Genomic DNA, 56,855 nt, shown 5'->3' on the forward strand with positions numbered 1-56,855 from the left:
GCGGAGGGGGCTGACGGCGGCCAGGGCGCCGCTGGAGGGGTCTACTGAGACGCCCAGGCCGCTGATTTTGCGGGGGCGGTCCGCGGCGGGGACGTAGACGCCGGGGAGCGACTTGATGGTGATCTGCTGGGTTACCTGGCGGGTGCTGCCTGAGGCGGGGGTCGTGGGGACTCGGCTGCCGGTGGGAACGAAGCGGGCCGAGGACGTCCAGGTCACGCCGTTGAACTGGTCCAGGACCGCTAGGCGCCAGCGTTCTGGTTTGGAGGAACGGGCGGTGAAGAGGACCTGGGCGGGGCTTTGCAGCCAACCTGCTACGCGGTCCAGGGGGCTGACGCTGTCGCGCTGCTGGGGTGGGGGCGCTGCTACCTGTTCGCGGGGGTTATAGGGGTCCGCGCTGACCGGGACGTACGGGCCTGAGAGGAAGGCCAGGGCTCCTAGGGCCGCGGCGGTGGGGAGGCCCAGGAGGATGGGGCGCCAGGTGACGGCCGTGGAGAGGTCGGAGCGGACCAGGATCAGGACGATGGTGAGGACGATCGTGGCGGCGGCCAGGGGGAGGTTGGAGCCGGGGCCGTCCACGCCGAGCATGAGCGCCACGGCGAACGTTCCCAGGGGCGGGAGTGCGGGGAGCGCGCGGAAGCGGGTGCGGAGGGCGAGTTCGGCCGAGGCGAAGGCCGCCAGCCAGGTGAGTACGTGGACCAGGACCAGGAATTCAGGCTTGGCGGGTGCTGGGAGGAGGGTCGTGAGGATCGACTTCCAGGAGCCCAGGACGCCCGTGCGAAGTGTCTGCGGGAGCGTGCCGTCGGTGAGGGAGGCGCGGAGGACCGTCACCGAGACGGTGCCTGCCCAGGCGACGGTGGTGAGGACGACGGAGATCCACAGGGGCCAGGGGCGGTTGGATCTGGGGCCTGCCAGGGTGGCTGAGAGGGCGGTCGGGATGACGGCGGCGACTACGGCTACGGGGACCACCGGGCCGAAGCCGAAGACTCGGTGGAACGCCAGGCCCGCCGTCATGGAGAGGGCGGCCGTGAGCAGGAGCGAGACGTAGCGGCGCATCTACCGGCCCCTCCCCGCGCGCTGCCAGGCGTGCGCCAGCTCCTCCAGGTCGGTGAAGTCGATCAGGTGAACGCCGGGCGGGGCGGAGGCGGGCTCGGGCGGGCGGACGCGCAGGACGACGATCCGGTCGAAGCGGCTGCGGACGGCGGCGATGCGGCCCAGGTCCGTTCCGCGGCCGGTGATGACGACGAGCGAGCCGCCGGGGCGGACGCGGCGGATGAGGTCCAGGACGGGCTGGGCGGCGGCGTCCGGCATGACCTTGGTGAGGCGATCCAGGACCACCTCGGCGTCGTCGGGGCCGCCGCGTGTGTCGGCGACCGGGCCCGCGCCGCTCAGGACGCGTACGGGGAAGTTGGCCTGGCACGCGCCGACGGCGACCGAGGCGGCGGCGTCGATGGCGAGTTCGAAGTCGTCGGGCTCGGGCCACGCGTCGGGGTTGGCGTCGATCACGACGGTGGTCGTGGGCAGGCTCGCGTCGACGAGCTGGCGGACCATGAGGGTGCCGGTACGGGCGGACGACTTCCAGTGGATGTGGCGCATCTCGTCGCCGATGACGTACTCGCGCAGCGCATGGAACGTCGCGGTCCCGGCCGGGGACTTGTCGCTGGTCGGGCCTTCGAGGTGGTACGCGCGGCCGGACGGGAGCAGGCCCAGGCGGACGGTCTTGGGGCGAACGAGGAGGGTCTGGGGCGTGCCGTACTCCCGGACGCGCCGGGCGAGGTTGAGCGGATCGGCACGGACGAGCTGGAGCGGGCCGACGGGGATCTCACCACGGCGGTCGGTGGGGAGTTGGTAGGAGACGGTGCGCTGGCCGCGCGGGGGCAGGCGGGGGATGTCGACGGCGACGTTGGTCGAACCGGCGGTGTCGTGGGCGGTGAGGCCTCGGATGCCGCGGCCAGCGTTGGTGACGTGCAGGACGCCGATGGCCGGTTCGCCACGTTCCACCTTCAACGGCGCGATCTCGCGGCGCACCTCCAGCTTCGGCTGCGTCAGGGTCCAGATGAACGCGCTGCCGACAGCGAGCAGGCCCGCGACGGCCAGCATCGCGGGCTCCGGATAGCCGAGCCACCATCCCGCCCCGTACAGCAGTACGGAGGCGACCGCGGTCCCCCAGCCGAGCGGAGTCAGCATCAGACCGTGGCGGCCTGCGGGGTCGGCACGCTGGACAGCACCTCGCCCACCACGTCCGCACCGCTGCGGCCCCGAAGCTCGGCCTCCGGAGTGACGATCAGGCGGTGCGCGACGACCGGCACCGCGAGCGCCTTCACGTCCTCCGGAACGATGTAGGAACGGCCCGCCGCGGCGGCCCGGACGCGCGACGCCTTGAGCAGCGCGAGGCTCGCGCGGGGGCTCGCGCCGAGGCGGAGCTCGGGGTGCTCGCGGGTGGCCGCGACGACCCGCACGATGTAGTCGTACAGCGGCGGCGCCACGTGCAGGCGTTCGGCGAACTCGATCATCCGGCCGACATCGTCGCGCCCGGCGATCGGCGGCATAGTGTCGAGCATCGCGCCGGTCGGCTGGCCCGCCAGGACGGCGACCTCGGACTGGTGGTCGGGGTAGCCCATCGAGATCCGCATCAGGAAGCGGTCCAGCTGGGCCTCGGGCAGCGGGTACGTGCCGTCCATGTCGACCGGGTTCTGCGTCGCGATGACCATGAACGGGCGGGGCACCGGATGCGGCGTCCCCTCGACCGTCACCCGGCGTTCCTCCATGACCTCCAGGAGCGCCGACTGCGTCTTCGGCGACCCGCGGTTGATCTCGTCCGCGACCACGATGTTGGAGAAGATCGGGCCGGGATGGAACTCGAACGCGTTCTTGCCCTGATTGAAGATCGAGACGCCGGTGATGTCGCTGGGCAGCAGGTCGGGCGTGAACTGGATGCGCCCCCAGCGGGCCTCAACGGATGCCGAGATGGACCGCGCCAGCGTGGTCTTGCCGACGCCCGGCACGTCCTCCACCAGCAGGTGCCCCTCGGCCAGCAGGCAGATCAGAGCCAGCTCGACCTTCTCGCGCTTGCCGCGGATCACCCGCTCGATGTTCTGGGCCAGCGCCCCGAACATCTGCGAGAACCGCCCCGCCAGGGCGTCGGCCCCGGCCGCCGCCCCGTTCGGCCCTTCACTCATCGCTCACTCCCCCAAGTGATCGTCTTACGTCTCACGTGCATTCCCACAGCGGCGGTGAGAAGTTGTTCGACCCCGAGTTGGCGCTGGTCACGTAGATGTCACTGACCCAGCGGTCCCGGCCGCCATAGCTGATCTTGTCCCAGACGTTGCTCACCAGACTCGAGTTGTTGGTGTCGGTGATCGACGGCCCCGTCTGCTGGCAGATGACGCTGACCGCGCCCGTGAAGCCCTGCGGGAACTGCCCGTCGCGAGTGCTCGTGTCCGTGCTCGGGCTCGTGTGCAGCCACGTGTTGGTGTTGTCGTTGTGGTGGCCGTTCAGGGTCTGGGCGTGTGGAGCCGGGTCGAGGTTGACCGAGACGCTGGTGCCGTTGGCGGTTCCCGCGCCGTTCTTGGCGGTCACAGTGAGCTGGTGCGTGCTGCCGTTGCTGAGCCCGGTGACCGAGAAGGACGTATCCGTGGTCGTCTTCGAACCGCTCGGCCAACTGACCGTGTAGGTGACGTCATAGCCGGCGGCCTTGGTCCATTTGAGGTTGGCGCCATGGTTGACGGGGTCGGCGGTGAGGCCGCTCGCCGGGCCGGTCGCCTGGCAGGAGAACGTCGACACCGAATTGGACGAGAGCGCCTGCGCCGCCTGGCCCTTGTCGGTGTAGCGGGCCGCCACCTTGTACTCGTACGACTTGTCGCAGGGGACGTTCCGGAGGACGAACCTGGGCTGGGCCGTGGGTGTGACCGGCGATGTCCCAGGGATTTGAGCCCCGCCGGTGTCAGTGAGGATGTAGTCCTTCACCGACGAGGTGTCGGTGCCGGGCGCGAAGGTCACCGTGATGGTGCCGTTGTTTCCAGTGGCCGACTGAGCCTGCGGTGCCTGCGGGACCTCGCAGGCCGGGGTCGTGTCCTGACCGTACCTACCGGTCCTGATCTGCCGGCTCTTCGGGTCCTGGAATTTCACCGCCACACGGAACGTGTAGTTACGTCCGCAGGCCAGACCCGCCACCGTGAACTTGTACTCGCCGCTGCCCTGCGCGATCTCAGGCCCAGGTTGTGCGTTGGGCACGGGCTGGCCTTGACCGGTCGCCAGCACGTAGGACTTCGGCTGGATTCGGTTGTAGCTCGACTGGCCGAAGGTGATCGTGACGGTGCCCTGGTCGCCCGTGGCCCGCACGTCCGTCGGCTCGGTCGGCGGGTCGTTCGGCTTGGGCTTCGGGGGCGGAGGCTGCTGGGGCTGCTGGGGGCGGTTGCCGCCGTTGCCCGGGTCGCGGCCGTTGCCGCCGCCCGGCTTCTCGGTCGGGATGGGCTTGCGGACGCCGCCGGGGGCCTTGGTGTCGTACTTCCTGAACGGCTTCGGCACGCCGTCCTGCCCGACCGAGACGGCGGCGTCGCGGTTGGGGTCGTTCGCCCAGAGGATGCCGTCCTTGACGAAGACGTCCAGCGGACCGGGCATCCCCGAGACGGAGATCTGCCGCTCGATCTTGCCGGAGATGTAGTCGTAGACGATCAGGGAGCCGGCCGAGGCGTCCGGGATGTAGACCTTGGAGCCGAGGATCTGCGGCTCCTGGAGCGCGGCCCGCTGGGGCAGCCGGAGCGAGATGTTGGTCAGCGCGCCGGTGCCGGTGTCCAGCAGGGTGAGCGCCCCCTTCGCGCCGAGGATCGGGAGGTTCTGGCCCTCGACGACCTCGGGGGCCTTGACCGCGCGGCCCAGCGTCGGCGGCAGGTTGATCTTGCGGACGCCGTCGCCGCCGACGATGGCGGCGGTGCCGGTGGTGAGGTCCAGGACGGTGGGAACGCCGGCGACGATGGAGAGCTGGAGCTGGTCGCGGGGGGCGGCGACGGCGACCGGGGCGCCTTGCACGCCGTTCTGGAACGGGATGAGCTGGCCGGTCTGGGGTGAGGGGACCCAGAGGGTGCCGCGGGCGTCCAGGCCCGCCAGGCCGACGGGCGGCTCGACGGAGGTGGCCTTGCCGACGGCGGTCAGCTTGACGGGGTCGATCTGCTGGACGACGCCCTTGTACTGGTCGACCGTGTAGGCGACGTCGGCGTTGGCGACGATCTGGACCTTGAGGCCGAGGTTGACGGTCTGCTCGACCTTCAGCTGGGACGGGTCGACGCGGCTGACGGCGCCGGTGGTCTCGTCCACGAGGAGGACGGTTCCGCCGTCCTGGATGATCTTGATACGGTGGCCGCGGGCGGTGGCGCCGAGGTTGGCCTTGCCGTCGACCTTGCCGACCAGGCCGTTGGCGTGCACGACCATGCCCTTGGTGGTGGCGCTCAGCCAGGCGCCGACGTCGGAGATCTTGTACCTGGCGCTGGCGATGCCGACGCCGTAGACCATGGCCGACACCAGCAGCAGGCCGACCGCGCCGATGGCGATCTGCCCGGTCAACCGATCACGTCTCAACAGGCCCCGCAGTACCGCGGGCGCCTTGATCCCGCTCAAGCCCCGTCACCCTCCGTTCGCGCCTGACCGCGCGATGCGCAACCTGCTGCGCACGGATCACACAACCTAGCGGGACCTGGGGTGATCCGCCCCGTGAACCGCGAGAATGACCAGTTTAGGGCGAGATATATGTGATCTGGATCACGGGCGATGGACGCGCGGTCACCATTCGTGAGCAGGACAGTGAAAAGAACCGAACGCGACCCTTACCCCGAACGTCCTAGTGTTCAGGCAAGCCGTACGACGACCCCGGGGTGGACGTGGACAACGTAAGCATTTCCGAGCTGTGGGACCGCGTGACGGGAACACAGCCCGCGCCGCCCTGGTGGCTGATCATCGGGGTCGGTGTGATCGCGCTCGGGGCGGTGCTGCACGCCCCGACGTGGCATGTGGCCCGGAACGTGGTCACGATCGCGCACGAGGGCGGGCACGCTCTGATCGCGCTCATCACCGGGCGCAAGCTGGACGGCATCAAGCTGCACTCCGACACCTCCGGGGTGACGGTGTCCCGGGGCAAGCCGCACGGGCCGGGCATGGTGTTCACGGCGATGGCGGGCTACCTGACGCCGCCGCTGCTGGGCCTGTTCTTCGCGCTGCTGATCGCCGACAACCGGATCACGCTGATGCTGTGGTTCTCGCTGGCCCTGCTCGCCGCGATGCTGATCATGATCCGGAACGCGTACGGGGCGCTGTCGGTGGTCGCGACCGGCGCGATCATCTTCGCGGTGTCGTGGTTCGGCGGCGCCAAGATCCAGGGCGGGTTCGCCTACCTGGCGGCGTGGTTCCTGCTGTTCGCCGCCGCCCGGCCGGTGATCGAGCTGCAGCGGATGCGGTCGCGCCGGATGGCGCCCACCTCGGACGCCGACCAGCTGGCGCACCTGACCGGGGTCCCCGGCATGGCCTGGGTGACGCTCTTCGGCGGAACGGCGCTCGTGGCGCTCGTCCTCGGGGTCCTGCTGCTGATCCCCGACTCCTCCGTGCTCTCCGGCTAGCTCGCCGCCGATCCGGGGCTAAGGCGGCTGTTCCGGTTAGAGACCGCCGGTCCGACGCTAGAGGCCGCTGCGGCGGTGCAGGTGGTCGCGGGCCCGCAGGTCCGCCGCCGAGCCGCGGTCCTTCAGACGGGACGAGATGCGCTCCTGAACGGGGCGCTTCTTGTTGCCCGCGTACTTGAACTTGGCCCGTACGGCGGTGACGGTCAGCTCCAGGCCCCGGATGCCCGGCAGGAGGCGCCGATCCGGGTCCTCCAGGTCGACCGGGAGGCGCTGGGTGCCCTGCGGCTCGAAGTGCGCGAGCTGGTCGTTGAGGATGGCGGCCTTCTCCTCCGGATCGTCGATGATCCGTACGTCACAGGAGAGCTGAGCGGTGGCGTAGTAGGACGTCGGTACGGACCGTTCGGCGGCCTCGCCCTCCTCGCGGACCCACTCCGACGGCGCGTAGACGTAGTCGTCGATGACGGTCAGCAGGGCGCGGGGCTTCTCCTCCAGGAACGGCCACACCGGGTTGGGCCGGGCCAGGTGAAGCCGGATCGTCCGGTCCCCGTCGTACAGGAAATGCGTAGGCACCACGATGGGCAGGTCGCGATCCACTCCGGGCGCGATGAGCTGGCCGAAGTCCCTGCCGTCCGCCAGCCAGGTCTTCCATTCGAGGTCGTCGAGCGGGGCGTCCCAAGGGTGCACGAGCATGACCTCACGGTAGCCGCGGACCGGATGCGGTCAGAGGCCTGCCCCTCCCCCGCGAAGCGGCCCACGATGGCGCATGGCAGAGAAGAAGCTGGACCGCGCCAAATACGCCCGCAAGCGCAAGGCCAGGCTCCGCCGGTCTCACCACCGTTCCAGGCCCACGGCGGGCAAGGGCAAGGGCCGCCGCTAGGCACCCCGTCCTAAGAGGCGCCTAGGGCCGCTAGGCCGTCAACACCTCCAGCATTCCGGCCACGGTGGCGTCCCAGGGATAACGCTCTGCTCTGGCACGGGCGCTCATGCGCCGCAGGGCAGCGGGTTGCCGGAGCAGCTGTTCCACTCCGTCGGCGAAGGCCACGTCCTCGGGCGCAACGGCGACGCCCGCGCCAGGGGCCAGCAGCTCATGCGAGGCACCCCGATCGGCCGCGACGACGGGAGTGCCGCACGCGAGGGCCTCCAGCACTGCCAGGCCGAACGATTCGACCGGGCAGGTGGCCAGCGCCACGTCGGCGTTGGCGAGCAAGGCGGCGACTTCAGAACGCCCTGGAACATGCCCGTGGAACCACACCGGCAGGTCCTCGCGTTCGGCGATCGCCTCCAGAGCGGCAGAACGCGGGCCGTCCCCCACCACGTCCAGGTGGACCGCGATTCCGCGCCGCATGAGCTCGCGGACGGTCCCAAGAGCGATGTCGGGACGCTTCTCAGTGGACAGGCGCCCCAGATGAACGAGCCTCACAGGCTCGCTTGAAACAGCCTGAGCCGTCGCCTCCCCGTTGGCAGACAAGGCTTCGGTGGCAGCGGCGGCAGGGCCTGCCTTGGCGAGCATGCTCAAAGTGGCCAGCGCCGCGGCGGGGTCCGCGTGGGCAGGGTGAAAGGTGTCCAGGTCCACGCCGAGCGGCACGCGGTGCAGGGACGGCGCGTTCACCCGGGCGAACTCGGCGGCGGCGAACGCCGACGTCACCACGATCGCGTCGAACGCGGAGGCCAGGTGGCGGTTCCAGCGGTCGGCCGCGGTCTCCAAGGGCACCCAGCGGGGCGTACGCGGCGCGAGGATGGCGTCCAGGCGTTCATGCGAGAACAGCACCGAGCGGACGCCACGACGCCGCGCCCACCTGGCCGCCACCGTCAGGGTCGCCTTGTCGGAGACCTCGATGACGTCCGGGTCGAGCCCGGCGAGGACCCGCAGCACCGGCCGCGGATCGAGAACGAAGCGGTAGCCGGGCGCGACCGACGGGCCCGGCACGGTCACGACCAGCCCGCCGTCGGTCTCGGTCCGCGTGAACTCCCGCCCCGGCACGACCAGGGCCCGCTCGTGCCCCGCCTCGACGTACCCCCGGCCCAGCCGGTCGACGGCCGTGCGGAGCCCGCCCGACACCGGGCTGTAGAGGTTCGCCAGCTGCACGATTCTCACGCGCCCACCGGCCTCACGTGGTCACCAGGGTCTCGTACGTCACGGGACGGCCTCCCAGCTCAAGGGTCTCGTCGATGGCGGCCAGGGCCGCGCGGCGCAGGCCGGGCCGCGCCAGGTCGGCCGGGTGCAGGGCGATGCGGAACGGCACGCGGGCGCGCGCCATGGCACGGGCGGCCTCGATCATCAGCACGGCGCCCGTTCGCTCGCCCCGGCCGCCGGGCCGGTGCGACAGCGCGGGCATCCGCCGGACGGGACCGCCCGGCAGGGTGTGGACGGCCAGGTGGCTCGTCCAGTAGGTGAAGCCGAGGGCGGCGAGGGCGCTGCGCGTGCCGGGCGAGGCCAGCCAGCCCGGCGGGGTGAAGCCGACGACCCCGATGTCGGCGTCGGCGAGCACCTCCAGGCCTTCGCGGAGCCGGGCGCGCGCCTCCTCCTCGGTCAGCGACCAGAACTCGGCGGCGCCCCGCGCCAGCAGCTGGTTCACCCCCTGGCGCCAGCGCGACCCGCCCGGCACGCCCTCGTGCAGGAAGCCGTGCAGCGACAGCTCGTGCCCGCGCCCGACCGCCTTGTGCAGGTACGCGACGAGCTCGGGATCGTCGATCAGGCCCGGCCCGCCGGCGAACGGCCCGGGGACCACGAGCAGGGTCGCGGGCAGACCCCGTTCGTCCAGGTCGGCGACCCACTCGGCGGTCTGCTCGGACGTCGCGGGCGCCACGTCGTGCACCGACACCACGAACGGGAATCCCTCATCGCTCACGCGGCGCTCTCCTCGCGATCGTCCTCACGTCGTGCTCCGACGACCGCGGGCTCGGCCGGCGGCGCGACCGAGGCGGCAGCCGAGGCAGAGGCAGCCGCGGCGGCAGCCGAGGCAGCGGCCGCGGCGGCCGCCGGGGTCGAGGCGGGGGCGGACACCGGGACGGGACGGCCGTGGATCACGTCCTCGTAGTGGTCGATGAGCTGGTCGCAGATCGCGTCCCAGCCGCGGCCGTGCACCGACGCCAGCGCCTGCGCGCTCATCCGCCGCCGCAGCACGGGATCCCCGACGATCGCGGCGACCGAGGCGCGCAGCTCCGAGCCGTCGTCCGGCGCGTACAGCAGGCCGTTCGCGCCGGGCCTGACCAGGTCCAGCGGCCCGCCGGCGGCCGGCGCGACGACCGGGACGCCCGCGGCGAGCGCCTCCTGGATGGCCTGGCAGAACGTGTCGTCGGCCCCGGTGTGCACGAAGACGTCGAGCGAGGCGACCAGCTCCGACAGCTCGACCCCGGTGCGGAAGCCGGTGAAGACGGCGTCGGGCATGCGCCGCCGCAGCCGTTCCTCCTCGGGCCCGTCGCCGACGACCACGAGCCGGGCGCCGGGCACGCCGACCAGCCGGGTGAGGAGCTGCGGGCGCTTCTCGGCGGCGAGCCGGCCCACGAACCCCACGAGCGCCTCGCCGCGCGGCGCCAGCCGCGCCCGCACCTCCGGCGACCGGTGAACGGGATGGAACCGGCTCCGGTCCACGCCCCTCCCCCACAGCGCCAGGCGCGGGATGCCGCGCCGTTCCAGCTCGGCGAGCACGGGCGTGGAGGGGGCGAGCGTGCGGGCGGCCCGCCGGTGGATGTAGCGGAGCCACGACCAGATGATCCGGTCCGTTCCGCGGAAGCCGTACGCGCGGGCGAACCCGGCGATGTCGGTCTGGAACACCGCCACGGCGGGCACGTCGAGGCGACGCGCGGCGGCCATGCCGGACAGGCCCAGAGTGAGCGGGGAGGCGAGGTGGACGACGTCGGGCCCGAAGTCGCGCAGGGCCGAGGTGACCCTGCGGGTCGGGACGCCGCAGACGAAGGAACGGTAGAAGGGCAGCGCGAAGCCGGGAACCCGCACGACCGGCGAACCGGCATGGCTGTCGGGCCCGTCGGGAGCGGGGCCGGGCGCGACGACGAGCGCCTGGTGGCCCCGGGCTTGGAGCTGTTCGAGCACGCGGCAGACCGAGTTGCTGACCCCGTTCACCTGGGGCAGGAAGGACTCGGTCACGATGGCGACCTTCACGGCGGAGAGCGTGTCCGCCGCGTGGTACGTTCCGGCCGCGAGCGGGCGGGCGACGGGGAAACAGCACGCGAACTGCTTTCTTCAAGCAGACCGGTGGTGAACGGCAGGAAAAGAGCGGTGAATGTCAGACCCCGCCGATAGTTTCGACTTTGTGAGCGAACGATGGGGGCGCGAGCGGGTGCTGGATCTGGCGCCCGACCCGGCGGCGGCCAAGACGGCCGCCGGGGTGGCCCGACCGGCCAAGTGGTCCGGTACGGGCGGTGATGACGAGGCCGTCTGGGGTGAGTGCCAGGGCAGTGGCAAAAGCGCCTATCGCGCCTGTGCCGATTTGAGCGAGCCCGGTGCGCCCGCGTTCCGGTGTTCCTGCCCGAGCCGTAAATTCCCGTGTAAACACGCGCTCGGATTGTTGCTCCTGTGGAGCGACGGGGTGATCACCGAAGGGCCTCGCCCGCAATGGGTCGCCGAATGGCTCGAAGAGCGCCGCGAGCGCGCCGACAAGGCCGCCGAACGCCGCGCCGCCGCCGCGGCGACCCCCAGGACCAAGGACCCGAAGACCGCCGAACGCCGTGAGCGCCGCGTCGACGACGGCCTGGCCGAGCTCGACCAGTGGCTGCGCGACCAGGTGACGCACGGCCTCGCGCAGGCGGAGAAGGCCCCGTACCGGCTGTGGGACGACGCCGCGCGGCGCCTGGTGGACGCGCAGGCCGCCGCGCTGGCCGGGCAGATCCGCGGGCTGGCCTCGGTGCCGCGCCAGGGCGGCTGGCCCGACCGGCTGCTGGAGGAGTACGCGCTGCTCCGGCTGCTCGTGCGCGCGTACGAGCGCCGCGACGACCTGCCCGAGGGCCTGCGCGAGACCGTCCGCGCCCGCGTCGGCTTCACCATGCCGCAGGAGGAGATCCTGACCGGCGGCACGCGCGTCCGCGACCGCTGGGCGGTGACCGGCTCGCACGACTCCGAGCAGGAACGGCTGACCGCCCGCCGCGTGTGGCTGCGCGGCCGCCGCACGGGCCGCTCCGCGCTGGTCCTGTCGTTCGCCGCACCCGGCCGCGTCCTGGACTCCTCGCTGATCGTCGGCACCGAGATCGACGCCGACCTGGCGTTCTACCCCGGCTCCCTGCCGCTGCGCGCCCTGATCGCCGAGCGGTACGGCGAGCCGACGGGCGCCATGCCCGAGGGCCTGACCGTGGGCGCCTTCCTGACCGAGTACTCGGGCGCCCTGGCCCGCGACCCGTGGCTGCATCGCTGGCCCGCGCTCCTCGGCCCGATCCGCCTCGCCCGCAGCGGCGCCGACCTGCACGTGATCGACGAGGCGGGCGACTCGCTGCCGCTGCGCCCGCACGACCCCTGGCGCCTGCTCGCGGTCTCGGGCGGCGGCCCGTTCACCCTCTCCGGCGAGTGGACCCCGCGCGGCCTGCGCCCCCTGACCGCCTGGCAGCACGACGAGGGAGCCGTGATCGTGTGAGCACCTGGAACGACCACGTCACCGCGGCCCTCCTCGGCACCCAACGCCGCGAGCCCCCGCCCCTCCCCCAGTCCCCGGACTCATCGAATGAGGCAGCGGGGCGGTTGCTGGATCAGGCGGCGGTGCTGACGTTGCGGCGGCGGGCCGGGCGGCGGCCTGGGGCCGGGGCCGGGCCGGTGCCGATCGCGCCTGCGCCGGGTGAGGAGTTGCCGGTGGTGGCGCCCGCGGCGGCGGCGCGGCTGACGCGGATCTTGCGGGGCGAGCAGATACGGGTGCTGCCCGAGTGGCTGGACGCGGCGGCGGCGCGCGGGGTGCGGGTGCCGTCGCGGCTGCTGCCCGAGCTGCTCGAACGCGGGCGCAGCGACCGGATGCTGCGGTCCTCGATCGCGCGGGCGGTGGGGCGGCGCGGGGTGTGGCTGGCTCTGCAGAACACCGACTGGGCCTATTTGGTGGGGTCGGGCGACGACCCCGGCGGCGGGCCCGACGTGTGGGAGACCGGGACCCGCAACCAGCGCGTGGCCTATCTGATGGGGCTGCGCGAGACCGATCCGGGCGCGGCGCGGGAGGCGCTGGGCGGGACGTGGGCGAGCGAGCCCGCGCCGGAACGGGCCGCGTTCCTCGCCACGTTCGACCATGGGCTGTCGCCGGAGGACGAGGAGTTCCTGGAGGCCGCCTTGGAGGATCGGGGCAAGGACGTACGGCAGCTGGCCTCCGACCTGCTCGCGCGGCTGCCCGACTCGGCGTACGGGCGGCGCATGGCCGAGCGGGCGCGTGCCTGCGTGCGGGCCGAGCAGCGCACCGTACGGCTGCGGCGCCAGACCTGGCTGGTGGTCGAGCCGCCGATCGCGCACGACGAGGACCTGGCGCGCGACGGCGTGCCGTTCCATCCGTCCGGCTCGTTCGCGCCCGGCGGGAGGGCGGGCGGCCCGGTCGGGGCGCGCGCCGCCTGGCTTCGGGAGATCCTCGCCCGGACGCCGCTGACCACCTGGACCGAGCTGTTCGGGCTGCCGCCGATGGAGATCGTGTGCCTGCCGATCGCGGACGGCGGCGACGGCGCCGAACGCGACGCGCGCGGCGCCCGTGACCTGCACATCGGCTGGGCGCGGGCGGCGCTGCGCCAGCACGACGCCGAATGGGCGCGGGCGCTGCTCAAGGGCGGCGCGGTGGTCGAGGAGCCCGAGGCCCTCGCCGACCTGCTGACCGTTCTGCCGCCGGGTGAACGGGAGACCGCGGCGGCGGGCCTGATCCGCTGGGTCGACGGCAACCCCGACCTGCTGCGCGTTCTGGAGCGCATCCCCGGGCCGTGGAACGGCGAGCTCGCCGACGCCGTCGTCGCGACGCTGGCGGGCGCGGCCGAACGTTCCACCCACCGGCACGAGCACACCCTCACCCAGCTGTGCCGCATCGCCGACCAGCGCCTCACCCCCGCGATGGTAGGGCGGCTGGAGGCGCTGGCCGAACGCCCCGAGGCGCAGATCCGCGCGCTGAACGAACTGACCGAGACGCTGCGTTTCCGCAACGAGATGCTGAAGGAGCTTGCCCAGTGACCGATGGTGCCGATGGTGCCGTGCTCAGGCCGCACGCCGAGCAGCAGTTCGCCGACGAGCTGGCCCGCCTGGCCGAGCACGACGACCGGGTGCGCCCGCCCGGCTGGCGGCTGTCGCCCTGGGCCGTCACGCTCTACCTGCTCGGCGGCGAGCTGCCGGACGGCTCGCAGGTCAGCCCGAAGTACATCGGCCCGCGGCGGCTGATGGAGGTCGCGGTGGCGACGCTGGCGACCGACCGGGCGCTGCTGCTGCTCGGCGTTCCCGGAACGGCCAAGACGTGGGTGTCGGAGCACCTGTCGGCGGCCGTGTCCGGCGACTCGACGCTTCTGGTTCAGGGCACGGCGGGCACGGCGGAGGAGGCCGTCCGGTACGGGTGGAACTACGCCCGCCTGCTCGCCGAGGGCCCGTCCGAGAAGGCCCTGGTCGAGAGCCCGGTGATGCGGGCGATGCGGACCGGCGCGGTGGCCCGCATCGAGGAGCTCACCCGGATGCCGAGCGACGTCCAGGACACCCTCATCACGATCCTGTCGGAGAAGACGCTGCCCGTCCCCGAGCTCGGCACCGAGGTCCAGGCGCGCAAGGGCTTCACCGTGATCGGCACGGCCAACGACCGCGACCGCGGCGTGAACGAGCTGTCCAGCGCGCTGCGGCGGCGCTTCAACACCGTCGTGCTGCCGCTCCCCGAGACCGTCGACGACGAGATCGACATCGTCGCCCGCCGCGTCGACCAGCTCGGCAGCGCGCTGGAGCTGCCCGAGACCCCGGCCGGGCTGGAGGAGATCCGCCGCGTGGTGACGGTCTTCCGCGAGCTGCGTTCGGGCCTGTCCGCCGACGGCCGCACCAAGCTCAAGTCGCCGTCGGGCACGCTCAGCACCGCCGAGGCGATCTCGGTCATCACCAGCGGCCTGGCCCTGGCCGCCCACTTCGGCGACGGCGTCCTGCGCGCGGCCGACGTGGCGGGCGGCATCGTCGGCGCCGTCGTGCAGGACCCGGTGTCCGACCGCGTCGTGTGGCAGGAATACCTGGAGACCGTCGTACGGGAGCGGCCGGAGTGGCGCGACTTCTACCGCGCCTGCCGGGAGGTCTCCTGAATGCCCGTCGAGGTGTACGGGATCCGGCACCACGGCCCGGGGTCGGCGCGGGCCGTGCGCCGGGCGCTGGAGGAGTTCAAGCCCGACGCGGTCCTGATCGAGGGCCCGCCGGAGGCCGACGCGATCGTTGAGCTGGCGACCGACCCCGAGATGGTCCCGCCGGTAGCGCTGCTGGCCTACTCCCCCGGCAAGCCGCCCGCCCCCGACGGCACCGGCGAGGGCTCCGAGCGCAAGGCCGCCTTCTGGCCGTTCGCCGAGTTCAGCCCCGAGTGGCAGGCCATCCGCTACGCCCTCGACGCCGGTGTCCCCGTGCGCTTCTGCGACCTCCCCGCCGCCAACCAGCTCATCTCCCTCGAAGAGCCGATCCCCTCACAACCAGACGAAGAGGCCGAGGACGAAGCCGCGCCCGCCGACAAGGAAGCCGAGCAGAAGGCGCCGGCCGAGCAGGGGATCAGGCTGGATCCGCTGGGGTGGCTGGCCAAGGCCGCCGGTTACGACGACGCCGAACGGTGGTGGGACGACGTCGTCGAGCACCGGGACGAGGGGCCGACTCCGTTCGAGGCGATCGCCGAGGCGATGAGCGCGCTGCGCGAGCAGCTCGCCGAGCTGCCCGACGGCGGGGCGACCGGCCTGCCCGCCGGTTACCTCCAGCGTGAGGAGCAGCGCGAGGCCCACATGCGCCGGACGCTGCGCCGCACGCTCAAGGTGGGCCACGACCGCGTCGCCGTGGTCTGCGGTGCGTGGCACGTACCGGCGATCCAGGCGAAGGTCCCCTCCACCAAGGACGAGCAGACGCTGCGCGGACTGGCCAAGACCAAGGTCGCGATGACGTGGGTGCCGTGGACGCACGGGCGGCTGGCGAACCGTTCCGGCTACGGCGCGGGCGTGCGCTCCCCCGGCTGGTACCACCACCTGTTCGCGGCGCCCGACCGGCCGATCGAACGCTGGCTCACCGCCGCCGCCCGCGTGCTGCGCGAGGAGGACCTGCACGTCTCCTCCGCGCATGTGATCGAAGCCGTACGGCTGGCCGAGGCGCTCGCGGCCCTGCGCGGCCGTCCCCTCGCCGGGCTGGACGAGGTGACCGAGGCGACCCGGGCGGTGCTGTGCGAGGGCGCGGAGCTGCCGGTCGAGCTGATCCAGAGCCGCATGGTCGTCGGCGAGAGCCTCGGCTCGGTCCCCGAACGCACGCCCATGGTCCCGTTGCAGCGCGACCTTCAGGCCGAGCAGCGCCGCCTGCGCCTGAAGCCGTCCGCGCTCGACAAGGAGCACGACCTCGACCTGCGCAAGCCCACGGATCTGGAGCGCAGCCACCTTTTGCACCGGTTGCGGCTGCTCGACGTCGACTGGGGCGTGCCGGGTGACAGCCGTTCCAAGGGCACGTTCCGCGAGACCTGGACGCTGATGTGGCGGCCCGAGTTCGACATCGAGCTGATCGAGGCGAGCGCGTGGGGCACCACCGTGCGCGGCGCCGCGACCGCCCGCGCCGAGGCCATGGCGCTGCAGGCCAAGGGGCTGCCGGAGCTCACCTCCGTCGCCGAACGCTGCCTGCTGGCCGATCTCGGCGAGGCGCTCCCGGCCGTGATGCGTTCGCTGGCCGACCGCGCCGCGATCGACACCGACGTCGCGCACCTGATGTCCGCGCTGCCCGCCCTCGTCCGGGCGCTGCGCTACGGCGACGTGCGCGGCACCTCGACCGGCCCGCTCCAGTCGGTCGTCGACGGCCTGATCGTCCGCGTCTGCGTCGGCCTGCCCGCCGCGGCCGGAGGCCTGGACGACGACGCGGCGCGCGAGCTGCTCACCCATGTCGACGAAGTGCACGGCGCCCTCGCGCTGCTGGCCCGCGACGACCACATCGACCGCTGGCGCCGTACGCTGCGCGGCGTCCTGGACCGCACGGACCTGCACGGCCTGCTGGAGGGCCGCCTCACCCGGCTGCTGCAGGACGCGGGCCTGCTGGACGACGTTCCCGACCGGATGGCCCGCGCGGTCTCGGTCGGCGTCGCGCCCGACCGCGCCGCCGCGTGGATCGAGGGTTTCCTGTCGGGCGGCGGCCTGATCCTGGTCCACGACGACGAGCTCCTGCGTCTGATCGACGCCTGGATCGCGGGCCTGCCCGGCGAGTCGTTCACCGACGTGCTGCCGCTGCTGCGCCGCACGTTCGGCGCCTACGCCCAGGCCGAACGCCGCGCCATCGGCGAACGCGTCCGCCGCCTCGGCACCGCCCCGGCGACCGCCGAGGGCGACGACGACGCCCTCGACCCCGAACGCGCCGCCGCGGCCGCCGCGGCGGCCCTGCGCATCCTCGGCTGGGAGGCCCGCCCATGACCACCGACCCGAACGACCAGCCCCCGGCCACGGCCACGCCCGCCGATGCGAGCCGCACGCCCGGAGCAGGAGGCGATGCCGATGCGGGCAGCGCTCCGCGCGCGGACAGCGGCGACGCGCTGGAGACGGTCACGTCCGCGGCCGGCGCCGTTCCTGCGGATCGGTTGAAGCGGTGGCGGCTGGTGCTCGGAGGCGAGGGGGCCGACGGGACCGGGGTTTCGCTGGAGGGCGACGAGGCGAAGATGGACGCGGCGCTGGAGAAGCTCTACGGCGTCGGCGGACGGGATGATGCGCGGCCCAAGTCGGGGCGGCGGAGTGCGGGGCTGGGCGACTCGGCGCCGAGCGTGGCGCGGTGGCTCGGGGACATCCGGACCTATTTCCCGTCCACGGTCGTGCAAGTGATGCAGAAGGACGCGATCGAGCGGCTCAACCTGACGCGGCTGTTGATGGAGCCGGAGATGCTGGACGCGGTCGAGCCGGACGTTCACCTGGTGGGGACGCTGCTGTCGCTCAACCAGGTGATGCCCGACCGGGCGCGGGAGTCGGCGCGGGGCGTGGTGCGGAAGGTCGTTCACGACCTGGAACGGCGGCTCGCGCAGCGGACGCGGTCGGCGGTCGGCGGGGCGCTGGACCGGGCGGCGCGGGTGCTGCGGCCGCGGCGGCTGGCGGACGTGGACTGGGACCGGACGATCCGCACCAACCTGCGGCACTACCTGCCCGATCACCGGACCCTGGTGCCCGAGCGGCTGATCGGGTACGGGCGGCGGCAGCAGGCGGTGAAGCGCGACGTGGTGCTGTGCATCGACCAGAGCGGGTCGATGGCGGCGTCGGTCGTCTACGCGAGCGTGTTCGGCGCGGTGCTGGCCTCGATGCGGTCGCTGCGCACGTCGCTGGTGGTGTTCGACACGGCCGTGGTCGACCTGACCGATCAGCTGCACGACCCGGTGGAGCTGCTGTTCGGCACGCAGCTGGGCGGCGGCACCGACATCAACCGCGCCCTCGCGTACTGCCAGGGCCTGGTCACCCGGCCGAACGACAGCATTCTCGTGCTGATCAGCGACCTGTACGAGGGCGGTGTGAAGGCGGAGATGCTGCAGCGGGTCGCGGCGCTGACGGCGGCCGGGGTCCAGGTGATCGTGCTGCTGGCGCTGTCGGACGAGGGCGCGCCCGCCTACGACCACGAGAACGCGGCGGCGCTCGCGGCGCTCGGGGTCCCGGCGTTCGCCTGTACGCCGGACGCGTTCCCGGATCTGATGGCCGCCGCGGTCGAGCGCCGGGATCTGAAGGAATGGTCCGAACGGAACCTCACCGCGTAGGCGGGCCAAGGAGACAACCCGGCGATTCATAGGATCACTCCTCGACTTTTCTGTCTGTAAGCGCTTTCTATCGCCCGAATCCCGTGTAAAGATCCGATGTGTTGTCCCGCTCGGAGCTTTGAGGGAGTGACGGCCATGGCCCGCCATCCACGATCACGTCTCCTGTGCGTCCTGGCCGTACTGGCGCTGCTGGCGGGTCTGCTCGCCGCGATACCGGCGCCGCCCGCCCGCGCCGAGGTCGAGCATCCACGGCAGAAGTGGATGCGCGACTCCACCGCCGGGCTGTTCCTGCACTGGGGGATGTTCACCTCGCCGCGCCACCTGGACTGCGCGACCTGGGAGAAGGACGTCACCGGGGGCGGCTGGTCGCCCGACTACTGGGTGGACGAGGCCCGCAAGCTCGGCGCCTCCTACATCGTGCTCGCCACGTTCCACAGCAGGCTCGGCTACGCGCGGCCCTGGCCGTCGGCGATCCCCGGCAGTTGCTCCACCAAACGCGACCTGCTCGGCGAACTGGTCAAGGCGGGCCAGGCCAAGGGCGTACGGGTGCTGCTCTACATGACCGACGACCCGCAGTGGCACAACGAGACCGGCACCGAGACGCTCGACTCCGCCGCGTACTCGGCCTACAAGGGCGAGCAGGTCGACCTGACCACCCGGCCCGGCTTCGGCGAGTACAGCTACGACCTGTTCTTCGAGGTCATGGACCGCTATCCGGACCTGGCCGGGTTCTGGATCGACAACGACAACGAGTACTGGGAGTCGCACCACCTCTACGAGCAGATCCGGCAGAAGCGCCCGTCCTGGTTGCTGAGCAACAACAACGAGGACACGCCGATCATGGACACGGTCAGCAACGAGCAGAAGGTCGGCATGACCCCGGCCTACGACTACCCGCAGGCCGCGTGGACGCCGATGCCGCGCCTGGTCGAGGCCGACTACAAGCTGCCGACGACCGGCGACTGGTGGTACGACGGCTCCGACCACTCCGTCGACTTCCGGCTCAGCACCGGGCGCTACATCACCAACGCGGGCTCGTCGATGAAGTCGCTGATGGCCGAGACCCCGATGGTGAACGGCAAATTCCCGCCGAGCCAGGAGAAGTTCAACGACTTCATGGCCGGATGGGTCCCGCCGATCAAGTCGTCGTTGCAGGGCCTCGAGGGCGGCGGCTACATGTACGGCGGCATGCAGCCCGGCTTCTGGAACGACGGCGCGCACGGCGTGGTGACCGTCGACCGCGGCGGCGCCAAGACTCAGTACGTGCACGTGGTGACCAGGCCGCGGACCGACCACGTGCGGCTGCGCGACGACAACTACCGGGTGACGCGGGTGACCGACCTGCGCACCGGCAAGGCGATGCACTTCACCCAGTCGGGCGGCTACCTGTCGATCCTCGACGTCACCGCGTGGGACGACTACGACACCGTCTTCAAGGTCGACACCGCCGGGCAGGGCCTCTACTACTCCGGCGTGAAGGCTTCGGCGAGCGCGTCCCGTACGGGCTTCCCGGCGGCCGACCTGACCGACGGCGACTTCAGCAACTACTGGGATTCCAACGCCCAGCTGCCGGTCTCGATGACGTTCGACCTGGGCGCGCGGCGGCCCGCGACGACGCTGGCGGTCAACCAGCGCGAGTGGTCGCCGACGTACGCCCGTACGAGCTTCGGCCGCCCGGAGGACTCGGCGCGGATCAAGGACTACCGGGTGCGGGCCAGCGACGACGGGCGCGCCTGGCGGCAGGTGCGGTCCGGCGCGATGGCGAGCGCGCGCGGCGTACGGCTGATCGACCTCGGCCTGCAGTACACGCGCTACCTCAAGCTGGAGGTCCTCAACCTGTGGGGCGGCCCGCAGGCGCCGGCGTTCCTCAATCAGCTGAAGGTCGACGAGGTGAAGGTGGGGTACGGCTACCAGCGCTCGTTCGGCCGCCCGCTGCCGCTTGAGGCCGAGGCGCACGGCAACGTCCTGTCGCACGGCGCGCGCCGGACGCTCTGCACGGCCTGCTCCGGCAACCTGCACGTGGTCGGCGGCGAGCTCACCTACCGCGACGTGAACGCCCCGTCCGACGGCGACTACCGCCTCCAGGCCGACACCACCTCGGCCAAGGCGACGCCGCTTCGCGTCACCGTCAACGGCGGCGAGCCGACGACGCTCACCGTCCCTGCTGGCAGCGCCGACGCGCCCGACTCGACCGCGCTGGCCGTTCACCTGAAGGCCGGAGCCAACACCGTCAAGCTGTCCGGGCCGGGCATCGACCGCATCTCCGTCTCCCCCGTCCCGACCGACCTGCCGCGCACGACCATGACCGTCGAGCCGTACGGCGTGCAGTGGGTCGGCACCGGCCGCCAGACGCTCAAGGTCAAGGCCACGCTCCGCCTCGACACCGACGACCAGCTCGACGGGGTCGAGCTGGCGCCCAAGGTCCCCGACGGCTGGACGCTGGACGGCGCGTCCGTCAAGGCCGACTCCCTGCGCCTGGGCCAGACGATCACCGGCACCTGGACGGTCACCTCGCCGGACCCGGTCGCCGCGACCAAGATCCCGGTGAACGCGACGTACCGCACCCTGGGCCGCCCGCAGACCACCACCCGCAACCTCGACGTCCGGCCCCGTCCCGCCGACCGCACGTTCATGCGCGAGGCCGAGGACTCGGCGAACGCCCCGGGCAGCACGGGCCTCACCGGCTGCGGGCCGTGCTCGGGCGGTGAGAAGGTCCGCAACATCGGCGGCGACCCCACCGCCGCCGTCACGTTCCCGAACGTCACCACCGACCGCGCCGGGCAGCACACCCTCTACATCGACTACACCGTCAACGGCACCCGGTCGTACCAGGTCAGCGTGAACGGCGGCCCGCCCGCCACGGTGACCGTCACCGACAGCGGCAACAGCACGCCGCGCACGACGTCCCTGCCCGTCACGCTCCAGTCCGGCGCCAACACCATCAAGATCTATAACGACGCCGAGGCCGCCCCCGACCTGGACCGGATCTCCCTCGACTAGGTGAACCCGCCGTAGATCATTGTCCTGCCGCCGACGTGCCTGCCCCTGCCCTCCACACCCGAGCCTGTTGAGTGCGTGTCTCAGGAATCGTTCGATGGGACATCACCATGCGGCTCTGGCAGGCAGGGGCGGCGGCGTTCGTGGCGCTGCTCGCGGCCATCGCGGTCTCGGCCGCCACCATCACGTTCGCGAGCAGCGGCTCGGCGCGCGCGGGCGGATCCGCCTCCAGCGTCGGCGTCCAGGTCGCGATGCACGACATCCCCGCGATCGGCCAGAAGGCGTTCCAGGGCAAGATCGGCATCGCGAAGATCGGCGCCACCACCGGCCGCGTCCAAGCCGACTACGGCTCGGACCCCGACGGCGTGAAGAACTACGGGACGATCGCCAACCCGTCCGGTGACGCCTCCGGCAACACCGACGTCGGCGCCTGGGACGCCGCCAGCGACCCGAACGTCCTCAGCATCAGCCTGATCCCCGGCGGGCGCCCCGTCCTGCTGAACGTCCCGACCCTGCACACCTACGCGCAGTGCCAGCCGCCGCACGCTCCCCAGGTGCAGAACTTCATCACCGCGCCCACCGTCGCCGGTCAGCCCATCAACGACGGCAAGAACAGCATCTCCACCACCGGCGCGGCGATCGGCTACCCCTCGGTCGCGACCGCCGACCTCACCGTCACGATGACCCGCGTACAGAAGACCACCCCGAACGTCAGCGCCGAAGCCTGGGTCGACATCGTCATCGAGGGCACCCTCAAGGACTCGACCGGCAAGACGGTCTACGCCGGCCCGATCGCGAGCTTCCGCCTCGGCGAGGTCCACGCCGACTGCGCAGCGGCACCGCCCACGCCGCCCACGACCGACCCCATCCCGGAGCCGGCCAAGCTCGACCTGACCAAGACCGTCGACAAGCACGTCGTGAAGGTCGGCGGCAAGGTCGTCTACACGCTCACCGAGACCAACGTGGGAGGGACCACGGCCAAGGCGGCCACCTTCACCGAGGACCTCACCGACGTCCTGCGCAACGGCGAGATCGTCGACATCCAGGCCTCCACCGGCAAGGTCCACTACAACCCGCCGAAGCTCGTCTGGGTGGGCACCCTGGACCCCGGCGAGTCCGCCGTCGTCCGCATCACCGTCAAGGCCGTCCACGTGGGCCGCATGTGGAACGCCGTCGTCTGGCCGATTCGCCCCACGCCCACGCCGACTCCCACACCGACCGTCACGCCCACGCCGCCGAAGCCCCCCAAGCCCCACCCGCAGCCGTCAGGCAAGCGCCGCGTCGTGGTCCGCGTCGTTCCCCGGCACGTCAAGTAGCCCGGCCCGCCCACAGTCCGCGCAGCAACAGCAGGATGGCGATCGCGGACACACCCGCGTACACCATGAACTGGGGATCCGGCGTCACCACCACGCTCCACCCCGCCGACGCGAGGATGCGCAGCACGCCCACCACCAGCACCACCCACGTGGCGGCCCGGCTGCCCCGCAGTCCGAACACCACGCCCACCAGCGTGACCATGCCCAGCACGGTGTAGGTGATCGCGGGCCGCATCAGCTCACCCTGCGCCCCGGCCGCCAACGACGGCCGCGCCACCAGAATCGCCAGTTCGGCAATGTCCAGCGCCGCGAGCAATCCAGCGAGGATCAACCCCGCCACCAACGCCACCGTCCGCCGCACCCCGCCGCCGGACGAGCCCTGCCGACCCGGACCACCCCGCTGAGCCGTACCCGCCCTCTGGGCGTACGGATCAGCCACCCCCACCTGACCGCCGCCGCCCTGCACCGGCACAGGTGGAACGCCTTGCTCCTGCGGCCACTCGCCTGGCACGTACCCGCCGCCCTGCGGATAGGGCCCGCCCTGTCCGTACGGGCCACGCTGCATCGGTGCACCGCCCGGCGCAGGTGGGCCGCTCTGTTCCTGCGGCCACTCGCTCGGCGCGTACGGGCCGCCTTGCGGATAGGGCGCGCTCCGTTCGGGCGCTGCCCTCTGCGCATGGCCAACGTCCGCGTTTGGGCCGCTCTGAACAGGTGGGACGGCTTGTTCCTGTGGCCAAGTGCTCGGTGCGTTGGGCTCCTGGGGTGGGGGTGCGGATGGTCCGCCCGATCCGGGTGGGTTGCCGCCCGGATCGGGCGGGCCGGGCCCCTGCCACGTGTGTGGTTGCCGTTTCGGGGGTGCGTCCCTTCCTGACCACTCGCCCACCGGGTAGACGCCGCGGCCTGGTGCGGGCGGGGGCTCGGGGGCGTCGCGGGGAGGTGGGGGCGTGCCGGGTGGGTTGTGCTGGCCTAGAAGCCACATGAGGGCTTCTTCGGAGCTGGGGCGTGCTTCGGGGCGCTTGGCCAGGCAGGCGGCGGCGACCTCGGCTATCTGGGGTGGGAGGGCGTCCAGGGGCGGAGTCTCGTGCGTGATGCGGTAGAAGACGGCGGGGAGGCCGCCGCCCGCGAAGGGGTCGGTGCCCGTGGCTGCGTAGAGGAGGGTGACGGCCCAGGCGTGCAGGTCGGCAGAGGGGCCCACTTTGGTGCCGGTGAACTGTTCGGGGGCCATGTAGGCGGGGGTGCCCACGACCTGGCTGGTGAGGGTGGCTCCGGGTTCCAGGGCCTTGGCGATGCCGAAGTCGATGACGCGGGGGCCGTCGGGGCCCATGAGGACGTTCTGGGGCTTGAAGTCACGGTGGACGATGCCCGCGCGGTGGATGGCGGTCAGGGCGGTGACGGAGTGGATCGCCAGGCGGTCCAGGTCGGCGCCTGAACGGGGGCCCTGCGATTGCACCAGTTCGCGGAGCGAGGGGCCGGGGACGTACTCGCTGACGATGTACGGGCGGTCGCCGACCAGGTCGGCCTCGAGCATCTGGGCCGTGCAGAAACCGGCCACACGCTGGAGGAGGGCCAGCTCGCGGACGAAGCGGGCGCGGGCGTTCTGGTCGGTCAGGAGCTTGGCGTGCAGGAGCTTGATCGCGACCTTGGTGCCCCCTCTGGACGCGAGGAAGACGGTGCCCTGGCCGCCGGTGCCCAGGCGCGCCAAGACCTCGTAGTCGCCGAGGCGTGTTGGATCCGCGGGGTTGAGCGGAGCCGCCATCCGCACCTGCCAGTGAATTCGTGCGCACAAAACGCACTCTCAGGGCATCCAAGTCTATAGGGGCTCAAGGGAGACGGCGCATGATAAAGATCAGTTCCCGAATTGTCGTGGTCATTGCCTTGATCGCGGGAATGGCGGTGGGGTGCGGGGACGCCGGGGCGACCATCACCCGGTTGACGGTGGGAACGCCGGGACCGGATCCGTACTCACCGATGTCCGGGACCGATGAGGTTCACGTGGTCTCGCAGAAGGTGGGCGGGACGCGGGGCGGAGACACGCCAGGGCTGTACGGGGGGACGCGGCGGGCGACCGCCTGCGACAAGGAACGGCTGGTCGCGTTCCTGCGGTCCAACCCGGACAAGGCGCAGGCCTGGGCGGGCGTGCAGGGGATCCCGATCGAGCAGATCCCGGCGTTCGTCGACCGGATGACGCCGGTGCTGCTGCGGACGGACACGCTCGTGATCAACCACGGCTACCGGAACGGTGAGGCGACCACGGCCCCGGCGGTGCTCGAGGCCGGAATGGGCGTCATGGTCGACGAGTACGGCACGCCGACGGTGAAGTGCAATTGCGGCAACCCCCTGACCCGGGCGGAAAAGAAGATCTCCACAAAGGGCGCGAAGTACAGTGGCCCAAAGTGGCCGGATTTCTCCAAGAGTAAAGTGACGACGGTCGAGCCTCGGGATCGGTCCAAGGGTGTGATCACCGGATTCGTGCTGGTGGATCCGGGCGCCAAGACCGGCTTCAACCGGCCGCGTTCGACCGAGGGCGAGGCCGACGGGCCCATGACCACGCTCCGCGAGCTGAACGTGGAGGAGGTGCCGAGCGAGACGCCCACGCCGGTGGACTCGGGCACTCCGGTGGACTCCGGTACGCCGACCGAGCCGCCCAGTGAGGTGCCGAGCGAGGTGCCCACCGACGTGCCCAGTGAGGTGCCGAGCGTGCCCACCGACATTCCGACCGACGTTCCGACGGACACGCCGACCAGCGCGGCGCCCGAGCAGGAGCCGCAGCCCAGCGAGGGGATGTCGACGGCGGCGCCGCCGAGCTCGGGCCCGGAGGAGCAGCCGGGGCCGGTGTCGTCATGATCCGTGAGTGAGATACCTTTGCTCATATGAGCAGTGCTTCAGACGTCGTGGACGGGTGCGCGGTCCGGGTGGTGGACCGGGAGAAGGTGGCCCTGGTCACCGCCGCCATGCCCGAGACCGACACCGTCACCGACCTGGCGCACGTGTTCGGGCTGCTCTCCGACCCGGGCCGGCTGCGCATCATCGTGGCCCTCCTGGAGGGCGGCGAGATGTGCGTCTGCGACATCGCGGCGGCCTGCGGGCATAGCGAGTCGGGCGTCTCGCACGCGCTGCGGCTGCTGCGGGCCCACCGGGTCGTGCGGGTCCGCCGGGCGGGCCGGATGGCCTACTACCGGCTGGACGACTCGCACGTACGGCTACTGCTGGACCTTGCGCTCGCGCACGCCGGCCACCGGGGGGAGGGCTCATGAGCGACGATCACGGCCACGGCCACGACCCCGGCCAACCCCCAGCCCAGACCCAGCCCCAGACCCAAGGTCGCGGGCATGGGCACGGCCACGGGCACGGAGTCTCCGGGAACGCCGACAAGCGCTACCTGACCGGTGCGCTGGCGCTGATCGTCGGCTACATGAGCGTCGAAGTGATCATCGGTGTGGTGGCGCGGTCGCTGGCGCTGATCTCCGACGCGGCGCACATGATGACCGACGCGTTCGCGATCGTGCTGGCGCTGGTGGCGATGCGGATCGCGGCGCGACCGCCGCGCGGCGGTTACACCTACGGCATGCGGCGCGCCGAGATCCTGTCTGCGCAGCTGAACGGCCTGACGCTGCTGCTCCTGGCCGCCTACTTCGTCTACGAGAGCGTCGTGCGGCTGCTGGACCCGCCGAGCGTGAACGGGCAGCTGGTCTTCTGGACCTCGCTCGCCGGCATCGCGGTGAACGTGGGCGCGACCTGGCTGATCAGCAAGGCCAACCGGAGCAGCCTGAACGTCGAGGGCGCGTTCCAGCACATCCTGAACGACCTGTACGCGTTCATCGCCACGACCATCGCGGGCCTGGCGATCTGGCTGTTCGGCTTCGACCGGGCCGACGTGATCGCCTCGCTGATCGTGGCCGCGCTGATGCTCAAGGCGGGGTACGGGCTGCTGCGGGACGCCGGGCGGGTGCTCATGGAGGCCGCCCCGGCCGGGATCGACCCGTCCGAGCTCGGCACCCGGCTCGCCGAGCGGCCGTGCGTCGAGGAGGTCCACGACCTGCACGTCTGGGAGGTCAGCTCCGACTACCCGGCGCTGTCGGCGCACGTGCTGGTGGAGCCCAAGGGCGACTGCCACGCGGTACGGCGCGACCTGCAGGAGCTGCTGCGGTCCTCGTACGGGATCACCCACACCACGCTCGAGGTCGACCACGTGGACAACGAGTACCACTGCGAGGACCCGCACGGGCCGCGGCACGTCGCCGCCGACGCGGGCGGGCCGCACGAGCACATCGGCCAGGCGGACTGCGGCCACTGATCCCCGGCCGGTCACCCTAGGCCGATCCCCCGGCGCGAGCTACCAAGATCCTTCGTTGGTACAGTCACTCTAAGTAGTCGATCACAGCCTTACTGTGACTGATCTCGGGGGATATCAGGATGAAAGCACGTGTGCCCGCCGGCGTTCTCATCGCCGGCCTGGGCGCGGGCACGGCGCTCACCTTCGCCGCCGGACCCGCGATGGCCGCCGAACGCACCGCCGCGACGACGCAGGCCAGGGCGCAGGCCGCCGCCTGCGTCCGCGTCCAGCAGGGCGGGCGGAACGTCTGCGCGCTGGTCAAGCCGCTGGTCCAGAGCATCGGCCTGAAGTTCGTCGGCGACCTGATCTGCGGCGGTGACAACGCTCCGGACCTGAACGCCCTGATGGCGCTCGGCAAGCTCGCCGACCAGGCCAAGGAGGCCAAGGCCAAGTCCGACGGGCCCGACATCGGCACGCTGCTGCTGCTCGCGGGCGTCGGCGACGCGCTGAACAAGCCCGTCGGCGAGCTGCTGAAGAACCCCGCCATCAAGGCCGCGCTGGCCAAGGTCCCGAACCTGGACGCCCTCGCCACCAAGCCGACGAAGGACGTCCTGCCGCAGATCCTGCAGGGCCTCGGAGTGAAGGTGCCGGACCTGAGCAAGCTTCAGGACGTGACCAAGGGCCTGACCGACATCTCCAAGGGCCTGCCCGACCTGACCAAGCTGCTCCCGAAGGCGCCCGGCGCTCCTGCCGCACCCGCGGCCCCGGCTGCTCCCGGTGTTCCCGCGGCCCCGGCCGCACCCGCTGCTCCTGCCGCGCCTGCCGCACCCGCTGCTCCGCAGGCACCTGGGCTGCCCGACCTCAGCAAGTTCCTGCCGAAGCTGCCCAACCTTCCCGGTCTGCCCAAGGGCCTGCCCGATCTGAGCAAGCTCTTCCCGCAGGCCCCGGCCGCTCCGGCAGCACCCGCGGCCCCGGCCGCTCCGGCGGCCCCGCAGGCTCCGGCCGCTCCCGCCATGCCTGCCGCTCCGCAGGCACCCGCGATGCCCGCAGCACCTGCCGCTCCGGCGGCTCCTGCCGCTCCTGCCGCTCCGGCCACCGCTGTGGCACCCGCCGCACCCGCTGCTCCGGAGGCCCCGGCGGCACCCGCCGTCCCGGCCGCCGCACCCGCAGCTCCGGCCGCCGTACCAGCCGCACCTGCCGCTCCGAAGGCGGAGCAGCCGCCCGGCAAGTCCGGCGAGGCCCCTGGGCACAACAAGGCTCCGAACGAGCCCGCCATGCCCAAGTTGTCTTGATCTGATCTGCGGTGACCGGAGGCCGGGTCTGCGCGCCAACACCTGCGCGCGGGCCCGGCCTCAGGCGATTTCGGCCAGCATCACCGGCAGGGCGGCCTCGAGCTCCCGCTGCCAGTACGGCCAAGAGTGCGTTCCCCGGTAGAAGTGCGTGGACGCCGGGATCCCGAGCTTCTTGAGCTTGCCGGTGAACTCCAGCCCGACCCGGTGCGCGAGCGCCTCCAGGATGTCGGGGTCGGTGCCGGGCTGCGGGTCGTACGGCCCGGGGCTGCCGTCGCCCGCGCTCACGTACAGCCGCACGCCCGACAGCCGGTCGACCAGCTCGTAGGGGTTGTGCTGGCGCCACACCACCCGCTGTACCTCCGGATCGCCCCACACGTCCGTCCAGTCGGCGGCGGGGCAGCCGATCGCCACGCCCAGTTCGATCAGGTCGGCGACGTCCAGGCCGCTGTCGTCGCGGTGCAGGGTGTGCAGCGGGCCGCTGAACGAGGCGGCCGCGCGGAACAGCCCGCGATGCCGCGCCGCATAGGCCATCGCCCCCATGCCGCCCATTCCGCTGCCGGCGACGGCGCGCGCCGTTCCGGCCCGGTATCCGCGTTCCAGGATCTGCCGCACCTCTGTCAGATGGAACGTCTCCCACTTCGGCGGCCCGGCCTTACCGTGATTCCACCAGTCGGTGTAATTGCCGCAGCGCCCGCCCGCCGGCATGACGACGATGACGCCGGAGTCCTCGGTCATCCGTTCCACGTCGGTATTGGCGGTCCACGAGGTGTGCTCGGCGGGCGCGCCGCCCGCACCTGCCAGCAGCCACAGCACGGGCCAGGTGCGCCGGCCGTCCCGTGACCAGCCGCGCGGCAGCAGCAGCCGCACCTGGACGGGCATCGCCAGCACCGGGGAACGAATGGTCAGGTCGAGCGTCCTCCGGCCGCGAAAACGTTCGCCGATGACCGTCGCGCCGTCGTCGGCGGTGGGTGAGGAAGCCTCCGCCGGGCCGTCGGGGGCAATGGACGCCGAAAGCGCGACCAGGCCCGTAATAAAGCCCGCTCCGACCCATCCACGTCGCCACATGTTTTCGCCCCGGTCAATCCCTTACCGTCTTTTGGTTAATATCCCCCGAATCAAGCTTGGTCCAACGCGTGGTAACCGGTTAATAAAATGCACTGGCGCCGGCCGGTCCCGTACGGCCGGGTAGGGTGACCGGACGTGGAGGGGAGCGGAGCCGTCGAGATGCGCACGAAACCGGAGCTGGAGACGGCGATCCGCCAGGGCGGCGACGCCGTCCTGATCGTCAACGCCCGGTCGCGGCGCGGCCGGCGCAAGTTCGGCGAGGCGCGGCGGCTGCTGGACGAGGCGGGCCTGGCGTTCGCGCAGGTCATCCCGGTCACCGACCCGACCCGGCTACCGGAGATCTTCACCGAGGCGCTCGCCGCCAAGCCCGACCTGATCGTGGTCGGCGGCGGCGACGGAACGGTCGCGACGGCGGTCAGCCACCTCGCCCACCGCGACGTCGCGCTCGGCGTGCTGCCGCTCGGCACCACCAACAACTTCGCCCGCAGCCTGGAGCTCCCGCAGGACCTCGCGGGCGCCGTGGCGGTACTGCGCGACGGCAAGGTCGCCGACGTGGACGTCGGCTGGTTCACCACCACCGACGCGGAAGGCCCCGGCGCCGAGGACGACGAGGCCGAGGGCGACGAGCGGCACATCTTCGCCAACATGGTCAGCCTCGGGCTGTCGGTCCAGGTCGCCGGCAAGGTGCCGCACGGCCTCAAGCGGATCGTCGGCCGGGCCGCGTACGCGCTGACCGCCGCCCGGCTGCTCCCCCGGCACGAGGCGTTCAAGGCCACGATCCGCATCGGCGACGACGTCAGCGAGGTCCGCACCCACCAGCTCAACGTGGCGAACGGCGCGCACCACAGCGGCCAGCGCATCGCGCGCGACGCCAGCCCCGACGACCGGCTGCTGGCCGTCTACCGGCTGGGCGACGAGCGCCGGCTGCGGCTGGCCTCGGCGACGGCCCGGCACGTGCTCACCGGCCAGTGGCGTTCGCTCAGCGAGGGCGCGTTCGTGACCACCGACCACGTCGACATCGAGACCGATCCGCCGATGGGCGTGGACGTGGACGGCGAGATCCGCGGCCGGACCCCGGTCAGGATCCGGCTGCTCGGCAACGCCCTGCGCGTGATCGTCCCGCAGTCCTTCACCGACACCTGAGCATCGACACCTAGACGTTCAAAGAACGCCGCGCGCGGCCAGCAGTTCCTTCAGCCGGTCCTGCGGGAGCGCGGGCGAACGGTGCCCGTTCCGCCCGATCATCTCCTCGGACGCGAGCAGCACGTTCAGCACCGCCTCCTCGACCGCGTGCACTACCGCCTCGTAGAACGGGTCGATGCGGTTCCACGGGACGAATCGCAGCGACTCATAGCCCGGCTCCCCCACCGCGAACCCGCTCGTCAGAGCGCCCGGGTTGGCCGTGGAGAACGCCAGGAAGATGTCGCCCGACGAGTGCTGCCCGTAGGTTCCGGTGCGGGCGAGCCCGAGCGGCACCCGTCGCGCGAGCGCGCTGCACTGCCCGGGCAGCAGCGGCGCGTCCGTCGCCACGACCACGATCACCGATCCGGCGCCCGCGAGCCCCATCCAGTCGTCGGTCGACATCGGGTCGTCGTCCGCGAGGTCCTCCCCCACCGGCACGCCGCACACCGTCAGATCGCGCCGCGACCCGAAGTTGGCCTGCAGGAACACCCCCACCGTGTAGGAGTCCGACCCGTACTCCACGACCCGCGACGCGGTCCCGTTGCCGCCCTTGAAGCCGTAGCAGTTCATCCCGGTCCCGCCGCCGGCCGAGCCCTCCGCCACCGCGCCGGAACGGGCCGCGTCCAGCGCCGCCGCGGCGTGCTCGGGCCGTACGGTGTCGGCGTCGATGTCGTTGAGGTAGCCGTCCCAGGTCTCGGCGACGACCGGCAGCAGCCACTCCAGCGCGTCCGGGCGCTCGCGCCGCGTCCACTCGATCACGCCGCGATGGCACGGTCCGACGGCGTGCGTGTTGGTGATCAGCACGGGACCGCCCAGGGATCCGGTCTCGGCGAGCCAGTGCGACCCGGTCATCTCGCCGTTGCCGTTCAGCGAGGAGAACCCGGACGCGCACGGCACCGCGAAGTCGGCACGCCCGCGCGGCAGCAGCGCCGTCACGCCGGTCCGCACGTCCGTGCCCTCGATCAGCGTGGTGCAACCGACCTCCACGCCCGGCACGTCGGTGACGGCGTTGAACGGTCCGGGCTCGCCCCGCAGCGGCAGTCCGAACGGCCGGGCACGGGTCATCGGTCCCCCTCCAATGCAAGATCCTCCAGTTCGCGGCCTGTCACGTCCGCCGCATAGGCCCGCAGCAACCGGCCGGCCTCCGCGACGCCCACGGTCGGCACCGCCATCACCATGTGCAGCCCGTAGCCGTCCTCCAGCGCGACCAGGTTGCGCCCGAGCGTGGAGGCGTCCCGCGTGAGCGAGAAGACCCCGGCCGCCGCGCCCGCCTCCAGAATCCGCGCGTAGATGCCGACCTGCCGCTCGTACAACCGGATGTGCTCGGCCGCGTACGCCGGATCGCGCCGCGCGATGGTGCCGAGCTCGTACAGCAGCACGCACAGCTCGTCGCCGGGCCCGGCCGGCAGCCCGCTGGCGATCATCGCGGCCAGCCGCCGGCGCGGGTCGGGCTCGCCCGCGACCGCGCCCTCGCGCGCCGAGCAGAACCGTTCGACGGCCTCGCGCTGCACCTCCCGCAGCAGCTCGGTGAGCGTCGGGAAGTAGTAGAGCACCGAGCCGGGCGACATCTCGGCCCGCTCGGCGACGTCGCGCAGCCGCAGGTCGAGCATCCCCCGGTCGAGCACGGCGCGCCGGGCGGCCTCCACCAGTTCGGCCCGGCGCTCGTGCGCCCTGCTTGGTCTCGCCATGGCTGACATTCTCGGAAGATCGTTCAAACAATGCAAGTCAACGCTCATGAAACCTTGACGCATCCACCCTTGGTTGTTTGATACTCGTTCAAAGAATTCTCGGGCAGGAGGTCCCCATGGCCGTCTCCGACCTCGACTCCCCCACCGCCTCCCCGCCGCCCGCGCTGCACCGCGGCCTGCGCATGCTCGGCACGCTGTTCATCGTGCTGTCCGCGGTCACCCCGGCGTCCTCGGTGTTCATCATCGCGCCGGGCGTGATCTCGCAGGCGGGCACCGGCGCGTTCTGGAGCTTCGCCGCGGCGGGCGTCGTCGGAGTCTTCATGGCCTTCGTCTACGCCGAGCTGTCGTCGGCCTACCCGCTCACCGGCGGCGAGTACGCGATCGTCGGCCGCACGCTCGGCCGCCTGCCCGGCTTCGTGATCCTCGGCCTGATCCTGGTCACCCAGCTGCTGATCCTCGCCGTGATCGCGCTCGGCGTCGGCACCTACCTGGGCGTGCTGTTCGACGGCCTGAACGGGCCGGTCGTCGCCGCCGTGACCGTCGCGGTGGCCGCGGTCGTCGCCATCCTCGACATCAAGGTGAACGCGCTGGTCACCGGCGTCTTCCTCGCGATCGAGATGGCGGCCCTGGTGATCCTGTCCGCGCTCGGCTTCCTGAACGTGGAGCGCCCGTTCACCGACCTGCTCGCGCACCCGGTGGTCGCGGGCGGGCACGGCGGGCTGACCGCCGCCTCCGCGGGCCTGATCGCGGCCGCCACCGCCGTCGCGATCTTCGCCTACAACGGCTACGGCTCGGCGGTCTACTTCGGCGAGGAGACCCACGACGCGCACCGCACGATCGCCCGCACGATCCTGTGGGCGCTCGGCGTCACCGTCGCGGCCGAGCTGATCCCGGTGACCGCGGTCCTGCTCGGCGCACCCGACCTGAACAAGCTGTTCGGCGCGGACAACATGCTGGAGTACGTCATCACCGAGCGCGGCGGCGACACCCTCAACACCGTCATCAGCCTGGCCATCGCGCTCGCCATCCTGAACGCCGTCATCGCCATCATGCTGCTCACCGCGCGGCTGGTCTTCAGCTCCGGCCGCGACGGCACCTGGTCGCCGAAGGTCGACGGCGCCCTCACCGCGCTCCACCCGCGCTTCGGCACGCCCTGGATCGCGACGGTCCTCACGGCCGTGCTGAGCGCCGCCGCGTGCTTCCTGCCCGAGAAGTTCCTGCTGGTGGTGACCGGCACGTCGCTGGTCGCGGTGTACGCGGCGCTGTGCGTCGCCGTCATCGCCGGGCGCCGCAACGGCACGACCGCGCACGCCGCGTACCGCATGCCGCTGTTCCCCGCCGCGCCGATCGCCGCGCTGGCCGCGCTCGGGTACGTGATCTACCAGAACGCCAAGGACCCCGAGATCGGCCGCCCGAGCCTGGGCGTGACGGTACTGGTCATCGCCGTGTCCGTCGCCTACTTCCTGCTCGTCCTGCGCCGCCGCGGCGGCTGGGATCTGAGGGGCCCCGACTCCGCCGAGTCCATCGAAGAGACCCCTACTCGGTGAGCTCGATGCCGTACTCGCGGATCTTGCGGTAGATCGTCGCGCGGGACATGCCGAGCGCCGAGGCCGCCTGCGTCTTGGACTTGGACTCGCGCAGGCTGCGCACGATCGCGTCGCGTTCCATCGCCTCCAGCGGCGTCAGCACGCGGCGCAGCGACGAGTGGCACTCGGGCGGCAGGTCCTGCACGCGGACCATGCCCGACCGCCGCCGCTGCGTCACCTCGATCAGCGTCCTGACCAGCTGCGCGACGTTCCCCGGCCACGGGCAGCGCATCAGCAGCCGCATCGCCTCGGGCGAGCAGGCCAGATCCTCGCCGCGCGACAGCCGCGCCAGCAGATAGGGAACCAGGTCGCGCAGGTCCTCGATGTGATGGCGCAAGGGCGGGACGCTCATCGACCGGGGGAAGTGGCTGAGCACCCGGTCCAGCGCCGGGGTGGACGCGGCCAGGTCGGTGACGGTCGCCGCGGCCCAGGGCCGGTCGAGCGGGTGGTCCGGCGAGCGGGCGGCCTCGTCGAGCAGCGCGGCCAGGTCGTCCAGCGCGTCGGCGTCCAGCCGGTCGAGATGGCGCAGCACGATCATGCCGTCGCCCGCCGCGAGCTCCCGCCCGACCAGCTTGGCCCAGGCGCGCGGGTCGGCGCAGTCGGCCGCGTCGTGCACCCGGATGTAACCGGACGGGTCGGCGAGGCGCTGCGCGGCGCGCAGCAGCGTGAGCTTGCCGGTGCCGGGCTCGCCCTCCACGACCAGCCAGTCGCCGGACCGCCGGTCGGCGCGGATCTCCTGGCAGCACCCGCGCCACAACCGGCTCGTGCCCGCGACGCCGGGCAGCGCCGCCGAGGGCGCCGCGGCCCCGGTGGCCGCCGCACGCCCGGCGGGCAGCGAACGCGGCGCGAACTCCTCGACCCTGACCTGGACCACGCCGCCCGCCGGGCCGGTCTCGCTCCAGGCGGGCTTGACCAGGACCCTGGCCTCCAGCCCGCTCGGCAGCTCGATCTCCATCACCGCCCGCCGCGCCGTGCTGACCGCGTCGGCGGCGTGCCCGAGCAGCACGGTCTGGTCGTCGGCCGACAGCCGCCGGTGCGCGGCCTCGTTCATCATCACCACGTCGGCGTTGGTCGCCAGCACCGGCCCGGTGGTCCGCCGGCACGTGCGCAGGTACTCGCGGAACAGCGCGAGCTCGCGGATGCCCGTGCTCTCCAGCAGGTTCTTCTCGATGCGCTGCGAGGTGGTGCGGGCGAGCGCCGCCAGCAGCGGCCCGGCGTCGCGGCTCCAGCACGTGAGGTCGAGCAGCCCGAGGACCGCGCCGGTCGTCGGATGCGACACCGGCGCGCCCGCGCACGCCAGCATGTCGAGTTTCTCGGCGTAGTGCTCGTGACCGAACACCTCGAACGGCGCGCGGCTCTCCAGCGCGCTGCCGATCCCGTTGGTGCCGACGAACTGCTCGGAGTAGCTGAACCCGGGGGCCAGGTCGACGCGGTCCAGCTGGCGTTCCAGCTCGGTGTCGCTGGTGAGGCGCTCCAGCACGGTGCCCTGGGTGTCGGTGAGGATGATGCTGACGGGCGCGCGGTCCAGCTCGTCGCACAGCTGCGCCAGGATCGGCTGCGACGCCCTGACCAGCAGCATCTCGTGGTTCGGGTCCTTGACGAAGGGGACCGGCGCGTTGCCCGCGTCCACGTCCCAGCTCCGCGACCGCAGCCAGGAGTTCAGGATCGCGGGGCGGACCGCGCCGGACTCGACCGGGTCGTCGGTGAGGAAGTTCTCCCTCGCTTTCGCAAGGGCCTGCTGCCGTCCGGTCGATGGCGCGACGGCCATGGCGGCCTCCTCGGAACGGTTTGTTACCCAGACATTACGGCGGGTCCGGCGTCCTGTCGTGTCTCAAATTGAGACCGAGGTCCACCCTGCGCAGGTGTGTCATGACGGCACGCAAGCGAGGGAGGCAGGCCGTGAGCCGACAGAGTCTCAGCAAGGCCCACAAGAAGATCACCGAGCTGTCCTGGGAGCCGACCTTCGCCACCCCGGCGCGCCGGTTCGGCACCGACTACACCTTCGACAAGTCGCCGAAGAAGGACCCGCTGAAGCAGATCCTGCGGTCCTACTTCCCGATGGAGGAGGAGAAGGACAACCGCGTCTTCGGCGCGATGGACGGCGCGATCCGCGGCAACATGTTCCGCCAGGTCCAGCAGCGCTGGATGGAGTGGCAGAAGCTGTTCCTGTCCATCATCCCGTTCCCGGAGATCTCCGCGGCGCGGGCGATGCCGCTGGCGATCGACGCCGTGCCCAACCCCGAGATCCACAACGGGCTCGCCGTCCAGATGATCGACGAGGTCCGGCACTCGACGATCCAGATGAACCTGAAGCGCCTCTACATGAACCACTACATCGACCCCGCCGGGTTCGACATCAGCGAGAAGGCGTTCGCCAACAACTACGCGGGAACGATCGGCCGGCAGTTCGGCGAGGGGTTCATCACCGGCGACGCGATCACCGCCGCCAACGTCTACCTGACCGTGGTCGCCGAGACCGCGTTCACCAACACCCTGTTCGTGGCGATGCCGTCCGAGGCCGCCGCCAACGGCGACTACCTGCTCCCGACGGTGTTCCACTCCGTCCAGTCCGACGAGTCGCGGCACATCAGCAACGGCTACTCGATCCTGCTCATGGCGCTCGCCGACGAGCGGAACCGGCAGCTGCTGGAGCGCGACCTGCGCTACGCGTGGTGGAACAACCACTGCGTCGTGGACGCGGCCATCGGCACGTTCATCGAGTACGGCACCAAGGACCGCCGCAAGGACCGCGACAGCTACGCCGAGATGTGGCGCCGCTGGATCTACGACGACTACTACCGGTCCTACCTCATGCCGCTGGAGAAGTACGGGCTGAAGATCCCGCACGACCTGGTCGAGGAGGCCTGGAACCGCATCTACACCAAGGGCTACGTGCACGAGGTCGCGCAGTTCTTCGCGACGGGCTGGCCGGTGAACTACTGGCGCATCGACCCGATGACCGACGCCGACTTCGAGTGGTTCGAGCACAAGTACCCCGGCTGGTACGACAAGTACGGCGCCTGGTGGGAGAACTACAACCGGCTCCGCTACCCCGGCCGCAACAAGCCGATCGCGTTCGAGGACGTCGACTACCAGTACCCGCACCGCTGCTGGACCTGCATGGTCCCGTGCCTGATCCGCTCCGACACCGTCCACGAGAAGGTCGAGGGGCAGTGGCGCACGTACTGCTCGGAGACCTGCGCCTGGACCGACACCACCGCGTTCCGGCCCGAGTACGAGGGCCGCGAGACGCCGAACATGGGGCGGCTCACCGGCAAGCGCGAGTGGGAGACGCTCTACCACGGCATGGACCTGGCCGACATCATCTCCGACCTCGGCTACGTCCGCGACGACGGCAGGACGCTCATCCCGCAGCCGCACCTGGACCTGGACGACCCGAAGAAGCTGTGGACGCTCGACGACGTGCGCGGCATCGAGTTCGCCAGCCCGAACATCCTGCTGAACGAGGCGTCCGACGACGAGCGCGAGGCCATGATGACCGCCTACAAGGCGGGCGGGCCCGCGGGCCGCTTCGCGTCCAACGGGCACTGACCCGGGCGAGCGGGCTGATCACTCATGGGCGACAAGCACCGCGTCCGCTTCGATCCCGTCGACCTGGAGATCGAGGTCGACGAGGACGAGACGATCCTGGACGCCGCGTTCAGGCAGGGCATCACGCTGATGCACGGCTGCCGGGAGGGCCAGTGCGCGGCCTGCAAGTCGTTCCTGCTGGACGGCGACCTCCAGCTGGACCGCTACTCCACCTTCGCGCTCGCCGACTACGAGCTGGAGGAGGGCTACGTCCTGCTGTGCAAGGGGCACGCCTACAGCGACCTGGACATCGAGCTCATCAACTACGACGAGGAGACCCTCAGGTCGGCCAAGCCCCTCCGCGACCTCACCGCCGAGGTCGTGGAGGTGGCCGGCCTCACCCACGACATCTCGCTGCTGCGGCTGCGCCCGCTGGACGGCGTGGCGCTGGACTACCACCCGGGCCAGTACGTCGACATCACCATCCCGGGGACGAGCGAGCACCGCTCGTTCTCGATGGCCACCACCCCGGCCACGCCCGGCGAGCTGCAGTTCGTGATCAAGAGGTATCCGGGCGGCCGATTCTCCGGGCTGCTGGAGGGCGGCCCGGACGGGATCGCCGCCGGTCATGAGCTCGCGCTGCGCGGCCCGTACGGCGCGTTCACCCTGCGCGAGCGGTCCGAGCGCCCGCTGCTGTTCATCGGCGGCGGCGCGGGGATGGCGCCGATCCTCAGCCTGCTGCGGCACATGACCGAGGCGGGCGTCGATCGCCCGGCCGTCTACTACTACGGCGCGCGCACCGCCGCCGACCTGTTCTACCTGGACGAGCTCAAGGCGCTGGAGAACGTGCTGCCCGACTTCCGGTTCGTGCCGTGCCTGTCGGAGAGCAACGGCGACGGCTCGGCGACGGGCGCGCCCGGCGAACTGGAGTGCGCGCTCGGGCTGGTCACCGAGGTGGTGGAGCGCGGCGAGCCGGAGCTGGCCGAACGGGACTGCTACCTGTGCGGGCCGCCGCCCATGATCGACGCCGCGATGGCCCTGCTCACCGGCGCGGGCGTGCCGCACGACCGGATCTTCTACGACAAGTTCACCACCACCGCGCCCGGATGAGGGCCGGGCCGAGGAGGCGACCGATGACGACACAGGCCAAGCCCGACGACCGAGCCGAGCGCAGCTTTCCCAAACCCGAGTTCACCGACGCCGAGGCGGGCGCGCTGGAGTTCCCCAGCTCCGACAGCCGGTCGTTCAACTACTTCACGCCGCGCCGGATGCGCGCGACCACCTACGAGGACGTCACCTACGACGTGCAGCCCGACCCCGAGCGGTACCTGACGCAGGGCTGGATCTACGGGTTCGCCAAGGGCCCCGGCGGCTACCCGCTGGACTGGACGTCGCTGCGCAGCTCCGACTGGCACCGGTTCCGCGACCCGAACGGCGAGTGGGAGCAGACGATCTACCGCAACAACGCCAACGTCGTGCGGCAGATCCAGCAGAACCTCGCCGACGCCAAGCTGGCCGAGGCCTACGCGGCGTGGCCGCCCGCCTGGGTGCGCTTCGTCGAGCGCAACCTCGGCGCGTGGATGCACGCCGAGCACGGCCTCGGCATGCACGTGTTCATGGCGGCGCAGCGGTCCGCGCCCACCAATATGATCAACAACGCGATCGCCGTCAACACCATGCACAAGCTGCGCTTCGCCCAGGACCTGGCCCTGTACAACCTCGACCTCAGCGAGTCGGGCATCGGGTTCGACGGGTCGGTGCACCGCGAGGTGTGGCAGGAGGACCCGGTCTGGCAGAGCGTCCGCCGCAACGTGGAGCTGCTCACCACCGTCGAGGACTGGGCCGAGGCGCTGTTCGCCACCGGGATCGTGTACGAGTCCCTGGTCGGCGAGCTGTTCCGCAGCCAGCTCGTCATGCAGATCGCCGCGCGCAACGGCGACTACGTGACGCCGTCCCTGGTCGGCACGGGCGAGCAGGACCACGTCCGCGACCTGTCCTACACCCGCGAGCTGTTCCTGCTGCTGGTGCGGGACGAGCAGCACGGCGCCCGCAACCGCGAGGTGCTCGGCGAGTGGCTGGACCGGTGGATCCCGGTCAGCCTGCGCGCCGCCCGCGACCTGCAGCCCATCTGGTCGCAGCCGCAGGAGAAGGCGATCTCCTTCACCGACTCGCTGACGGCGGCCCGCGACGGGCTCCGGTCGCTGCTGGCCGATCTGGACCTCACCGAGCCGAAGGAGCTGTCGCAATGACCACCAGCGCCGGTACGGGTACGGGCGCGTTCGGCGCCGTCAACCGGACCTCGTCCAACCGGGCGGGCGTCACCCTGATGAACAACCAGAACGGCTACATCGTCGCCGAGGTGATGCGTCACAAGCCGGGCGTGACGGTCAGCGAGTACCCCTCGATGATCCGCGTGGACGGCGAGCGGAAGCTGGAGTTCGACTTCGACGAGATCGGCGACGCCCTCGGGACCGAGTTCGACCAGTACGACTTCGAAGAGATCATGTCGACCCACTACGGCCGCATGGTGCACCTGGACGACCGCACCGTGCTGTTCGCCAACCCCGAGGACGCGGCCGAGTACATCGACTTCGACCTGCGCCCCGTCGAGACCTCCTAGGGAGCCGTGGATGTACACCAAGGACGGAGAGAACTACTTCGTCGTCGACGGGCACGTGCACTTCTGGGACGGCGGGCCGGCCAACCAGGCCAACCGCTACGGCACCGGGTTCACCGCGTGCTTCTACGACTACCACCGCAACCTCAGCCCCGAGGGGTGGGTGTGGTCGCTGGAGAAGTTCGGCAACTACTCCGAGGACGACATGCTGAACGACCTGTTCGGCGTGGGGTACGTCGACCAGGCCATCTTCCAGCCCACCTACCTGACCGACTTCTACACCAACGGCTTCAACACGACCGAGCGCAACGGCGCGCTGGCCGAGGCCAACCCCGGCAAGTTCATCGTCAACGGCTCGTGGGACCCGCGAGACGGCGAGGGGGGCCTGAAGAAGCTGGAGGCGCTGAAGGAACGCTGGAACCTGCAAGGCGTCAAGCTCTACACCGCCGAGTGGAAGGGCTCCTCTAAGGGCTGGAAGCTGAGCGACCCGTGGGCCTTCAAGTACCTGGAGAAGTGCGAGGAGCTCGGCATCCGCAACATCCACGTGCACAAGGGCCCCACGATCTACCCGCTCAACATGGACGCCTTCGACGTGCGCGACATCGACGACGCGGCCAGCCAGTTCCCGAACCTGCGGTTCATCGTCGAGCACGTCGGGCTGCCGCGGCTGGAGGACTTCTGCTGGATCGGCACGCAGGAGCCGAACGTCTACGGCGGGCTCGCGGTCGCGATGCCGTTCATCCACACCAGGCCGCGCTACTTCGCGCAGATCATCGGCGAGCTGCTGTACTGGATCGGCGAGGACAAGCTGCTGTTCGCCAGCGACTACGCCATCTGGCACCCCAAGTGGATCATCGAGAAGTTCGTGGACTTCCAGATCCCCGAGGACATGCAGAGCGAGTACGGTGCGCTCACCCCCGACATCAAGCGCAAGATCCTCGGGCTGAACGCCGCCGCTCTCTACGACCTCAAGGTCCCCGACGCGGTCCCCGTCCCGGCGCCATGACGGGGCACACGCCATGACCGACGCGAGGGTTCCGCTGAGAGAGGCGGTCTGGGAGGCCCTCGGCACGGTGCGCGACCCCGAGCTCGACGAGCCGATCACCGAGCTCGGGTTCGCCGCCGCGACCGTGACCCGTGCCGGAGCCGCCCGCGTGCGGCTCCGGCTGCCGACCTACTTCTGCGCGCCCAACTTCGCCTATCTCATGGTCGCCGACGCCCGCGACGCCGTCGCGGGCGTTCCCGGCGTCACCGAGATCGACGTTCGGCTGGAGGACCATTTCGCGGCCGAGGAGATCAACGCCGGGGTCGCGACGGAGTCGGGGTTCGCGGACGCGTTCCCTGGCCTGGCCGACGGCGAGCTGGCCGCGCTGCGCCTGACGTTCCAGCGCAAGGCCCATCTGGCCGCCATCGAACGGGCCTGCCGCGTGCTGGCGGACGCCGGCAGATCGGTCAAGGAGCTGGGCGAGGCGCGGCTCGGCGACCTGCCCGACTCGGCCGCGCGCACCAGCCTGCTCCGCCGCCGCACCGACCTCGGGCTGCCGACCGGGCCCGACGAGCGGCTGCTGGTCGACGACGAGGGCAGGCCGGTGGAGGACGGCCTGGTCGCGGGCCGGATCCGGTTCGCGCAGGCGGTACGGGTGAGCATCGAAGGCAACTCCGGGTTCTGCCGCGGGCTGTTGAAGACCCGCTACCCCGATCGAGCCCAGACCGAGGAAGGAGAGACCGTCCGATGAGAGCCGTCCAGCTCGGCGCCTACGACAAGAGCCCCGAGCTCACCGAGGTGCCCGACCCGACCGTCACCGGCCCGCTCGATGTGATCGTCCGCATCGGCGGCGCCGGCGTGTGCCGCACCGACCTGCACATCATCGAGGGCCAGTGGGCCGAGAAGTCCGGCGTCACGCTCCCCTACACCCTCGGCCACGAGAACGCGGGCTGGGTCCAGGAGACCGGGTCCGCGGTCACGCACGTCTCCCCCGGCGACAAGGTCATCCTGCATCCGATGGCCACCTGCGGGCTGTGCATGGCCTGCCGGGCGGGCGACGACGTGCACTGCACCGACAGCGTCTTCCCCGGGATCAACGCCGACGGCGGGTTCGCCGACCTGCTGAAGACCAACGCGCGCGCCGTCGTGAAGCTCGACGACTCGCTCGAACCGGCGGACGTCGCGGCGCTCGCGGACGCGGGCCTCACCGCCTACCACGCCGTGCGCAAGGCGTCCCGGCGGCTGCGCCCCGGCCACCGCGTCGTGGTGATCGGCGCGGGCGGGCTCGGGCACATCGGCGTGCAGGCGCTCGCCGCGCTCACCGCCGCCGAGATCATCGTCGTCGACCGGAGCGAGGGCGCGTTGGCGCTCGCCGCCGAGATCGGCGCCGACCACACCGTGCCCGCCGACGGCACCCAGGTCGCCGCGGTCCAGGAGCTGACCGGCGGCGAGGGCGCCGAGGTCGTCATCGACTTCGTCGGCGAGGGCGGCGCGATCGAGGACGGCGTCGCGATGCTGCGCCGCGCCGGGGACTACCACGTGATCGGCTACGGCGGCGAGCTCCGGGTCCCGACCATCGACGTCATCTCCACCGAGATCAACTTCATCGGCAACCTCGTCGGCTCCTACACCGACCTGGTCGAGCTCATGGCGCTCGCCGCGCGCGGCGAGGTCACCCTGCACACGACCGCCTACCCGCTGACCGACCACGCGCGGGCGCTCACCGACCTGGACCGCGGCGAGGTCCGGGGCCGCGCCATCCTCATCCCTTGATCGGAGTGACATGGCCAAGGACCTGCGGTTCAACGTGGAGGCGCGGCGGCTGCTCGTCGAGGGGGTGGACGCGCTCGCCGACGCGGTCCGGGTGACGCTCGGCCCGAAGGGGCGCAACGCGGTGATCGAACGGCTGACCGGGCCGCCCGCGATCACCAACGACGGGGTGACCATCGCCCGCGAGATCCAGCTGCGCGACCCGTTCGCCAACATGGGCGCCCAGCTGGTCAAGGAGGTCGCGACCAAGACCAACGGCGTCGCCGGCGACGGCACCACCACCGCCACCGTGCTCGCGCAGGCGCTGGTCCACGAGGGCATGCAGGCGGTCGCCGAGGGCGCCAACCCGATGCAGCTGAAGGGCGGCATCGAACGCGCCGTCTCGGCCATCGTCGGCCGGCTGCGCGAGGGCGCCCGCGAGGTGCGCGGCCAGGACGACCTGGCGCACGTGGCGACGCTCGCGGCGGGCAACGACGGCGAGATCGGCGAGGTCATCGCCACCGCGATGGCGCACGTCGGCACCTCGGGCGTGGTCACCGTCGAGGAGTCGCCGGCGTTCGGGCTGGAGGTCGGCTTCGTCGACGGCGTCGAGTTCGACCACGGCTACCTGTCGCCCTACATGGTCACCGACACCGACCGCATGGAGGCCGTGCTGGAGGAGCCGTACGTCCTGCTCACCAACGAGAAGATCGACAGGGTGCAGCTGCTGATGCCGGCGCTGGAGCAGGTCACCCGCACCGGCAAGCCGCTCGCCGTCATCGCCGAGAACGTCGAGGGGCCCGCGCTCGGCATGCTGGTCGCCAACGCCGTGCACGAGACGTTCTCCTCGGTCGCGGTGCGCGCGCCGGGGTTCGGGCACCGCCGGATCGCCGAGCTGGAGGACCTGGCGGCGCTGCTCGGCGGCCGGGTCGTCACCGGCGACGCCGGGCTCAGTCTCACCGAGGTACGGCTGGAGCACCTCGGCCGCTGCCGCAAGATCACCGTGACCGAGGCCGGCACCACGATCGTCGGCGGCGCGGGGGCGCGCGAGCAGGTCGAGGCGCGCATCGACGCGATCAAGCGCGAGCATGAGCGGGCCGAGAACGAGCACGACCGCGACGCCCTGGAGCTGCGCATCGCCCGGTTGTCGGGCCGCGTCGCGGTCATCCACGTCGGCGCCGCCACCGGCGTCGAGCTGAAGGAGAAGCAGCACCGCGTCGAGGACTCGCTGGCCGCCACCCGGGCGGCGATCGAGGAGGGCGTCGTCGCAGGCGGCGGCGCGGCGCTGCTGCAAGCCCGTTCCGTCCTGGACGGCCTGGACCTGGAGGGCGACGCGGCGGTCGGGCGCGACCTGGTCGGCTGCGCGCTCGGCGAGCCGCTCCGCTGGATCGCGATCAACGCCGGGCACGACGGCGACGAGGTGGTCGAACGCGTCGCCGGCCTGCCCGCCGGGACCGGCTTCGACGCCCTCACCGGCGGCTACGCCGACATGTTCGAGACCGGCGTGCTCGACCCGCTCAAGGTCACCCGGTCCGCGCTGCAGAGCGCGGCGTCCATCGCGGCGCTGCTGCTCACCACCGAGACCCTCGTAGTCGAGGAGATCATCCAGAACCCCGGCGCGATCGTCGCCCCCGGCTTCGGCGACCTGGCCGAGGGCATGGTCCGTCCGTCCAACATCCCCTGACCCCGATGAACCTGCCGATCTCGGTACGTTCACCCGACCCCACGGCGCGGCCCGCTCACCCCGTCACGCCGCGCCGTGGCCTCGCCCTCGCCGGGCCCGCGTTCATCGCCGCCGTCGCCTACATCGACCCCGGCAACGTCGCCACCAACGTGTCGGCGGGCGCCAAGTACGGCTACCTGCTGCTGTGGGTGGTCATCACGGCCAACGTGATGGCGATGCTGGTGCAGTACCTGTCCGCCAAGCTCGGCATCGCGACCGGCCGCAACCTGCCGGAACTGTGCCGGGAGCGCTGCTCCCGGCCGGTCCGGATCGGGCTGTGGCTGGAGGCCGAGCTGATCGTCATCATGACCGACCTCGCCGAGATCATCGGCGGGGCGGTCGCGCTGCAGCTGCTGTTCGGCCTGCCGCTGCCGGTCGGCGGCGTCATCACCGGGGCCGGTCTGCTGCTCATCCTGGCGCTGCGCGTCCGTGACCGGGCGGTGTTCCCGGCCGTGGTGATGGGGCTGCTCGCGGTCGTCGCGCTCGCGTTCGCCTACCAGGCGTTCCGGCTGCCGGTGGCGGGCGACGGCGTGGCGGGCGGGCTGGTGCCCGGCTTCGGCGGGAGCGAGAGCGTCCTGCTCGCGGCCGGGATCGTCGGCGCCACCGTGATGCCGCACGCGATCTACCTGCACTCCGCGCTCACCCAGGACCTGCCCGGCGAGGGGACCTCGTCCGCCCGTCCCGGCGCCGGCGCGGCGCGGCGTCGCGCGCTGCGGGCGACGCGGTGGGACGTGATCGTGGCGATGTCGCTGGCCGGGTTCATCAACATCACGATCCTGGTCGCGGGCACGGCGCTCGCCGCCTCGGACGGCGAGTCGCTGGAGGTCGCGCACGAGGCGTTCGGCGTGCTGTCCGGACCCGCCATCGGGATCGCCTTCGCCGTCGGGCTACTGGCCTCCGGCCTGGCCTCGGCCTGCGTCGGCGTCTACACCGGGCAGATCGTGATGCAGGGCTTCGTCAAGCGCCGCATCCCGCTGTGGGTGCGCCGGGTGGTGTCGATGGCGGTGCCGCTGGTGCTGCTGTCGGCCGGGCTCGACCCGATGCTGGCGCTGGTGCTGAGCCAGGTCGTGCTGTCGTTCGGCATCCCGTTCGCGCTGGTGCCGCTGCTGCTGCTCACCCGCGACCGCGGCGTCATGGGCGACATGGTGAACCGGCGGCTCACGACCGCGCTGGCCACCGTCGTCGCCACCCTGATCATCGCGCTCAACCTCTTCATGCTCGTCACGCTGTTCAGGGAGGTCGCCGCGCCATGACCGAACGTGCCGCGCACTCGCTCGTCCTGCTCGGGATCGCCGGGCTGCTGCTGGCGGCCGGGCACATGCTCGCCATGCGGTGGGCCGACTGGGAGGCCCTGCCGCACCGCGTCCAGCGGCGCGCCCTCCGCCAGGAGCGCTACCGTCCCCACACGGCGGCGCTCGCGGCGGTCTTCATGGCCCTCGGCCTGGTCCTGTGGCCTTAGTGGCTGGTGCTCCGGCCATGGCCGGGGCCTTAGCCAGCGGGCCTTAGCCAGCGGGCCTTAGCCAGCGGGCCTTGGCCAGCGGGCCTTAGCCAGCCAGCGGAGCCTCAGCCGGGGATCTTGTCGCCGGAGGCGCCGAGCAGGTACCACTGCGCGCCGAAGTCGGTGAGGTCCTGCCCGACCGCGTCGCCGGGCGAGACGTCCTTGACGAAGCGGTAGAGCGGGCGGCCCGCGTAGGTGACCTGACGCGTGCCGTCGCCCCGGTCGAAGCTGTCGAGCAGGTCCGACCGTACGCCCTTGCCAGGCTGCGGCTCGCCGTCGGTGGTGGCGGGCGGCCACATCGAGGTGCAGTCGGCGTCGCACACGGACTTGTTGTTGGAGTCCCTGTCGAAGGCGTACAGCGCCTGGCCGCGCGCGTCGACGAGCGCGACGCCGCGTTCGGTGGAACCGAGACCGACCGTCGCCGGGCCCGAGGTGTAGGCGGGAAGCGTGTGCCCGGGCGTGTCCATGTTGAGGTGGTCGGGATCGCCTCCGCAGCCGGCGACCACCAGTCCGATCACTACCACCAGCGCTGCCTTTTTCATGTGGCCCCTCGGGGGTGGGGAAGTGGCGGTGCGGGGAGGAACTCGCAGTTTGGACGCATACCCACCGGCATCAGTTCACATGCCGCGCCGGGCGGGGGAATGATGGCGACATGGGCCAAACCACGCTCCGCGATCTCAACCCGTTCGACATCCTCGACACCGAGTTCGCACGGCTCGACACCTACTTCGCCGGCCTCGGCGACGCCGCCTGGAACCGCCCGTCGCGCTGCGAGGGCTGGACCGTACGCGACGTGCTCGCCCACCTGGCCGGCGAGGAGCTCTATAACCGCGCCTGCCTCGACGACGACCTCGACAGGCTCTTCGCGCTCCTGGACCGGGAGGGCATCAAGGACCTCGGCACGTTCAACGACTGGTGCGTCGACGCGCGCCGCAAGCGCACCGTCGGCTACGTGCTGGACGAGTGGCGCGAGGGCAACGCCGACACCCGGCGGCGCATGCGGGCGCGGGGCGCGGACGCGATGCTCACCACGATGGCCGGGCCCTACCCGGTCGGGCTGCAGGCGTTCCACTACGCCTCGGAGTACGCCACGCACGGCGACGACGTGGGCGTTCCGATCGGGCCCGACGAGGAGGAGGCGCGGGCGGACTGGCGAGCGCGCGTCGCCGTCTTCGTCCTCGACGAGCAGGGGTCGGCGCTGGTCGCCAGCCCGATCTCCGGCGGCTACCGGATCGAGGCCGACGGGATGACCGCCGAGCTGTCCACGGCGGACTTCATCGCGGCCAGCACGCGCCGCCTTCCCGCCGACCACCCGCTCGGAGACGGGCTGCGCCGCGCCCTGGTCTGCCTGGCCTGACCCCTGGCCTGTCCGGCGGGACCGACTTATGGTCGAAAGGTCATCGGACTCGGCCTGGGGTAGGAAATGTCAGCGGACTGGTGGTCCATCGAGGTCTTCGGGAACGACGCGCAGTCGGGTGCCGCCTGGCGCGCCGCCTGGGAGGAGAACCTCATCGAGTCGGCCCTCACCAACGGCGCCGACGAGTGGGAATGGCACGAGCACACCTGGGGCGTGGTGCTGGAGCTCCACTTCCCCGACGAGCTGCGATGGAACGAGTGGCGCGAGCTGCCCGGCACCCGCGCCGCACTCGACTCGGTCCCCGACCCGGTCGACGGGCTGCTGATCTACCGCGGGCGGGGCGGCTCGTCCGGCAGCCCCGTTCCGCGGCGCCCGCTTCCCGCGCCGGGCGCCGCCGCGATGGAGCTCGAGCCGCCGCCCGAGGAGACCCGCATCGGGCTCGAACGGATCCTCCCCGAAGACCCGCTCGCCGACGCCGCCGCCGCCGTAGCGGGCTGAGCCGCGGCGTAGCCGGCTGAGGCGGGGCGTAGCCGGCTGAGGCGGGGCGTAGCCGGCTGAGGCGGGGCGTAGCCGGCTGAGGCGGGGCGTAGCCGGCTGAGGCGGGGCGTAGCCGGCTGAGGCGGGGCGTAGCGGGCTGAGCCGAGGCCGGCAGGCGTGGCAGGCTGAGGCGGCGCGTGGCAGGCTGAACGGGTGCTCGGACATGTGGGGCTGAACGTCCCCGACCTCGCGGCGGCCAAGAAGTACTACGACGCCCTCATGCCCCTGCTGGGATTCGAGGAGTTCCTGGCCGCCGACGACCAGTTCGCGTTCCGGCCCTCGGGCGGGCGCCCGGGGACCTTCCTGTTCTTCTACCCGGCGGCCGAGGACGCGGGTTACTCGCGTGAACGGGCCGGGCTGCAGCATCTGGCGTTCATGGTGAAGACACGTTCGGCCGTGCACGAGGTCCATCGGCTCGCGCTCGGGCTGGGCGGCGAGATCGTGCACGCTCCGCAGGAGTTCCCGCAGTACCCGCCGCCCTACTTCGCCACGTTCTGGCTCGACCCGTTCGGCTTCATGCTGGAGGCCGTCTGCCACTACGACCGCGGCTGACCGTTCCGCCTGCCTGACCGTTCCGCCTGCCTGGCCGTTCCGCCTAGCGCTGCCTCAGCTCGGCCAGGTCCCGCTCGGTCAACCGCAGTCCCGCCGCGCCCATGTTCTCCTCCAGGTGGGCGGGCGAGCCGGTGCCGGGGATCGCCAGCATGACAGGGGAGAGCTCCAGCAGTCCGGCGAGCAGCACCTGCGCGACGGTCGCGCCGTGCCGCTCGGCGATCGCGTTGACGCGCTCGTCGTCGGGCAGCCCGAACCCGCCGAGCGGGAAGTACGGGGCGTAGCCGATGCCCTCGCGCTCGCAGATCTCCAGCATCTCCGCGTCCTGCGGCTTGGTGATGTCGAACCAGTTCTGCACGGCGGCGACGGGCGCGATGTCCATCGCCTCCTTCAGATGCTCGACCTTGATGTTGCTCACGCCCAGGTGGCGGATCAGCCCCTCGTCCCGCAGCCGCGCCAGCACCGCGAACCGGTCGCCGATCGGCTCCTGCGCCGGCTCCATCCCGCCGACCCGCAGGTAGACCAGGTCGAGCCGGTCCAGGCCGAGCTCGGTCAGGTTGCGCTCGACCTCGGCGCGCAGCTCGCCCGGCTCCATCTCGCCGATCGGCATCGGGTCCTCGGGTCGCCGCTTCGGCCCGACCTTGGTGGCGATCACCAGGTCGTCGGCGTACGGCTTGAGGCCCTCGCGGATCAGGTCGTTGGCGTGCAGGTCGCCGTGGAAGTAGAAGGCGGCGGTGTCGATGTGGTTCACGCCGAGCCCGGCGGCCCGCCGCAGCACCTCCAGCGAGATGTCCCGGTCGTTCGGCGGCCCCCCGCGCCGGCTGGCGGGCAGCCGCATCGCCCCGAAGCCCAGCCGCTTGATCGGCAGGTCCCCACCCAGCGTCCAGTCACTGGAGTTCGTTTCGTTCGTCATGCTCACAAGCCTCCGGCCGCGTCCCGATGATCTCGAATGGCTGGCAACAAGCTGCCACGTTGACCTTCGCTCGTCCGGCCGCGCAGACTGGTCGTGATGAGCCTTGACCTGGACACCAACGTCACGTTGCGCGGCGAGCAGGAGCTTGTGCGCCGCGCCGGGCACCTGTTCGCCGCGGCCGCCGAGCAGTTCGTCTGCGCGGCGGCCGACCGGAAGACCTGGGCCCTGGAGGGCGCCCGGACCCAGATCGCCGCCGCCCGCCGCCACGCCTCACCCGATCTGGAGGTCTGCAAGCTCTACAACCCGCAGGCGCTCGCCGACGAGGAGTCCGAACGCGAGCTGATCACGCTGGCCAAGATCGGCGCCCAGATCCGGATCTGCCTCGCTCCTCTCCCCCAGGAGACGATCATCATCGACCGCCGGATCGCCGTCCTGGCGGGCCCGCCGGTCGCGGGCGTCCGCGAGTACACCGTGGTCCGCTCACCCGGGGTGATCAAGAGCGTGGAGAGCCTCTTCTGGTCCACCTGGGACTCGGCCACCCCGTTCGCCGACTACCGCCGCACCCGCCCGCCCTCGCTCTCGCCCGAAAGCCGCGAGATCCTCACCCTCCTCGCCGAGGGCCTGAAGGACGAGGCCGCCGCCCGCAAACTCGGCATGTCCCTGCGCACCTACCGCCGCCGCGTAGCCGAGATCCTCACCCTCCTGGACGCCGGATCCCGCTTCCAAGCAGGCCTGAGAGCCCACGAGCTGGGCCTCATCAAATAGTTCAGCCACCCGCCAAGGGCACCAGCCGAATAAAGACCAGCTCCGGATCCCCGTTCAGATCAACGAGCTCGTCCAGCTCCTCCACCTGCACGTCCCCGACCAGCATGACGAACCCGTTCGCCACGAACGCCCGCTCCGCGACCGCCGCCTGGCTCTCCCAGTCGATCTTCCGGGCCTCCTTCAGCAGATAGCCGTCCCGATCGGCCTCCGCCCCGTCCGGCTGAACGAGCCCGTGGAACCTCCGCGCGGGCTTGGCGTTGTGCAGCGCGACCTCCTCCCGTACGCGAATCCGGATCAGCTCCCGCACCGTCAGCTCGCCGGGCAGACCCGGCACGGTGAACGACTCGGTGGCACGCCCGCCCGGAGACTCGTCGCGGAAGGTCACACTGGTCATCGGCCACCTCTCTTGATCTGCGACAAGATCGACGCATCCGTGATGGCGGTGTCGTCGGCGAGCGGGAAGGCCTTGCTGAGGATGAGCGAAAGCCGCCGCCAGTGCGTCCCGCTCGGCGACATGCCCGCGCAGGTACTCCTGCGCCTGCGCGGCTAGATCTCGATCTTTCATGGGGCGGATGCTGACAGGGGTCACTGACATTCCGGGTGATTTGAACAAAGCTCATCTTTGTGGGGCCTATCGGGATGACCTAGGGGTCACCTAGGCTCGGACGGGTCGGGACAGAACGGGATTCGGGACGGCCATGGCTCACAGTGTCGTGATCATCGGAGGCGGGTTCGGCGGCATCGGCATGGCGATCCGGCTCCGGCAGGCGGGCATCGAGGACTTCGTCATCCTGGAGAAGGCGGACGGGCTCGGGGGCACCTGGCGGGACAACACCTATCCGGGTGCGGCGTGCGACGTTCCCTCGCATCTGTACTCGTTCTCGTTCGAGCCGAAGACCGATTGGAGCCGGCGATTCCCCGCGCAGCCGGAGATCCTCGAGTATCTGTGGCACTGCGCCCGGAAGTACGGGGTGCTGTCGCATATCCGGTTCGGGACCGAGGTGACCGAGGCGCGGTTCGAGGATGGGTTCTGGCGCGTTTCGACGGGTGAGGGCGAGCTCGTTTCGCGGGTGCTGATCTCGGCGTGCGGGCAGCTCAACCGGCCTACGCTGCCTTCGATCGAGGGGCGCGAGTCCTTTGACGGGCCGAGTTTTCACTCGGCGCGGTGGGATCACGGGGTGGAACTCGCGGGCAAGCGGGTGGCCATCATCGGGACCGGGGCGAGCGCGATCCAGATCGTTCCGGAGATCGCGGAGAAGGTCGGGCACCTGAGTCTGTTTCAGCGGTCGGCGCCGTATGTCATCGAGAAGCCTGATCGGCCTTATCGAGGGTGGGAGAAGGCGCTGTTCGCGGCCGTTCCGAGTGTGCAGGGGATGAGCCGCGCCAAGATTTACGCGCTGTACGAGTCGCGGGCGTTGGGGTTCGTGAAGTATCCGCGGCTGATGGAGGTCATGCGGCGGAAGTTCATCAAGGGGCTGGGCGAGCAGGTGCCTGACGCGGGCCTGCGGAAGGCGCTGGTACCGGACTATCCGATGGGCTGCAAGCGGATTCTGATTTCGAACGACTACTATCCGGCGCTGAGCCGATCGAACGTCGAGCTGGTGACGGACGGGATCGCGCGTATAACGCCTGGTGGGGTGACCACTGAGGACGGACGCGAGCATGAGGTCGACGTGCTCATTTATGCGACCGGCTTTCTGTCGACCGAGTTCCTGTCGCCCATGAAGGTGGTCGGGCGGGGCGGGCGTGAGCTGAACGACGCGTGGAAGCACGGCGCCGAGGCGCACCTGGGAATCACGGTGAACGGATTCCCGAATTTGTTCCTGCTGTACGGGCCGTACACCAATCTGGGGCACAACAGCATCATCTACATGCTGGAATCGCAGATCCGGTACGTCATGGGCTGCCTGGACGCGATGCGGCGGGCGGGGCTGGAGTCCATCGAGGTACGGGCCGACGTTCAGGACGCGTTCGGCAAGGAGATGCAGGAACGGCTGCATTCGACGGTCTGGGAGGCCGGCTGCGACAGCTGGTACATGACCAGTGAGGGCAAGGTCGTCAACAACTGGCCGGGGTTCACGTTCGCCTACCGGCGCGCGACGCGCCGTCCGGACCCCCGCGACTTCCAGGCGCGCAGGGCCACGATCTAGGCTCATTTCATGCCGACTGCTCTCATCACCGGCGCCACGGCGGGGATCGGTGCCGCCTTCGCGAGCCGCCTGGCGGCGGACGGGTTCGACCTCGTGCTGCTCGCACGCAACGAGGAGCGGCTGACACAGACCGCGAAAGATCTTCATGACAAGTACGCGGTCAACACCGAGGTCCTCGTGGCCGACCTGGCCAGCGAAGAGGGGCTCGTCGCCGCCGAGGAGCGCGTCCGAAAAGGGGTCGACCTCCTTGTCAATAATGCGGGGTTCGGCAACAGGGGCACCTTCCTCAACGTGCCGGTGTCGGACGAGCTGACGATGCTCAGGGTGCACTGCGAGGCGGTGCTCCGGCTGACGTACGCGGCGCTGCCCGGGATGATCGAGCGCGGCCGGGGCGGGGTCATCAACGTCTCGTCGGCGGCGGCGTTCGCCACGCGCGGCACCTACGGCGCGTCCAAGGCGTGGGTGGTCTCGTTCAGCCAGGGCGTGTCCGCCGACATCGCGGGGCGGTCCAAGGGGAACGTCAAGGTCATGGCCCTGTGCCCGGGGTTCGTGCACACCGAGTTCCACGAGCGCGCCCAGATGAGCACCGGCGACATCCCCGGGTTCATGTGGCTGGAGGCCGACAAGGTCGTCGACGCCGGGCTGCGCGACCTGCGCCGTGGCCTGGTGGTCAGCATCCCCGGCGCGCAGTACAAGGCGATCATCGGCGTCGGCAAGCTGGTCCCGCGGCGGCTGGTCGGCAGGCTGTCGAGCCGGGCGGGCCGCAAGTACGACTGAGGCCGTCGGACGGACAGTTGAGGCCGTCCTGGAGGGCGTAGTACGTACGACTGAGCGAGTTACCCTCCGGTACTCGTGGCAACCACACAAGGCCGAGCCGATTCAGGTCAAATGAATGCTGCGTTACGGTCTTGTCACGCGGCGTTCTTCGCGGCATGGTGTCTGATCATCGGCAAGGGGGCGCGCCCGGCCGATCAACGGAACCCGCCATCCGCTGAAAGGTCTCCCCGATGGGCCACGACCTGGGGTACGCCGCCCTGGCTCTTCTCGCGACCACCGCGTACTACGTCGCGTTCCTGGTCTTCCGCATCTCCGCGCAGCGCATGCCGCCGCTGCGCGGCAGCCGCCCGTTCCACGTCGCCTGGTACGCGGTGACCAGCCCGATCTGGCTGTGCGGCGGACTGATCCTGTTCCTCGGGCTGGCCTACGAGGTGGTCGCGTTCGCCGCGATGCCGCTCGCGGTCGCGCAGCCCATCTTCGCGATCAGCCTGGTCGGCCTGGTCACCTACTCGGTCCGTTCGCTGGGCGAACGGCTGAGCGCACGCGAGTGGGCGAGCGTCGGGATGTTCGTGCTGGCCACCGTGCTGATCGGGCTGTCCGCCGGGTCGGAACGCGAGCTGCGCGCGGACGCGACGCTGGTCGGCACCCTGCACGCGCCGTGGAAGATGCTGGCGGTGATGGCGCCAGCGATGCTCATCTCGGCCGTGGTCTGGCTGCTCGGCGACCGCCGCAAGGGCGGCCGGCACGCGCGCAAGCTCGCCGGGGTCGCGTACGGCGTCGGGGCCGGAGCCTGCGCCGGGCTCGCCGAGGCGGGCATCCGCGGCATCTCGATCGTGTACGAGAACACCGGCAGCGTCCGGGCCGTTCTGGAGTCGCCCTACCCGGCGCTCACGCTCGGCATGGCGGCGATCGCGCTGGGCGGCCTGCAGGTCGCGCTGCAGCGCTGCCGGCTGTCGATCGTGGCCACGGTGCTGACCGTGATCGGCCGGACCTACCTGGTGATCAGCAGCAGCGTGCTGTTCGGGGAGGCCTGGCCGCAGGACGCCCTGCCGTTCGCGCTGCGCTCGGCGGGCTTCACGCTCGCGCTGGTCGCGCTGGTCGCGTTCCCCCGGTATGAGCAGCAGGAGGCGACCGACGCCCGCGTCGCCGCCTCCGCCCAGCGCGCCGCCCGCGGCGGTGAAGGGGCCGAGATGCGCTCGATCGCGTGACCGATCGCCCGCTTTCCCCTAGATTTCCCGTCATGCCCCTCACTTCCCGGTTCCGCCGCGGCGCCACAGCGGCCCGTGGCACTACGGCCGCCTGCGGCGTCACGGTCGCCCGCGTCACGGTCGCCCGCGGCGTCACCGTCGCGGCGGCCGGCCTCGGCCTGGTCCTCGGTGGCCTGGTGGCGCCGTCGCCCGCCTCGGCGCTCGTCGGCGGTACGCCGGCAGACGCCACCAAGACCCCGTGGCTGGCGGCGATCGGCTCGCCGCTGTTCTTCGTGCGCCCGTCCGGGCAGTTCTGCGGCGGCTCCCTGATCAAGCCGGACCAGATCCTCACCGCCGCGCACTGCGTGGACATGTTCAAGAACACGCCGGGCCTGGTCACCGCCACGTTCGGCCGCTCGGATCTCGTCCAGAACAGCGGCGAGACGGTCTCGGTGAAGTCGATCAAGGTGAACCCGAAGTTCACGACGACCAAGTTCAAGGACGAGGACGTCCTGCATCACGACACCGCGATCCTCACGCTCTCGCGCACCGTGAAGCGCCCCACGATCGCGCTCGGCGCCCCCACCGGCGCGACCAGCAGGGTCCTCGGCTGGGGCTTCACCTCCGAGAACGACCTGTTCAACACCAAGCTCCGTTCCGCGAACGTCCCGCTCCAGCCGAACGCCGCCTGCCAGAAGGCCTACGGCTCGTCGTACGACGCGTCCGACATGCTCTGCGCCGGGACCGAGAAGGCCGACAGCTGCCAGTTCGACAGCGGTGGGCCGCTCCTGGTGAAGGGACGCGTCGCGGGCCTGGTCTCCTGGGGCTACGGCTGCGGCAAGCCCGGCTATCCAGGCGTGTACACACGCGTGAACGACCTACCCTGACCGCATGCGGGTCTTGGTCACGGGGGCGGCGGGCTACGTCGGCTATGCCGTAGGGAAGAGGCTGGTCGCGGCCGGTCACGAGGTGGACGGCCTCATCAGGAAGCCCGACCAGCGACTCCCCCCAGGAGCGCGGCCGGTCATAGGCGACCTCCTTGTGCCGGAAAGCATTCCCTCGCCTTATGAGGGGATCTGCCACCTCGCCGCGCTCACCCGCGTACGCGAGTCGTTCGCCGATCCCCTGCGCTTCTTCACCACCAACGTGCAGGGGACCATCAACCTCCTGAACGCGATTCCCGAGACCCGGCTGGTCTACGGCTCGACCGCAGCCGTCTACGGCACGCCCGAACGCCAGCCGATCCCTGAGACGCAGGCGCCCTCCCCCAGCAGCCCGTACGGCGCGTCCAAACTGGCCGCCGAGGACCTGATCCGCTACCACGCCCGTACCGGCGCGATCACCGCCGTGGTCCTGCGCACGTTCAACGTCGCCGGCTCGGTCGACGGCCGCGGCGACCCCGACCAGACCCGCCTGATCCCCAAGGCCCTGGCGGTCGCCGCACGCCACGCTCCCCGCCTCACCATCAACGGCGACGGCGCGGCCGTCCGCGAGTACCTGCACGTGGACGACCTGGCGATGGCCTACGTTCGCGCCCTCGAGGCGACCATCCCCGGCCGGGACCAGGGCGAGGGCCACGAGGCCACCTACAACGTGGGCAGCGGCTCGGGCGCCTCCGTACGCGAGGTGATCGACGCCGTCCAGGAGGTGACGGGCCGCGAGGTCCCCGTTCAGCACAACGAGCCGCAGCCCGAGCCGCCGCTGCTGATCTCCGACTCGACCGCCGCCCGCCGCGACCTGGCCTGGGCACCGGAACGCTCCGCCCTGCACGAGATCATCCAAGACTCGTGGGCGGCCATCCGCGCCCAGGACGCATAGAACGGCCCCGGACACACGTCCGGGGCCGCTCCCGTGAAGCTGAATTCCTGGCTTTCGAGGACCTACTTAACGGCCTTCAGGTAGCCGGTGGAGACCCAGCCGACCGTGCCGTTCGCCGTCTTGACCTGGATCCACGACCACGGCGTGCCCTTGATCTTGACGGGCTTCTTCGCCGTGGCGGTCACCGTGGCCTTCGCCTTCAGCGTGGCGATCTTCTTGTACTTGGTGCCCGGCCCGGAACGCAGGTTGGCGGTCGCCAGCACCTTGTAGGACTTGCCGGCCTGAGCGGCCTCCGGCGCGTGCTGCGCGTGCGGCGCGTTGTGCGCGGCCTGAGCCGCCGCGGGAGCCGCGGTGGCCGAGGTGGCCGCCTCGGCGGACGCGGTCGCGCCCAGGATCGCGAAGCCCGCGAACGCCCCCGCCGCGAGCCCGGTCATCACCCTGTAACGAACCTGCATGGTCAAACCCCCGTCGTGTGGTGTCAATGTGACGCCTGGTGAGAGTCAGGCTGGTTGTGGCTGGTTCGCACCCGTTCACCGCCTTTACCAGATCTTGACCATTGGCATCTGGGATGGCCCGTGCGCCGGCGTGCTGCCGAAGACCAATTGCCAGGAGGCGTGCGCACCGCGATGCTGGATCGGCGGCGGGCGTCGCCCCGGCCGCCGACGGCTCGGAGGCCCCGATGTTGCGCGTGCACTTCTCCCCTGAGGACCTGGCACGGGTTCGGATGGCGCCGGGGCCCGACCACCTCTGGGAGATCAGCAACAGCATCCAGACGCTGCAACGGCGGGACGGCGGCCACGCGTTCGGCGACTGGCGGCGGTGGGCGCAGGCCAGGCT

At 71.3% G+C, this 56,855-nt stretch carries 52 protein-coding genes (2 of these 52 running past the window's edge); 34 read left to right on the forward strand and 18 right to left on the reverse strand.

The window, feature by feature from the left end; all coding sequences use genetic code 11:
• The 4 genes in view from J4573_RS42190 to J4573_RS42205 are tightly spaced (at most 31 nt apart) and all read right to left on the reverse strand, a layout consistent with a single transcriptional unit that may run on beyond the window.
• A protein-coding gene (locus J4573_RS42190; protein WP_208261779.1) for a transglutaminase TgpA family protein crosses the window boundary here: on the reverse strand, nt 1-1,053 show its 5' end (the start). 1,080 nt of this gene lie to the left of the window's left edge; the window shows 1,053 of its 2,133 coding nt (coding positions 1-1,053); it begins with the start codon at nt 1,051-1,053; its stop codon lies beyond the left edge, outside the window.
• Nucleotides 1,054-2,184, reverse strand: coding sequence for a DUF58 domain-containing protein (locus J4573_RS42195; protein ID WP_208261780.1), 1,131 nt, complete (start codon nt 2,182-2,184; stop codon nt 1,054-1,056).
• Nucleotides 2,184-3,176 (reverse strand): AAA family ATPase, encoded by a 993-nt coding sequence (locus tag J4573_RS42200; RefSeq protein ID WP_208261781.1) that lies wholly within the window; start codon nt 3,174-3,176, stop codon nt 2,184-2,186. The genes J4573_RS42195 and J4573_RS42200 overlap by 1 nt, the downstream gene beginning before the upstream one ends.
• Nucleotides 3,177-3,207: 31 nt before the next feature.
• The gene (locus tag J4573_RS42205; protein WP_208261782.1) at nt 3,208-5,556 is read right to left on the reverse strand and encodes a fibronectin type III domain-containing protein; all 2,349 of its coding nucleotides are present in this window, start codon (nt 5,554-5,556) and stop codon (nt 3,208-3,210) included.
• 314 nt (nt 5,557-5,870) lie between these two features.
• Between J4573_RS42205 and J4573_RS42210 the strand changes: the two genes are divergently transcribed.
• Entirely contained in the window at nt 5,871-6,602 is a 732-nt protein-coding gene (locus J4573_RS42210; RefSeq protein WP_372443004.1) for a M50 family metallopeptidase, read from the forward strand.
• Between the two features lie 57 nt (nt 6,603-6,659).
• Here the strand turns inward: J4573_RS42210 and J4573_RS42215 are convergent, their stop codons facing one another.
• From J4573_RS42215 to J4573_RS42230, 4 genes are all read right to left on the reverse strand, one after another.
• Nucleotides 6,660-7,292 (reverse strand): FMN-binding negative transcriptional regulator, encoded by a 633-nt coding sequence (locus J4573_RS42215; protein WP_208261784.1) that lies wholly within the window; start codon nt 7,290-7,292, stop codon nt 6,660-6,662.
• 217 nt (nt 7,293-7,509) lie between these two features.
• Nucleotides 7,510-8,697 (reverse strand): glycosyltransferase, encoded by a 1,188-nt coding sequence (locus tag J4573_RS42220; protein WP_208261785.1) that lies wholly within the window; start codon nt 8,695-8,697, stop codon nt 7,510-7,512.
• A gap of 13 nt (nt 8,698-8,710) precedes the next feature.
• Nucleotides 8,711-9,451, reverse strand: coding sequence for a DUF2334 domain-containing protein (locus tag J4573_RS42225; protein WP_208261786.1), 741 nt, complete (start codon nt 9,449-9,451; stop codon nt 8,711-8,713).
• Nucleotides 9,448-10,722 (reverse strand): glycosyltransferase family 4 protein, encoded by a 1,275-nt coding sequence (locus J4573_RS42230; RefSeq protein WP_208261787.1) that lies wholly within the window; start codon nt 10,720-10,722, stop codon nt 9,448-9,450. Before J4573_RS42230 ends, J4573_RS42225 begins: the two co-directional genes overlap by 4 nt.
• A gap of 151 nt (nt 10,723-10,873) precedes the next feature.
• Here J4573_RS42230 and J4573_RS42235 point away from each other — a divergent pair, with 151 nt between their 5' ends.
• The 7 genes from J4573_RS42235 to J4573_RS42265 all read left to right on the forward strand — a co-directional run bounded on the left by J4573_RS42235 (nt 10,874) and on the right by J4573_RS42265 (nt 22,776).
• The gene (locus tag J4573_RS42235; protein WP_307797345.1) at nt 10,874-12,184 is read left to right on the forward strand and encodes an SWIM zinc finger family protein; all 1,311 of its coding nucleotides are present in this window, start codon (nt 10,874-10,876) and stop codon (nt 12,182-12,184) included.
• Nucleotides 12,181-13,731, forward strand: coding sequence for a DUF5691 domain-containing protein (locus J4573_RS42240; RefSeq protein ID WP_208261789.1), 1,551 nt, complete (start codon nt 12,181-12,183; stop codon nt 13,729-13,731). The genes J4573_RS42235 and J4573_RS42240 overlap by 4 nt, the downstream gene beginning before the upstream one ends.
• On the forward strand, nt 13,728-14,822 hold the full coding sequence (locus J4573_RS42245) for an ATP-binding protein (protein ID WP_208261790.1): 1,095 nt from the start codon (nt 13,728-13,730) through the stop codon (nt 14,820-14,822). The genes J4573_RS42240 and J4573_RS42245 overlap by 4 nt, the downstream gene beginning before the upstream one ends.
• Nucleotides 14,823-17,147 (forward strand): DUF5682 family protein, encoded by a 2,325-nt coding sequence (locus J4573_RS42250; protein ID WP_208261791.1) that lies wholly within the window; start codon nt 14,823-14,825, stop codon nt 17,145-17,147.
• Entirely contained in the window at nt 17,144-18,463 is a 1,320-nt protein-coding gene (locus J4573_RS42255; RefSeq protein WP_208261792.1) for a VWA domain-containing protein, read from the forward strand. Before J4573_RS42250 ends, J4573_RS42255 begins: the two co-directional genes overlap by 4 nt.
• A gap of 135 nt (nt 18,464-18,598) precedes the next feature.
• A complete protein-coding gene (locus tag J4573_RS42260; RefSeq protein ID WP_208261793.1) occupies nt 18,599-21,463 on the forward strand; it encodes an alpha-L-fucosidase in 2,865 nt (954 codons plus the stop codon).
• 107 nt (nt 21,464-21,570) lie between these two features.
• Entirely contained in the window at nt 21,571-22,776 is a 1,206-nt protein-coding gene (locus J4573_RS42265) for a DUF7927 domain-containing protein (protein ID WP_208261794.1), read from the forward strand.
• Here J4573_RS42265 and J4573_RS42270 read toward each other — a convergent pair.
• Nucleotides 22,769-24,532 (reverse strand): serine/threonine-protein kinase, encoded by a 1,764-nt coding sequence (locus J4573_RS42270; protein ID WP_208261795.1) that lies wholly within the window; start codon nt 24,530-24,532, stop codon nt 22,769-22,771. The two genes, J4573_RS42265 and J4573_RS42270, sit on opposite strands and share 8 nt — an antisense overlap.
• Before the next feature lie 236 nt (nt 24,533-24,768).
• Between J4573_RS42270 and J4573_RS42275 the strand changes: the two genes are divergently transcribed.
• From J4573_RS42275 to J4573_RS54730, 4 genes are all read left to right on the forward strand, one after another.
• On the forward strand, nt 24,769-25,620 hold the full coding sequence (locus tag J4573_RS42275; RefSeq protein WP_208261796.1) for a DUF6777 domain-containing protein: 852 nt from the start codon (nt 24,769-24,771) through the stop codon (nt 25,618-25,620).
• A gap of 26 nt (nt 25,621-25,646) precedes the next feature.
• Nucleotides 25,647-26,030, forward strand: a complete 384-nt coding sequence (locus J4573_RS42280) for an ArsR/SmtB family transcription factor (protein ID WP_208261797.1) — start codon at nt 25,647-25,649, stop codon at nt 26,028-26,030.
• On the forward strand, nt 26,027-27,070 hold the full coding sequence (locus J4573_RS42285; RefSeq protein ID WP_208261798.1) for a cation diffusion facilitator family transporter: 1,044 nt from the start codon (nt 26,027-26,029) through the stop codon (nt 27,068-27,070). Before J4573_RS42280 ends, J4573_RS42285 begins: the two co-directional genes overlap by 4 nt.
• Before the next feature lie 119 nt (nt 27,071-27,189).
• Nucleotides 27,190-28,341 (forward strand): hypothetical protein, encoded by a 1,152-nt coding sequence (locus J4573_RS54730; RefSeq protein WP_243774453.1) that lies wholly within the window; start codon nt 27,190-27,192, stop codon nt 28,339-28,341.
• A 60-nt stretch (nt 28,342-28,401) separates the two neighbouring features.
• Here the strand turns inward: J4573_RS54730 and J4573_RS42295 are convergent, their stop codons facing one another.
• Nucleotides 28,402-29,406 (reverse strand): alpha/beta hydrolase, encoded by a 1,005-nt coding sequence (locus J4573_RS42295; RefSeq protein ID WP_208261799.1) that lies wholly within the window; start codon nt 29,404-29,406, stop codon nt 28,402-28,404.
• A gap of 159 nt (nt 29,407-29,565) precedes the next feature.
• On the opposite strand from J4573_RS42295, the gene J4573_RS42300 reads away from it, so the two are divergent.
• Complete coding sequence (locus J4573_RS42300; RefSeq protein ID WP_208261800.1) at nt 29,566-30,549, forward strand: diacylglycerol/lipid kinase family protein; 984 nt, start codon at nt 29,566-29,568, stop codon at nt 30,547-30,549.
• An 18-nt stretch (nt 30,550-30,567) separates the two neighbouring features.
• On the opposite strand, the gene J4573_RS42305 is transcribed toward J4573_RS42300, so the two are convergent.
• Both J4573_RS42305 and J4573_RS42310 read right to left on the reverse strand, forming a co-directional pair.
• A complete protein-coding gene (locus J4573_RS42305; protein WP_208261801.1) occupies nt 30,568-31,653 on the reverse strand; it encodes a DmpA family aminopeptidase in 1,086 nt (361 codons plus the stop codon).
• Nucleotides 31,650-32,276 carry a TetR/AcrR family transcriptional regulator gene (locus J4573_RS42310; RefSeq protein WP_208261802.1) on the reverse strand — a complete coding sequence of 209 codons (627 nt, stop codon included), beginning with the start codon at nt 32,274-32,276 and terminating at the stop codon, nt 31,650-31,652. The genes J4573_RS42305 and J4573_RS42310 overlap by 4 nt, the downstream gene beginning before the upstream one ends.
• A 116-nt stretch (nt 32,277-32,392) precedes the next feature.
• Between J4573_RS42310 and J4573_RS42315 the strand changes: the two genes are divergently transcribed.
• Nucleotides 32,393-33,823 carry an APC family permease gene (locus J4573_RS42315; RefSeq protein ID WP_208261803.1) on the forward strand — a complete coding sequence of 477 codons (1,431 nt, stop codon included), beginning with the start codon at nt 32,393-32,395 and terminating at the stop codon, nt 33,821-33,823.
• Here J4573_RS42315 and J4573_RS42320 read toward each other — a convergent pair.
• The gene (locus tag J4573_RS42320) at nt 33,813-35,630 is read right to left on the reverse strand and encodes a sigma-54-dependent Fis family transcriptional regulator (protein WP_208261804.1); all 1,818 of its coding nucleotides are present in this window, start codon (nt 35,628-35,630) and stop codon (nt 33,813-33,815) included. The genes J4573_RS42315 and J4573_RS42320 overlap by 11 nt on opposite strands.
• A 131-nt stretch (nt 35,631-35,761) precedes the next feature.
• Here J4573_RS42320 and J4573_RS42325 point away from each other — a divergent pair, with 131 nt between their 5' ends.
• Genes J4573_RS42325 through J4573_RS42370 form a run of 10 tightly spaced genes read left to right on the forward strand, consistent with a single transcriptional unit; the run spans nt 35,762 to nt 45,926 of the window.
• The gene (locus J4573_RS42325) at nt 35,762-37,414 is read left to right on the forward strand and encodes a ferritin family protein (protein ID WP_208261805.1); all 1,653 of its coding nucleotides are present in this window, start codon (nt 35,762-35,764) and stop codon (nt 37,412-37,414) included.
• A gap of 24 nt (nt 37,415-37,438) precedes the next feature.
• Nucleotides 37,439-38,503, forward strand: coding sequence for a 2Fe-2S iron-sulfur cluster-binding protein (locus tag J4573_RS42330; protein WP_208261806.1), 1,065 nt, complete (start codon nt 37,439-37,441; stop codon nt 38,501-38,503).
• Nucleotides 38,504-38,526: 23 nt separating this feature from the next.
• Nucleotides 38,527-39,642, forward strand: coding sequence for an aromatic/alkene monooxygenase hydroxylase subunit beta (locus tag J4573_RS42335; protein ID WP_208261807.1), 1,116 nt, complete (start codon nt 38,527-38,529; stop codon nt 39,640-39,642).
• On the forward strand, nt 39,639-40,013 hold the full coding sequence (gene mimD / locus J4573_RS42340) for a propane 2-monooxygenase effector subunit MimD (RefSeq protein ID WP_208261808.1): 375 nt from the start codon (nt 39,639-39,641) through the stop codon (nt 40,011-40,013). The genes J4573_RS42335 and mimD overlap by 4 nt, the downstream gene beginning before the upstream one ends.
• Nucleotides 40,014-40,023: 10 nt before the next feature.
• Nucleotides 40,024-41,016 (forward strand): amidohydrolase family protein, encoded by a 993-nt coding sequence (locus J4573_RS42345; RefSeq protein ID WP_208261809.1) that lies wholly within the window; start codon nt 40,024-40,026, stop codon nt 41,014-41,016.
• Nucleotides 41,017-41,029: 13 nt separating this feature from the next.
• Complete coding sequence (locus J4573_RS42350; protein WP_208261810.1) at nt 41,030-41,746, forward strand: iron-sulfur cluster assembly protein; 717 nt, start codon at nt 41,030-41,032, stop codon at nt 41,744-41,746.
• Nucleotides 41,743-42,768 carry an NAD(P)-dependent alcohol dehydrogenase gene (locus tag J4573_RS42355; RefSeq protein WP_208261811.1) on the forward strand — a complete coding sequence of 342 codons (1,026 nt, stop codon included), beginning with the start codon at nt 41,743-41,745 and terminating at the stop codon, nt 42,766-42,768. The genes J4573_RS42350 and J4573_RS42355 overlap by 4 nt, the downstream gene beginning before the upstream one ends.
• Nucleotides 42,769-42,778: 10 nt before the next feature.
• Nucleotides 42,779-44,428 carry a chaperonin GroEL gene (gene groL / locus J4573_RS42360; RefSeq protein ID WP_208261812.1) on the forward strand — a complete coding sequence of 550 codons (1,650 nt, stop codon included), beginning with the start codon at nt 42,779-42,781 and terminating at the stop codon, nt 44,426-44,428.
• A 5-nt stretch (nt 44,429-44,433) separates the two neighbouring features.
• The gene (locus tag J4573_RS42365; RefSeq protein ID WP_208261813.1) at nt 44,434-45,720 is read left to right on the forward strand and encodes an Nramp family divalent metal transporter; all 1,287 of its coding nucleotides are present in this window, start codon (nt 44,434-44,436) and stop codon (nt 45,718-45,720) included.
• Nucleotides 45,717-45,926 (forward strand): hypothetical protein, encoded by a 210-nt coding sequence (locus J4573_RS42370; protein ID WP_208261814.1) that lies wholly within the window; start codon nt 45,717-45,719, stop codon nt 45,924-45,926. The genes J4573_RS42365 and J4573_RS42370 overlap by 4 nt, the downstream gene beginning before the upstream one ends.
• Before the next feature lie 104 nt (nt 45,927-46,030).
• On the opposite strand, the gene J4573_RS42375 is transcribed toward J4573_RS42370, so the two are convergent.
• Nucleotides 46,031-46,507 carry a COG4315 family predicted lipoprotein gene (locus J4573_RS42375; protein ID WP_208261815.1) on the reverse strand — a complete coding sequence of 159 codons (477 nt, stop codon included), beginning with the start codon at nt 46,505-46,507 and terminating at the stop codon, nt 46,031-46,033.
• A gap of 110 nt (nt 46,508-46,617) precedes the next feature.
• Between J4573_RS42375 and J4573_RS42380 the strand changes: the two genes are divergently transcribed.
• The 3 genes from J4573_RS42380 to J4573_RS42390 all read left to right on the forward strand — a co-directional run bounded on the left by J4573_RS42380 (nt 46,618) and on the right by J4573_RS42390 (nt 48,411).
• A complete protein-coding gene (locus tag J4573_RS42380) occupies nt 46,618-47,322 on the forward strand; it encodes a maleylpyruvate isomerase family mycothiol-dependent enzyme (RefSeq protein ID WP_208261816.1) in 705 nt (234 codons plus the stop codon).
• Nucleotides 47,323-47,388: 66 nt separating this feature from the next.
• Complete coding sequence (locus J4573_RS42385) at nt 47,389-47,820, forward strand: hypothetical protein (RefSeq protein ID WP_208261817.1); 432 nt, start codon at nt 47,389-47,391, stop codon at nt 47,818-47,820.
• A gap of 192 nt (nt 47,821-48,012) precedes the next feature.
• Nucleotides 48,013-48,411, forward strand: a complete 399-nt coding sequence (locus J4573_RS42390) for a VOC family protein (protein WP_208261818.1) — start codon at nt 48,013-48,015, stop codon at nt 48,409-48,411.
• A gap of 43 nt (nt 48,412-48,454) precedes the next feature.
• Here J4573_RS42390 and J4573_RS42395 read toward each other — a convergent pair whose 3' ends face one another.
• On the reverse strand, nt 48,455-49,321 hold the full coding sequence (locus J4573_RS42395) for an aldo/keto reductase (protein ID WP_208261819.1): 867 nt from the start codon (nt 49,319-49,321) through the stop codon (nt 48,455-48,457).
• Nucleotides 49,322-49,417: 96 nt separating this feature from the next.
• Here J4573_RS42395 and J4573_RS42400 point away from each other — a divergent pair, with 96 nt between their 5' ends.
• Entirely contained in the window at nt 49,418-50,086 is a 669-nt protein-coding gene (locus tag J4573_RS42400) for a helix-turn-helix transcriptional regulator (protein WP_208261820.1), read from the forward strand.
• A gap of 1 nt (nt 50,087) precedes the next feature.
• On the opposite strand, the gene J4573_RS42405 is transcribed toward J4573_RS42400, so the two are convergent.
• Nucleotides 50,088-50,480 carry a hypothetical protein gene (locus tag J4573_RS42405; RefSeq protein ID WP_208261821.1) on the reverse strand — a complete coding sequence of 131 codons (393 nt, stop codon included), beginning with the start codon at nt 50,478-50,480 and terminating at the stop codon, nt 50,088-50,090.
• Entirely contained in the window at nt 50,477-50,602 is a 126-nt protein-coding gene (locus J4573_RS56930) for a DUF7737 domain-containing protein (RefSeq protein ID WP_443606346.1), read from the reverse strand. Before J4573_RS56930 ends, J4573_RS42405 begins: the two co-directional genes overlap by 4 nt.
• Before the next feature lie 182 nt (nt 50,603-50,784).
• Between J4573_RS56930 and J4573_RS42410 the strand changes: the two genes are divergently transcribed.
• The 5 genes from J4573_RS42410 to J4573_RS42430 all read left to right on the forward strand — a co-directional run bounded on the left by J4573_RS42410 (nt 50,785) and on the right by J4573_RS42430 (nt 56,018).
• Nucleotides 50,785-52,236 carry a flavin-containing monooxygenase gene (locus J4573_RS42410; RefSeq protein ID WP_208261822.1) on the forward strand — a complete coding sequence of 484 codons (1,452 nt, stop codon included), beginning with the start codon at nt 50,785-50,787 and terminating at the stop codon, nt 52,234-52,236.
• A 9-nt stretch (nt 52,237-52,245) separates the two neighbouring features.
• The gene (locus J4573_RS42415; RefSeq protein WP_208261823.1) at nt 52,246-53,013 is read left to right on the forward strand and encodes an SDR family NAD(P)-dependent oxidoreductase; all 768 of its coding nucleotides are present in this window, start codon (nt 52,246-52,248) and stop codon (nt 53,011-53,013) included.
• Nucleotides 53,014-53,243: 230 nt separating this feature from the next.
• A complete protein-coding gene (locus J4573_RS42420) occupies nt 53,244-54,221 on the forward strand; it encodes a DMT family transporter (RefSeq protein ID WP_208261824.1) in 978 nt (325 codons plus the stop codon).
• Between the two features lie 32 nt (nt 54,222-54,253).
• Nucleotides 54,254-55,087 (forward strand): serine protease, encoded by an 834-nt coding sequence (locus J4573_RS42425; protein WP_208261825.1) that lies wholly within the window; start codon nt 54,254-54,256, stop codon nt 55,085-55,087.
• A 4-nt stretch (nt 55,088-55,091) separates the two neighbouring features.
• On the forward strand, nt 55,092-56,018 hold the full coding sequence (locus tag J4573_RS42430; protein WP_208261826.1) for an NAD-dependent epimerase/dehydratase family protein: 927 nt from the start codon (nt 55,092-55,094) through the stop codon (nt 56,016-56,018).
• 62 nt (nt 56,019-56,080) lie between these two features.
• Here the strand turns inward: J4573_RS42430 and J4573_RS42435 are convergent, their stop codons facing one another.
• Nucleotides 56,081-56,473, reverse strand: coding sequence for an SH3 domain-containing protein (locus J4573_RS42435; protein ID WP_208261827.1), 393 nt, complete (start codon nt 56,471-56,473; stop codon nt 56,081-56,083).
• A 224-nt stretch (nt 56,474-56,697) separates the two neighbouring features.
• Between J4573_RS42435 and J4573_RS55695 the strand changes: the two genes are divergently transcribed.
• On the forward strand, nt 56,698-56,855 hold the 5' end (the start) of the coding sequence (locus tag J4573_RS55695) for an ArsR/SmtB family transcription factor (protein WP_208261828.1). It continues 847 nt past the right edge of the window; the window shows 158 of its 1,005 coding nt (coding positions 1-158); it begins with the start codon at nt 56,698-56,700; its stop codon lies off the right edge, out of view.

Origin of the sequence: Actinomadura barringtoniae (genome assembly GCF_017573505.1) — a bacterium.
GTDB lineage: Bacteria > Actinomycetota > Actinomycetes > Streptosporangiales > Streptosporangiaceae > Spirillospora > Spirillospora barringtoniae.

Coding starts and splice junctions, on each gene's coding strand:
- J4573_RS42195 (WP_208261780.1), bottom strand. CDS start 2,184: ATGCTGACTCCGCTCGGCTGGGGGACCGCGGTCGCCTCCGTACTGCTG.
- J4573_RS42200 (WP_208261781.1), bottom strand. CDS start 3,176: ATGAGTGAAGGGCCGAACGGGGCGGCGGCCGGGGCCGACGCCCTGGCG.
- J4573_RS42215 (WP_208261784.1), bottom strand. CDS start 7,292: ATGCTCGTGCACCCTTGGGACGCCCCGCTCGACGACCTCGAATGGAAG.
- J4573_RS42250 (WP_208261791.1), top strand. CDS start 14,823: ATGCCCGTCGAGGTGTACGGGATCCGGCACCACGGCCCGGGGTCGGCG.
- J4573_RS42255 (WP_208261792.1), top strand. CDS start 17,144: ATGACCACCGACCCGAACGACCAGCCCCCGGCCACGGCCACGCCCGCC.
- J4573_RS42260 (WP_208261793.1), top strand. CDS start 18,599: ATGGCCCGCCATCCACGATCACGTCTCCTGTGCGTCCTGGCCGTACTG.
- J4573_RS42265 (WP_208261794.1), top strand. CDS start 21,571: ATGCGGCTCTGGCAGGCAGGGGCGGCGGCGTTCGTGGCGCTGCTCGCG.
- J4573_RS42270 (WP_208261795.1), bottom strand. CDS start 24,532: ATGGCGGCTCCGCTCAACCCCGCGGATCCAACACGCCTCGGCGACTAC.
- J4573_RS42280 (WP_208261797.1), top strand. CDS start 25,647: ATGAGCAGTGCTTCAGACGTCGTGGACGGGTGCGCGGTCCGGGTGGTG.
- J4573_RS42285 (WP_208261798.1), top strand. CDS start 26,027: ATGAGCGACGATCACGGCCACGGCCACGACCCCGGCCAACCCCCAGCC.
- J4573_RS54730 (WP_243774453.1), top strand. CDS start 27,190: ATGAAAGCACGTGTGCCCGCCGGCGTTCTCATCGCCGGCCTGGGCGCG.
- J4573_RS42295 (WP_208261799.1), bottom strand. CDS start 29,406: ATGTGGCGACGTGGATGGGTCGGAGCGGGCTTTATTACGGGCCTGGTC.
- J4573_RS42300 (WP_208261800.1), top strand. CDS start 29,566: ATGCGCACGAAACCGGAGCTGGAGACGGCGATCCGCCAGGGCGGCGAC.
- J4573_RS42305 (WP_208261801.1), bottom strand. CDS start 31,653: ATGACCCGTGCCCGGCCGTTCGGACTGCCGCTGCGGGGCGAGCCCGGA.
- J4573_RS42310 (WP_208261802.1), bottom strand. CDS start 32,276: ATGGCGAGACCAAGCAGGGCGCACGAGCGCCGGGCCGAACTGGTGGAG.
- J4573_RS42315 (WP_208261803.1), top strand. CDS start 32,393: ATGGCCGTCTCCGACCTCGACTCCCCCACCGCCTCCCCGCCGCCCGCG.
- J4573_RS42320 (WP_208261804.1), bottom strand. CDS start 35,630: ATGGCCGTCGCGCCATCGACCGGACGGCAGCAGGCCCTTGCGAAAGCG.
- J4573_RS42330 (WP_208261806.1), top strand. CDS start 37,439: ATGGGCGACAAGCACCGCGTCCGCTTCGATCCCGTCGACCTGGAGATC.
- J4573_RS42335 (WP_208261807.1), top strand. CDS start 38,527: ATGACGACACAGGCCAAGCCCGACGACCGAGCCGAGCGCAGCTTTCCC.
- mimD (WP_208261808.1), top strand. CDS start 39,639: ATGACCACCAGCGCCGGTACGGGTACGGGCGCGTTCGGCGCCGTCAAC.
- J4573_RS42345 (WP_208261809.1), top strand. CDS start 40,024: ATGTACACCAAGGACGGAGAGAACTACTTCGTCGTCGACGGGCACGTG.
- J4573_RS42350 (WP_208261810.1), top strand. CDS start 41,030: ATGACCGACGCGAGGGTTCCGCTGAGAGAGGCGGTCTGGGAGGCCCTC.
- J4573_RS42355 (WP_208261811.1), top strand. CDS start 41,743: ATGAGAGCCGTCCAGCTCGGCGCCTACGACAAGAGCCCCGAGCTCACC.
- groL (WP_208261812.1), top strand. CDS start 42,779: ATGGCCAAGGACCTGCGGTTCAACGTGGAGGCGCGGCGGCTGCTCGTC.
- J4573_RS42365 (WP_208261813.1), top strand. CDS start 44,434: ATGAACCTGCCGATCTCGGTACGTTCACCCGACCCCACGGCGCGGCCC.
- J4573_RS42370 (WP_208261814.1), top strand. CDS start 45,717: ATGACCGAACGTGCCGCGCACTCGCTCGTCCTGCTCGGGATCGCCGGG.
- J4573_RS42375 (WP_208261815.1), bottom strand. CDS start 46,507: ATGAAAAAGGCAGCGCTGGTGGTAGTGATCGGACTGGTGGTCGCCGGC.
- J4573_RS42380 (WP_208261816.1), top strand. CDS start 46,618: ATGGGCCAAACCACGCTCCGCGATCTCAACCCGTTCGACATCCTCGAC.
- J4573_RS42385 (WP_208261817.1), top strand. CDS start 47,389: ATGTCAGCGGACTGGTGGTCCATCGAGGTCTTCGGGAACGACGCGCAG.
- J4573_RS42395 (WP_208261819.1), bottom strand. CDS start 49,321: ATGACGAACGAAACGAACTCCAGTGACTGGACGCTGGGTGGGGACCTG.
- J4573_RS42400 (WP_208261820.1), top strand. CDS start 49,418: ATGAGCCTTGACCTGGACACCAACGTCACGTTGCGCGGCGAGCAGGAG.
- J4573_RS42405 (WP_208261821.1), bottom strand. CDS start 50,480: ATGACCAGTGTGACCTTCCGCGACGAGTCTCCGGGCGGGCGTGCCACC.
- J4573_RS56930 (WP_443606346.1), bottom strand. CDS start 50,602: ATGTCGCCGAGCGGGACGCACTGGCGGCGGCTTTCGCTCATCCTCAGC.
- J4573_RS42410 (WP_208261822.1), top strand. CDS start 50,785: ATGGCTCACAGTGTCGTGATCATCGGAGGCGGGTTCGGCGGCATCGGC.
- J4573_RS42415 (WP_208261823.1), top strand. CDS start 52,246: ATGCCGACTGCTCTCATCACCGGCGCCACGGCGGGGATCGGTGCCGCC.
- J4573_RS42420 (WP_208261824.1), top strand. CDS start 53,244: ATGGGCCACGACCTGGGGTACGCCGCCCTGGCTCTTCTCGCGACCACC.
- J4573_RS42425 (WP_208261825.1), top strand. CDS start 54,254: ATGCCCCTCACTTCCCGGTTCCGCCGCGGCGCCACAGCGGCCCGTGGC.
- J4573_RS42430 (WP_208261826.1), top strand. CDS start 55,092: ATGCGGGTCTTGGTCACGGGGGCGGCGGGCTACGTCGGCTATGCCGTA.
- J4573_RS42435 (WP_208261827.1), bottom strand. CDS start 56,473: ATGCAGGTTCGTTACAGGGTGATGACCGGGCTCGCGGCGGGGGCGTTC.